Source organism: Vibrio sp. 070316B (genome assembly GCF_013114115.1).
GTDB lineage: Bacteria > Pseudomonadota > Gammaproteobacteria > Enterobacterales > Vibrionaceae > Vibrio > Vibrio chagasii_B.
This window is the reverse complement of record NZ_VTYC01000006.1, coordinates 57,672-115,342: the sequence shown is the minus strand read 5'-3', so window position 1 is coordinate 115,342 and position 57,671 is coordinate 57,672. Positions and strand designations below refer to the sequence as shown.

Below are 57,671 nucleotides of genomic sequence, written 5' to 3'. Positions count from 1 at the left end.
TGAAGACGCAGAAACCAAGAACTCACCTGCCATATGACCGATAGAAGGCACGTACATCGTTTGAGTCATTTGACCTACGGCTGTCAGAATAGCGATTAAAAAGGTAAGTTTCGCTAATGGAAACGAGGCGGACATTTGCGTATCTCTCCAAAAATTAAAAACGTAAAAAGCCTTAGCGCTCCATTAGGGAGAGCCAATTGAATAAAGCGATTAGGGAATCTAGGCGCGAGATATTAGAGTTTGATTGCCGAATTAGCAATCAAAAAATGTGAAGTTGATCAAGATAAAAATCTATGGTGTGGATTAGAAAAACTAATCCTTATTCTATGTGAAACGAGTAAGTGTTGCAGGAGGAAGCTATTGAAATATTATGAGTGATTGAACAAGGTTTTGATTACCTGAGGTGGTGGTGCGCTCAATAATCTAAATCGTATAGCAGGTTTATGAAACGACAGATATCTTTGTATCAATACCCAAGATTAATAGAGTAGCCAGTCTGTCGCGTACACGACAAGCGTTATTAAACAGGTCACAACAATTGTTATTACAAGTGCAGTCACTAACTTTTTCTTCAAACTTAGTGTGTTAAATACTTCGCCCTCTTGTTCTCTTAACCTCTTGTCTTCATCAAAGTGCCACTTGATCGCTAGGTAGCCACCGATAGCCAATACAATCAGCTTAAAAGCCCCTGCAAAGTATGGAAAGAAATTGGCCCAACTCGCGTTCATCATCTATCTCCGTCGTTATCAAAAAAGATTCAATAGCATAATAACAAGCTTGCTTTTATAGCGCAGCGAGATGAAAAGGCATTTTTCAATTCCGGTAGGGGAGCTGCAAAGTGTTCTTATCGCCTTGAGAAAGGACGCAAGTCATACGTCATATTTTTAAAACGACAAAGATGAAGCTAAGTATCGGAAGTTAATAGCTCTCTCAATCACAGAAGCGATAGACAAAAAGCATGAACTGTTAATATTTGCGTGAACTTTCGTTTTATATGTTAGCAATTTGTGATGTAATCATCCGCTAAGCTATTCGTCTAACTTATCTACATTGTGTACAGCCATTCGTTGTCGATGTGATAGTTATGGTTATGGAAGTCTTTTGGCTTAAATAAGGATACTAAATGCGTTCTCTATCGGTACAGTGGAAAATAACTCTATTAGCGGGTTGTTGTTTAATCATTACGTCACTGTCTCTTATTGGTTTCTCGATCTACAACGCGACGAGCAATCAACAAGTCATCAAATCTCAAAGCTCAGAATCAGTGATCAATAAAACTCAACAGTTGTTGGCATCTGTTTCTCAGCTTAATGCCCAAGAAACTCAACGCTATGTTGACGAAGCTATTTATCGCGCTGAGATGCTTGCGGCCAGTGCTCAGTTTCTAAAGAACAATGCAGATGAAAACTTTACACCGAGTGAAGAGCTTCGTACTGCATTAGACGAAATGGTGCGTCGTTCAGTTTTAAACTTCGATTAAATTCAAGGTGCTTATCTCGTATTCAGGCCTGACTTACTTGATAGTGAAGATGCGAACTATGTCGATGCCGATTATGTAGGTTCTAACGAGAAAGGACGTTTCGCTCCTTACTGGAAGGTAGCGGATAATGGTGAGAATGTTCTCTCGAACGTGCTTTCGGAATCAACATTGAATGACAACAGTAATAGCGAACGTTTTTACTGCCCGCTATCTTCAGGGCAAACCTGTATCAGCACCCCACGAGTAGTGAACAGCGGCGGTACAGCATTATTGACGTCCTCTATTTCAGTTCCAATTTTAGTCGACGATGTTGCGATTGGTTTTCTTGGTATCGATTTGAGACTCGATGGCTTAACCAGTGTGATTACTCAATCTGACCAGAGTTTGTTTAACGGTGCAGGTAAAGCTTACGTGGTTAGCCTAGACGGCTCAGTTATCGCTTCTGACGATTCAAGCATTGCAGTTGGTTCGAATTTCCAAAGTGATAATACCAACAGTGACTTAATGACCGACTTTATCTTCGGCGGTGAAGTAACAACACAGTGGAGTGAGAACGGTGAATGGTTACTTGCGTTTGCACCTGTTGTTGCTGCTAACCAAACGTGGGGTGTGTTGTTTGAGATCCCAAGAGACAGTGTCGTCGCTGATGCAAATAAATTGGATTCCATCATTAGCACTAAGCTAAGTGAAGGCATCAAAACAGAAGTCATTGCCGGTACGGTATTTATTATCTTTGGCTTAGCCATTATCGCGTTTGCCTCGTTATCTATTGTGAAGCCGATTCGTCAGGTTGTGGAAAGGTTGAATGACATCGCTTCAGGTGAAGGTGATTTGACGCAGCGCTTGGAAGTGAAGTCTCAAGATGAAATCGGTCAGTTGTCAAAAGGATTTAACCTGTTCCTAGATAAGCTGCAACACACGATCAAAGAAGTCATTCAAACCACAGAACAAGTGGCAAACACGACCAGTCAAGCGAAGGCATCTGCATCAAGTACTCGTGAAAGCAGCGAGTCTCAATTTAAAGAAGTGGATCTGGTAGCAACAGCAGCAGAAGAGATGACTCAAACTGCGGGCTTAGTGGTACAAAATGCAGAAGTTGCGGTAGACGCAGCTTGTGAGGCAAATCGTTCAGCTCAGCAAGGGCAGCAAGTTATCGAGCTTTCCGCTGGTGAAATGAGAAAGCTGGTGGAACGCATGTCGAGCGCCGTGCCTATTGTTGAAGAGCTAGCGAAGAACAACGGTAATATCACCGAGATTTTAAGTGTTATCGAGGGGATCTCCGAACAGACTAACTTGTTAGCATTGAATGCGGCGATTGAGGCGGCTCGTGCCGGTGAGCAAGGTCGTGGTTTTGCGGTCGTTGCAGACGAGGTGAGAAACCTAGCAAGCCGCACACAATCATCCGTTGGTGAGATCAGAGCGGTGATCGATAAGGTCCATGCTGGTACACAAGATGTTGTTGAGGCGATCCAAGAGGGTAATATTCTTGCCAACGATACAGCGCTGCATGTTCAAAATGCAGTGGAGGATCTCGGCTCGATCTTTACTTCAATTGAGGCGATCAGTGACATGAACAATCAGATCGTAAGAGCAGCAGAAGAGCAACAATCGGTTTCCGGTGAAGTGAATCAGAGTGTGGTTAATATTCGCGACTTGAGTGCGAAGATCTTGGAACAAGCGGCAGCTTCTGAACAAGTGGGTAATGAAATTGATCAGCTATCTCAGCAGCAACAGAAATTGGTTAATCAGTTCAAGGTCTAAACCTTAAACAATTATTGGATAGAAAAAGGGACAAATGAATATTTCATTTGTCCCTTTTTTAGTTGTTTCTTGAAAAGTAGGTTAATAACTAGCGTCTGACGCTGCTTACTCTTCGATGAACCAATAGCCTTTGTTAACCAATTCAGTCACGACCATTACGCCCGAAGGTGATAGGGCAGTAGCCGAGGTAATCACGGTCTCATCGCACAGTGTATTGAGTAATGACGAGTCTGCTTCATCAACCTTAACCACTTCGCCATTGATGTAAGCTGTGTTGCTTTGATCTTCGTGGTAGAGCGCTTTTAAGCCTGATACTCGGTGGATTTCACCTTCTGACTCTAGGTGTTGGGCAATCTCTTCTTGAGTCCATAGTGGCTCTGGCGCAACGATATCAAGCTGGTGGCGAGATTGGCTCAGTAAGCAACCCATGAAGTCGCTAACCGTTTCTGGTTGTTCAAGGGCTGATTTGAGCATATCAGTCAGGTTACTCAAATCTGACGAACGAATCTTGCCGTAGCCGTCCTGCGTTTTGAACTCAGGATCATGCAAGTGAATATCACCCATATCATGAGCAAGTACAAAATCGGCAAAGTTACTGATTAGCTCTTGCTCTTTAGGAGAGCGGTAGCCAATGGAGTAGCTCATTGATGGCTCTAGCGTATTGCCTTCGTGTGGGAAGCCTGGCGGGATATAAAGGATATCGCCTGGTTCTAGGGTTTCATCAATGATTGGCTCAAAGCCTTCGATTTGGCGTAGAGCAGAGGCTTGGACGGTCTCTTTATATTGACCGATATCTTTTGCGCCTACTTTCCATTGACGCTTACCTTGGCCTTGAATGATGAATACGTCATATTGATCAATATGCGGGCCAACACCACCTTCAGGTGCTGAGTAGCAAATCATCAGATCATCGAATAACCAGTTTGGTAATTGTTGGAACGCTTTCGTCAGCTCATTGGCACCTTGATGCCAATGGTTTGCTGCTTGAACGATCAACTGCCAGTGAGTTTCTTCTAATTCGCCAAATTTTTCTTCGGCGAATGGGCCGTGCTCTGCTGTCCATTGGTTGTTGAGGTTAGAAACAAAGCGAGAATCCACTTCTTCTTCCATCGATAAACCAGCAAGTTCTTCCGGCGAAATTGGGTCGACGAAGTTTTGGAAGCCACCTTTTAAGATGGTTGGTTTCTTATGCCAGTAATTTTCAAGAAACTCGGGCATAGAAAAGCTAAGTTGGTACATGTGAATCCTGTATGTTTTGATGCTAGATGCTAGATGCTAGATGCTAGATGCTAGATGCTAGATGCTAGTTTGGCTTGTAAATCTTGTTGGACAATCTTAATTGCCTCTAACGCAACCTTTGGGTCGATCTTGTTACTTTCGAGTAGGTAGATCAAGTCGACAGCTAACTTAACTTCTTCAGGTGCGTCGTCCAATGGTGATGATGGGTTATCAGTGCTCATTTCGCTTTGGGTTCTCTATGTTAATCAGTCTTTCGATGTTCTTCATCGAGTCTTCACAGCGCTCTAAACGCTCTTTCGCTAACATCCAAGCGTTTTCTGCTTGTGCTTTGCTATGACCAGGTGCGGAGTCCAGCGCTAACTTGCGTCGTTTAACCAAATCGACCAAACGTCTTTGCCAGTCTTGGTGCTGAGCCAAGTCATTATACAAATCGTTCAAGGTTTTCCCTGATTTACTTTTTCTGTCTAAGCGCAAATCGTGATTGGCTAGCTCGCGTTGCAGAGCTGCTATCTGGTTAGTTAACTTCTCGGTTAAGTAGTTTGCTCTCGATGCCGAAAGTTGGTTAGTGTTCTGTTCGCGAATAATGGTGTGGTAGGTCGCTTGGGTTTCGAGTGCGTAAGGGAGTAGAGTCGAGGCGCCACATTTAAACAACGCTTTGTCGAAAAGCGCCTGATGATAGGAACCTCTGGATTTATCAACCTGTGAACAGTGACCGAGTAAGGTATCAATGACACTTTTTATTTGTGAAAATTGACTCATTTTACTTCCTGTAATCTGGTGGCTATAGATTTACAAACCAAGCTTCGTAAGCCAGTTTTATCGCAAGTATACTGACAACTGTAACAAAGACTGGTCGTATAAACGTAGCACCAAATCGAATTGCCGAATGTGCACCAACAAATGCACCAGCCATTAAGCAAACACCCATGGTTAAACCCAATACCCAGTCAATATGACCAAGAATCGCGAAGGTCACCAAAGACGTGAAGTTACTGGTGAAGTTCATTGCTTTCGATAGGCCAGAAGCAAGCAAGATATTTAGGCGGTACAGAGCCATAGAGCTCACCGTCCAAAAAGCACCCGTTCCCGGGCCAGCAACGCCATCATAAAAGCCAAGAATGAAGCCTTGGTACTTTTGTTTCTTCTTCAGTACCGGACAAGGTTTCGGTGACACGTTGTGATTGGCGTTCGGTGTCTTATGGAAAATGGTGTAGATCGCTGCTGCCAGAATGATCAGCGGTAGGACTTTTTCTAACCATTGAGTGCTAATGGCATCGACTGTTAGGGTACCTATGGTTGCGCCGATCAAGGTCGCTATAAATGCATTTATCCAACATTCTGGCTTAAACAGCTTTTTACGATAATAAGTAAAAGCCGCTGTTGAAGAAGCGAACGTGGCTGCAAGCTTATTTGTACCCAGTGCGATGTGTGGCGGTAGGCCAAGGGATAACAATGCAGGGACCGTTAACATGCCCCCACCACCGGCGACAGCATCAATAAAGCCCGCTGCAAATGCAACCAGCGCAAGTATAACCAACATGGTTGGTTCAATCATTTCCATAAATAGCTGTTGTTCTCGTTATTGGCCGTCAGAACAGCCACACGAATAGTTGATGGGCTATTCGTGTTTGATTGTGAATGCAGGGGCCAAGCGATGACTGACCCAGAACTACCCAAAGGCAGAAAAATTAGTATTTTATTGTTCTTTTAAAAGGCGGTAGCGAATCGAGTAGGGACTTGCCATATCGCTTCGTGACTATGCGTCGATCAAGGATCGTGACTTTACCAGAATCTCTCTCTTTACGCAGTAGTCGCCCTACAGATTGAATAAGCTTTTTACTCGCTTCTGGAACAGTAATCTGCATAAAAGGATTACCGCCACGCGATTCAATATATTCTGAATGCGCTTGTTCTACAGGTGACGTAGGAACACCAAAAGGAATTTTGGTAATAACTAGGTTTTCAAGAAGCTCACCCGGTAAATCCAGACCTTCCGAAAAGCTACCAGTTCCAAAAAGCACGCTGGTTTTTCCTTGGTCTATTAGCTTTTTATGTTTTTTTAGAATTTCAGCGCGTGAAGTATCACCTTGTACCTGCAATGCCCATGACTTTTTAACGAAATCTGTTGCCAAAGCCTCTGCAACTTTATTCATTTGCCAGTAAGAAGAGAATAGAACGAGATTGGCTTTGTTGTCTTCTATTACCTTAGGCAGAATTTCAATAAGATATTCGGTAAATTGAGGTGCTTGTGGCTCGTATTTCATGGCAGGCACGATTAACTCCGCTTGATTCTGATAATCAAACGGTGACGCCAGGGCAAGAAACTGCACGCCATCTTCTTCTTTTTGACTGATACCGGCTTGATGGCAGAAAAAACTGAAGGAGTTGAGTGCTCTCATTGTTGCAGAAACGAGCACTGCACCAACACAGCGGCTCCAGATTTGCTGGTCAAGTTGCCAGCCAACCTCAAGCGGAGAAACATTGACAACAAAATCGCCTTCACTCTCTTTATTAAGCTCTAACCAGCGCGCTAAAGGCGCACCTTTTTCACGTTTTGGTTCAGCCATCAGGCGCCAAACTTGCGCTAGGTTCTCGGTTCTCTGTATATAAAAGCCGATTTCCGCGAGTGCTGGCTCTGCGAGTTTTGCAGAAAGCTCTCCATCTTTGACTCGTTCTGCAATCAGGTCCGCAATTTTAGCGACTGCCTGGCTCGCTTTCTGAGAAAGTTGTTTGAGGTCTTTAGATTCGTTCTCTAACCATTCTGGCAAGTCACCATGCTCAAAGCGGTAAAGCCCATCTTCAAAATGAGTAGCATCGAACTGCTTACTGAGCTGCGTCAGCGTTGGTATCAGCTGTTGTACTGAATCCTGCAATTCATTCCTGAATCGCCCCACTCGCTTTTCATCCGCTAAGCCTGAAAGCTTAGTGATGGACTGGTTCAAACGCTCTAACCAAGAAGCGGCACCCTTTAAGCTCGCAGCAGCAGAAGAGTGATCTCGGGCTACGTGTGGTAAGTGGTGTGCTTCATCGAAGATATAGATGCTATTTTCTGGCTCAGGCAGTATCACGCCGCCACCTAAATCGGCATCAGCCATCACTAAACTGTGATTAGCGATGATAACGTCTGCTTTATCTAGCTCTGAACGTGCTTTTTGGAAAGGGCAATCTCTGTGAGTTGGCATGCTGTTGTTACAACTGTGCTTATCACTGACAATCATTTGCCAAATCATGTTGTCGATAGGCTTTGGCCATGAATCTCGGTCGCCATCCCATTTGCCTTGAGCAAGGCTGCGATACATGGTTTGCAGTTGTTCAATATCTTTCTGTTTTGGCTTAGATTCGAACATTGCCATCTGGCCACCATCAACCCCGCAGGCGGCTGCCAACTTTTCCGCACAGCAATAACGTTGTCGACCTTTCGCCAATATAAAAGAGAACTCCCTGTCAGTAAGTCTTCTATATAGAGGGAGATCTTTGTTTACAAGCTGTTCTTGTAGAGCAACCGTTGCGGTTGAAATAACAATTTTTCGGTTGTTTAAAACGGCAACGGGAATCGTTGCCATTAAATAAGCCAGTGATTTACCGATTCCGGTTCCCGCTTCAGCAACGATCATACGATTACTTTTGTGGTATTGACCACAAAGTGTCTTCGCAATCTCTGCGACAAGGTAGTTTTGTGCACGCCTAGGTACAAAGTTATCCAACTGTTCTTGGAGGTTTTGATAACTGGTGCGAATAGAATTTTGAATTTTAGTAGTTAGCATACTGTGACCTACGTAACGGAGCGAGGATAGTAGCACATATCACTAGCCGGTACATTTACCGCAAAATAGCTTGCTTTTGAATCAAAGGTAGATCTCGTTCACAAAAAAAAACTGAACCATCAGGAACTTAACGATTTTATTTATCTTGCGAAATATAAATATTAAAAAAGACTGGCTTGTAGGTGTTAAGTTCTGTTGTTGGGTTGTTTTGTGACTTACTGTTGGTTTTAAATTCTATTTGTTACATTTTTTGGATTATTATATTTGCTGATAAAACTAAGGATAAGCTGCTCGTAAAATGATGAAAAAAAATGTAAGTGTTTGATTTTGAATGTTTTGTGTTTTTTTTAGGTTTGTTTTTAGTTTATTTGACACGCAGGATAATCTTTTGCAATCTAGACCTCGAAATTTAGTGACGGTGATTAACCAACAAAGAGTGGTAATGACCAGTCACAATAAATAAAAGGGAACCGGGCAAGGATCTCCCATTCTTAGAAAAGGCAGTGGATTTATTATGAAAAAGACTCTATTAGCGCTAGCTATCGCAGCTACAGCAACTTCTGTTAACGCAGCAGAAATTTACTCTAACGACGATACTAAAGTTGGCCTAAAAGGTGAGGTAGATATCTACCTAACTCAATCTGAAGTTGACGATGTTTCTGGCGTAGGTTCTGAGAAGAAAGACGCAGACGTATCTACTTGGGCAAAAATCCAACTAGACGCTGAACAGAAGCTAAACGACCAGTTCACAGCATTCGCATCTTTCGAAATCGAATCTGACGGCAGCAACGCTAAGTTTGATGATGTTCTAGCTGGTTTCAAAACTGACACTTGGGGTATGGCTTTCGGTGAAACTGGTGACCTAGCAGAATCTGCAGACGCTATCCAGAAAGACGATATCACAAACGAAGGTAACTACATGGGTTCTACCGGTGGTCACCACCGCGAGTCTGCTGGCCACGGCGCTGTATTCAAAGGTCAATTCGTTGAAGGTTTCACTATCGTAGCTGATGTTAATACTAACTCTGATGACGACGTTGATAACACATACGGTATCTCTGCAGACTACGCATTCAGCAACTTCTCTATCGGTGCTTCTTACATCACTGGTGAAGCTGCTAAAGACGTAGATTACTCTCTTGCTGGTGTTTCTGCTTCTGCTGAGTTTGGTGGCCTATACCTAGCTGCAACTTACGCACAGTACGAAGGTAACCAAGGTTACGGTTACTGGGACCTAACTTCTAATTACGGTAACGGTGATACTATGGGTATCGCAGCTGCTTACCAAATCGACGCTGTTCGTCTATACACGACTTACGCAGTAGCAACGACTGATGAGCGTGTAAGCAGCACTGGTGTTGTATCTAAAATCTCTGATGTTGATTCATCTAACCTAGTAGTTGGTGTTGACTACGCATTCCGTGACAACATCCTATTCCTAGCTGAATACCAAACTGCTGACTTCGAGACAGATACAAAAACTCTTGATGCTGACGGCGTAACTGCTGGTGTTTACTACACATTCTAATCTGTAGTTAATTATGCTATACAAAAGCCAGCTATTAGCTGGCTTTTTTACATTTATTGATTAAGGAATCGTACATGAACAAGTGGTATTTGAGTTTTGTCTGCCTATTCTCTGCACCATATGCAACGGCTGCTCTTGATTTAGCTTCTGGTATTTCACTAAATACTTTGAACGGCGAGGTTGTTGAAAGTGCAGAAGATGCTGTATTTGCCCCAGGTGAAAACCAACTCGTTTTAGATTACACAGGGTATTTGAGTGATAAAGGTAAGCGCGAATTTATCAGTACAGTTCCTTACATTATGGTTGTAGATGTTCCTGAAAATGCGGATGTTGACGTTGATCTTGTAAGCCGAAAGTATGAGAAAATCGCAAAAAATGTAGACAGAGAACTTCCTATATTCAGCATCTCTGTAAATGGTGATGATGTAAAAGTAGCGCAAGAAGTGTTACCACCATCTCAAGGCGCATTGCCTTACAGCGATATTCCTCAGCTGGTTAAAGATTACAATCAAGAAAGAGGTTTAGTTTTCGACTCAGGCAAGATTCGCTCATTGAAAGAAGAATTAGCCGCGGTTCAAACTGGTGCTGTGGTTGGTGCGACTGTTGCTGCTGATAGCACGGTTCAAGAGTCTGAAAATACACTTCAACTTAAGCTTTGGTATTCAAGAGCTAGTGAAGAAGAACGTAAAGCATTTCAAAAGTGGTTGATTGACCAAAAATAAGACCAAAAATTTTTAAGGCGAGGTTTCTTATGTAACAGACACCTCGCTTTTTCATTTCTATCTAGCCGTATTTTAAATCTCTTTCCACTCTCCAGGTTGAAGCTGACCTACGTTCATGTCACCCATTGAATAGCGAATAAGGCGTAGGGTAGGGAAACCGATGTTTGCTGTCATTCGTCTGACCTGACGGTTACGTCCTTCGATGATAGTAATCGCTAACCAGGTCGTTGGTATTGCAGCTCTGAATCTTACAGGTGGATTTCTGTCCCATACCTCTGGCTCTGCCATTAACTCCACCTTAGCAGGTAGCGTCATACCATCTTTTAGTTCAACGCCTTTTCTCAATTTATCTAAATCTTCCTCAGAAGGTGCGCCTTCAACCTGCACCCAGTAAGTCTTTGGTGATTTTGAGTTTGGTTGAGTTAGCTTGGCTTGAAAGATACCGTCATTAGTTAAAACCATTAACCCTTCGCTATCACGATCAAGTCGTCCTGCAGCATAAACGTCTTTTACTGGAATAAAGTCGGCGAGCGTCTTTCTACCTTCGCCATCAGTGAACTGACTTAAAGTATCGAATGGTTTGTTGAACAAAATGACTTTGCGATCTTCGAGTGCAATTTTAGGTTTTGTGTTCGCCGGTTTCGCTTTATATCTGTGTTTACTTGAGTGCGATTTCTTGTGCGAATTGCCAGTGTTATTTCTATCATTGTTTCGGCCTTGTCTGTTGCCACTTTGTTTTAATGTGGCGCCAGAACGAGCGGGTTTGTCTGAACGAGATGCGCTGCGTGAGCGAGTAGACATGTTAACTACCTTGCAAAAATGTAAACGAAGTGTGCTGAAAAGTTTTCACTGAAACGGAATTGAGCTATCATTTGCGCGCCTAAAAGACACAAAATAGAACAAGTTTATGGACTCTTGAGCCTGATTTGTTTAATTATACCAACGTGTTTTATTATAACAACGCACTCACGGATTTGGTTCATGCTGTCATTAGATTGCATGAAAAATAAGATAGAGTACGACTATCGAGTAAGCAGTTTTCACTCTCAGAGTCGCTTACTGGTCAATTTATAACATTCTCACTATTCACGTGAGCTTGTAAGAACTATAGGGAAATTTCATGCCTACTGAAAAACCAACTATCATCTATACCATTACAGACGAAGCTCCGGCATTAGCAACATACTCTCTGCTGCCAATCATTCAATCTTTTACAGCTTCTTCAGGTATTGACGTTGATACTCGCGACATTTCACTTGCAGGGCGCATTATTGCCAACTTCCCTGACTACTTGAACGAAGAGCAACGTATTGGTGATGCATTAGCAGAACTAGGTGAATTGGCTAAGACACCAGAAGCGAACATCATCAAGCTTCCAAACATTTCTGCGTCTGTACCTCAACTACAAGCAACAATCAAAGAGCTACAATTAAAAGGTTACGCACTTCCAAACTACCCAGAAGAAGCAAACACTGACGAAGAGAAAGCAGTAAAAGCGACTTACGATAAGATCAAGGGTAGTGCAGTAAACCCAGTATTGCGTGAAGGTAACTCAGATCGCCGCGCACCACTTTCAGTTAAAAACTACGCAAAGAAAAACCCACACTCAATGGGTGCATGGTCAGCAGATTCTAAGTCGCATGTTGCAAGCATGGAAGATAAAGACTTCTTCGGCAGCGAAAAATCGACAACAATCGATGGTGCGACTGAAGTAAGTATCGAGTTTGTAGGTAAAGATGGCGCTAAGAAAACATTGAAGCCAGCATTTGCACTGCAAGATAAAGAAATCATCGATTCATCAGTAATGAATAAAGCCGCTCTAGTCGCGTTTTTTGAAAAAGAAATCGCGTCAGCGAAAGAGCAAGGTGTGCTGCTTTCTCTACACATGAAGGCAACCATGATGAAAGTATCTGACCCTGTGATCTTTGGTCATGCGGTTAAGGTTTACTACAAAGACGTTTTTGCTAAGCACGGTCAGCTTTTCGAAGAGCTAGGTGTCGATGTTAATAACGGCATCGGTGATGTATACGCGAAGATCGCGTCACTGCCTCAAGATCAAAAATCGGCAATTGAAGCTGACTTACAAGCGGTTTACGAAACTCAGCCACCACTTGCGATGGTAGATTCAGACCGTGGTATTACCAACCTACACGTACCAAGTGACATCATCGTTGACGCATCTATGCCTGCAATGCTGCGTTCTTCTGGCCAAATGTGGGATCCAGAAGGTAAGCAAAAAGACACTAAAGCAATGATCCCAGATCGTAGCTACGCGAGCATCTACCAAGCAGTAATTGATTTCTGTAAAGAGAACGGTGCTTTCGACCCAACAACTATGGGTAGCGTACCAAACGTAGGTCTAATGGCTCAAAAAGCAGAAGAGTACGGTTCTCATGATAAGACATTCATTCTAGAAGCTGCAGGTCAGGTTCAAGTCGTTGATGCTTCAGGTTCTGTGCTTCTTGAGCAAGACGTAGAGGAAGGCGATATCTTCCGTATGTGTCAGGTGAAAGATGCGCCAATCCAAGATTGGGTTAAGCTCGCTGTAACACGTGCCCGTGCTTCAGATACTCCAGCGGTATTTTGGCTAGACGAGTCTCGTGCACACGATGCAGAGCTTATTAAGAAAGTGAATGCTTACCTACCTGAACATGATACAGATGGTCTAGAGCTGAAGATTCTTTCTCCACTGGAAGCGACCAAGTTCTCTCTAGTTCGTATTAAAGAAGGTCTAGATACAATTTCGGTAACTGGTAATGTACTGCGTGATTACCTAACTGACCTATTCCCAATCCTAGAGCTTGGTACGTCGGCTAAAATGCTATCAATCGTTCCACTAATGAACGGTGGTGGTCTATTTGAAACAGGCGCTGGTGGTTCTGCTCCTAAGCACGTTCAGCAAGTAGAGAAAGAAAACCACTTGCGTTGGGATTCTCTGGGTGAATTCTTGGCACTAGCTGCATCTCTAGAGCACCTAAGTGTGGTTACAGGTAACGCTAAGGCTCAAGTTCTAGCTGATGCGCTTGATAAAGCGACTGGTGAATTCCTAGATAACAACAAGTCACCATCACGTCGAGTAGGTGAGCTTGATAACCGTGGTAGCCACTACTACCTAGCGGCATACTGGGCTAAAGCACTTGCAGAGCAAACTACTGATGCTGACCTTGCAGCTGAATTTGCTGCAGTGGCAAGCCAGCTAGCTGAAAGCGAAGAAGCAATTGTAGCTGAGCTAAATAACGCACAAGGTGTTAATGGCGACTTAGGTGGTTACTACCTATTTGATGATGCACTAGTTTCAGCATTGATGCGCCCAAGTGCTACATTAAACGCATTTATCGACGCTTAGAATGCAGCGTTTCTATGTGAGTGTTTTCTAAAGCGCTTACAGGCGACATAATAAAAGACGCTTTAACGTAACCGTTAAAGCGTCTTTTTTGTTTCTGCCGTTTCAATGTCGATCCTGGTATTAAACGGTCTCTACGGAGAACATATGTTTCGCCCAAGGTCAAAAAAACCGCTCATTGAACTCTGCATACAGGTATCAAAGGAACGGTTTTCATAATCTGCTAACTTTCAAATAGTGCTATTTAGGTCAACACGATATGGCAGCTTTGCCTATTTACTGGCACTGCCTTCTACAGGAACAACGGAGCTTGCGTGCGAGCCTTTAGGTCCACTTTCTACTTCATAGTCGACCTGCTGACCAGCCTTTAAGGTTCTGTAACCTTCCATTTGTATTGTGGAGTAGTGCGCAAAGATATCGCCTTCTTCACCTTCTGGACAAATAAAGCCAAACCCTTTGGCATTGTTAAACCATTTTACTGTACCTGTAGCCATGCTATACATCCCTCATGCATTTTGTTACTAACGTTGTTTATATCAATAGTTGTAAGTTCGATTGATATCATTCCTACCAGCTAATGACATTAAGCTGGTAACTTGAATCTCAGACATTGCTTACGGAAATTAACGCTACCCTGCGTAATTATTCCTTATTGTTAAATTTTCAAGCGTGTTATGAAACTGTATTAGAAAAACCTTTTAGCTCCAATGTAGCTAATGATTGAGCACAGTCAATAGTAAATTGGTATAAAAGTGATCAATTTTAATAACAAATCACATTCGAGATTGCTCACAAACTATTAACCAAATAGTAACTTAGCGGCTATTGCATGATTAGCGTCAATAGTTATGGCGTCTTTTTAATCAATCACATATGTTAATCCTGTGAATCGAGATCTTTTATTTGCAGCAATGGAAATGGTGGATTAGGCTCAGTATAGAGGAATATTTTTTGGTACTGTTTCTCGGTGCGGTTTCTTAGTACACCGTAAAGCGTGAATGTGGTAAATTTAAGTTACACAAACATTCACCACTTCCGAAAAATAACCCTTAGCAAAGCGATATGAGCAGAAACTTTGAATGGGCATCTCCAGGCTCAGATTTACTGGAGAAAGAAGCAACAAAAGTAAAGCCACCGGCAATGTATAACGTCGTACTGAATAACGATGATTACACGCCAATGGACTTTGTAATCGAGATCCTAGAGCGATTCTTCTCACTAGATATCGAAAAAGCAACGGAAGTGATGCTCAAGGTTCATTATGAAGGTAAAGCTATATGCGGCACATACAGTGCTGAAATAGCGGAAACAAAGGTAGCGCAAGTCACGATGTACTCAAAGGAAAATGAGCATCCGCTACTATGTACAATGGAGCAAGTATAAATTGCTCGAACAACACAGTTGTTCCCTTAGGAGGTACTTATGCTAAATAAAGAATTAGAGTCGAGTTTAAATGGCGCATTTGCTCGTGCGCGAGACAAGCGACATGAATTTATGACTGTCGAACACCTCCTACTAGCATTATTAGAAAATGATGCGGCCAAGGAAGCGCTCCAAGCTTGTCAGGCTGATCTCGATGCTCTTCGCAACGAGCTCGATATTTTTATTGATCAAACGACCCCACTTATCCCAGAAAGTGACGAAACTCGTGAGACTCAACCTACATTGAGTTTCCAACGAGTACTTCAACGTGCTGTTTTTCATGTCCAATCTTCAGGTCGCAGTGAAGTAACAGGTGCTAACGTACTTGTCGCTATTTTCAGTGAGCAAGAGTCTCACGCGGCATATCTTCTTAAGAAAAATGACATTAGCCGTTTAGATATCGTTAACTTCATCTCACACGGTATCACCAAAGCCAGTAACGAAGGCGATAGTGCTTCCTCATCAGACTCATTTGGTGGTGCTGAAAATGCCGAAGAAGCAAATTCAGAAGACCGTTTAGAAAACTTTGCGACCAACCTTAATGAAGTGGCGAAGCAAGGTAATATTGATCCGCTAATTGGTCGTGACAAAGAGCTTGAGCGTACTATCCAAGTCCTATGTCGTCGCCGTAAGAACAACCCTCTACTGGTTGGTGAAGCGGGCGTAGGTAAAACGGCTATTGCTGAAGGCCTTGCATGGCGTATCGTTGAAGGACAGGTTCCTGAAATTATTCAGAGCAGTGTGATTTACTCTCTAGATATTGGTTCACTGCTTGCGGGTACTAAATATCGTGGTGATTTCGAGAAACGCTTTAAAGCGATTCTTAAGCAACTAGAGAAAGAAGAAGACGCGATTCTGTTCATCGATGAAATCCATACCATTATTGGTGCGGGCGCAGCATCGGGTGGTCAGGTAGATGCGGCTAACCTAATCAAGCCACTACTAAGCAGTGGTAAGCTGCGTTGCATCGGTTCAACGACATATCAAGAGTACAGCAGTATTTTTGAGAAGGAGCGTGCGTTATCTCGTCGTTTCCAAAAAATCGATATTGTTGAGCCTTCATTAGATGATACGACTAAGATTCTGATTGGCTTGAAGCCAAAATACGAAGCTCACCACGAAGTACGTTACACCAACAAGGCGTTGCGTGCGGCTGTGGAGTTGTCTGCGAAATACATTAACGAACGTCACCTTCCTGATAAGGCGATCGATGTTATTGATGAAGCGGGTGCTCGTAGTCGTTTAGCTCCAGCAAGCCGTCGTAAGAAAACGGTAAGCGTGGCGGACATTGAGTCAATGGTTGCGAAAATGGCTCGTATTCCAGAGAAGTCAGTATCGTCTTCAGACAAAGATACGCTGCAGAAACTGGACGACCGCATGAAAATGTTGGTGTTCGGACAAGACCCAGCTATCGATGTATTGAGCGAAGCGATCAAGCTAACTCGTGCAGGACTTGGTGCCGACAATAAACCTGTTGGTTCATTCCTATTTGCTGGTCCTACTGGTGTTGGTAAAACTGAGGTGACGGTTCAACTGTCTAAACTGATGGGTATTGAACTGCTGCGCTTTGATATGTCTGAGTACGGTGAGCGTCACTCAGTAAGTCGCTTAATTGGTGCTCCTCCTGGTTATGTTGGATACGATCAAGGTGGTCTACTAACGGATGCGGTTATTAAGAACCCGCACTCGGTTGTACTGCTTGATGAGATCGAGAAAGCTCACCCAGACATCTTCAACCTACTACTTCAGGTGATGGATAACGGCACACTAACGGATAACAACGGCCGTAAAGCGGATTTCCGTAACGTGATCTTAGTAATGACAACCAACGCGGGTGTAGCTGAGACAGAGAAGAAATCGATCGGCCTGATCCAACAAGATCATGCACCAGATGCGATGGGTGAAATCAAGAAAGTGTTTACTCCTGAGTTCCGTAACCGTCTTGATAACATCATTTGGTTCAACAGCTTGGATCCAAGCGTGATTAGTCAAGTCGTCGACAAGTTCATTGTTGAGCTTCAGGTTCAACTGGACGCACGTGGTGTATCTCTAGAGGTTTCTGAAGACGCTCGTCACTGGTTAGCAGGCAAAGGCTATGACAAGACAATGGGGGCTCGTCCAATGGGGCGTGTGATTCAAGAGAAGCTTAAGAAGCCTCTTGCGAATGAACTGTTGTTCGGTAGCTTAGTTGATGGTGGTACGGTTAAAGTAACACTGAAAAAAGACGAACTGCATTTTGTCTATGTTGGCGCTAAAGAAGAAGTGATGCACTAACGAAGTGGCGGATCGCTCAATAGTTTAGATACAAAACGCATGACTTAGGTTGTGCGTTTTTTTATGTTTTGAAGATACGAGATACGAGATACGAGATACGAGATACGAGATACGAGATACGAAGAAAAGCGGTTAAGACCAAGAGCCAAACGCTAGGCAATAAAAAACGGAGCATTAAGCTCCGTTTCTTATCGTATTCGATAATTAAAAATTAACGAGCACGGAAGACGATGCGGCCTTTAGAAAGGTCGTATGGAGTCATCTCAACAGTTACTTTATCACCAGTAAGAATACGGATGTAGTTCTTACGCATTTTACCAGAGATGTGTGCTGTCACTACGTGACCGTTTTCAAGCTCAACACGGAACATTGTGTTTGGTAGAGTATCAAGGACAGTGCCTTGCATCTCGATTACGTCTTCTTTAGCCATCTAATCCTCTTTCGAAACTTGGCGGTTTTCAACGGCTTGATTGTGCCGTCAAAATCAAAATATGTAAAGTTGTGGCGTATTCTACCCTTGCCACCGCTGATTTACTAGCCTTTGATGACGTTGAAATCGTACTTTATAGTTCATAGCAGGGCATTCATCGATTTGATAACCCAAATATAGCCACTGTTTGTGTTCTTTCTGAGCATGTTGGATTTGGAACAAAACGCCGAGAGTGCCCATGGATATATCGATATCTGGATCGAAAAAGGTATAAAACGCACTGGTACAGTGAGACATCACATCGGTAACAGCTATGCCAACGAGGTCGGTCTCGTTGTAAATATGCATGAACTTAGTAGTTAACCACTCATTTTGAGAAAATTGTAGAAACTCTTCTTTTTTAGGTGGGTACATCGTGCCTGAACGATGGCGTGCGGTAATATAACGGCTATATAAATCAAACCAGTTTTCATCCATTGTATCTTTGAGCTCCCAACGAAAGGATTTCGCCTTGTTGAGAATTCTTCGCTGACTTTTGGAGAACTTAACATCGGGGATTGAAAGGCGAATCGCCTGACATGCCGAACAATTATCGCAATGGGGCTTATAGATGGTGGCACCGCTGCGACGAAAACCATTCGCTAGCAGAACTTCATAATTTTCTGAGGTGTGCATGTGCTCATCGAGCGTAACAGCGACTCTTTCCTCTAAGTGGGGGAGGTAGCTACATGCATGATTGTCTGTTAATCCAATTCTGATTTGTTGTAAATCTGGATTCATTAAGGCATTTCCTCTAGCCATTGGTTTTCAAAGCATACATCGTCAACAGACTTGTCTTTCAGTAATTGCAGAGAGCTGAGAAACTCTTCTCTTTCTACTTCTAATGCCCCCAAAGACTCCAAGTGAGGGTTCATGACTTGGCAATCAATGAGCTGCCCTCCAGACTGAGCAAAGTGGTAACAAAAATACCATAGTGCGATTTTCGAGGCATTGGTCTTTAAGCTAAACATGGATTCACCGCAAAAGACTTGCCCTCTTTGTAAGCCATATAGCCCACCGACTAGCTCGTCACCTTGCCACACTTCCACCGAGTGACAGAAACCTAACGAAGCGAGCTCTCGGTAGGCGGCCTGCATGTCGTTGTTTAGCCAGGTCTCTTCTTCAGGTCTTAGTGATGAGCAATAACCTATGACTCTATCCGTCGCTTGGTTGATACTGACACGGTAATTATGCTTTCTTTGATACTTTTTAAGACTTTTCGATGGTTTGAATGTCTTAGGATTAAATACCGCTCGTGGTGCTGGGCTCCACCAAAGTATAGGCTCACCTGGGCCATACCATGGAAATATACCGTGACTATAAGCATTTAAGATTCGCATTGGCGACAGATCTCCCCCAAAAGCAAGAAGGCCATTTGGCTCATCCAGTGCATCGAAAGGAGATGGAAACTCTATACTAGTAGTATCGAGTTCAGTTAGGTATATAGTCATAAGTACCGCGTAACAGATTAATCATTGACCATGAGGTCATTAGGAGTTCTACCATGAAGAAGTTGCTTTGGATTTTACTTGTTTTGCCCATGTTGGCAAATGCAGCTTATAACCGAAATCAAGCTCGACCTGTGAATGAGGTTGTTTATGGTGAGATTGATACCGTGAGATATATTACTCAACAGGAGATAGTGGAATCGAAAGCGAGCGGTTGGGAGACCCTATTAGGTGCCGCAATTGGTGGTTTAATTGGTAACCAATTTGGTGATGGTACAGGTAGAGAGGTGGCAACGGCTGTCGGTGCTGTTGCAGGAGCCGGGATCGCTCGAAGTCGCGGTAATAGTCAATATCGAGTGGAATATAAATTGGTTGAGTTACTGGTTAAAACCAAAGATGACAAGCTCGTCAATATCATACAAGACGTCGATAGCACGATGTTATTTAACCGAGGTGACGACGTGAGAATTCTTTATTTTTCAGATGGCGTTCGTGTTGATCTCGTGTACTAGTATAAAAATACGATTGGTTGGCTGATTTATCACCTTTTTGAAGGGGATTAGCTCTGGAGTTCATTGGAAAAGTTCGTTAGTCTGCAAGTACGAAGAATTATTCATCACCCGAAAATAAATACTCGCCAGTGACTTCGGGTGGTACAAGGACTAAAAGATTTAATGGAAAGCCTTACGTTACAACCAATTCAAAAAGTGAGTGGGGAAGTTAACCTACCTGGCTCTAAAAGTGTTTCTAACCGTGCGCTTCTTTTGGCTGCGCTTTCAACTGGAACGACTCGCCTAACTAACTTATTAGACAGTGATGACATTCGTCATATGCTGAATGCTCTGACGCAGTTAGGTGTAGATTATCAGCTATCTGCGGACAAAACCGTATGTGAAGTGACGGGCGTTGGTGGTGCATTTTCAAGCGACAAAGCTCTCGAGCTTTTCTTAGGTAACGCGGGTACTGCGATGCGTCCGCTTGCGGCTGCGCTTTGTTTAGGTCGTGGTGAATACGTTCTAACTGGTGAGCCGCGCATGAAAGAGCGCCCGATTGGCCACCTAGTAACTGCTCTACGAGAAGCTGGCGCTGACGTTGAATATTTAGAAAATGAAAACTACCCACCGTTGAAAATTACAGGCACGGGTCTGAAAAGCGGTACGGTTTCGATCGACGGTTCTATTTCTAGCCAATTTTTGACTGCATTTTTGATGGCAGCACCGTTAGCAGAAGGTGAAGTGACCATCAAAATTGAAGGTGAATTGGTTTCTAAACCATACATAGATATCACGCTACACATTATGAAACAATTTGGTGTGGACGTGATCAACAACGACTACCAAGAGTTTGTCATTCCAACGGGTCAATCATACAAAGCACCAGGTGATTTCCTTGTCGAGGGCGATGCATCTTCGGCGTCTTATTTCCTAGCAGCAGCTGCGATTAAAGGTGGTGAAATTAAGGTAACGGGTATTGGTAAAAACAGTATCCAAGGTGATATCCAATTTGCTGATGCACTTGAAAAAATGGGTGCTGAAATTGAATGGGGTGATGACTACGTTATCTCTCGTTGCGGTGAGCTGAAGGGCATTGATATGGACTACAACCATATTCCTGATGCAGCGATGACGATTGCGACCACTGCACTGTTTGCAAAAGGCACAACAGCGGTTCGCAACGTCTACAACTGGCGCGTGAAAGAGACCGATCGTCTTGCGGCCATGGCAACCGAACTACGTAAAGTGGGTGCTGAGGTAGAAGAGGGCGAAGACTACATCATCGTTAATCCAGTGGCTGAATTGAAACATGCGGCGATTGATACTTACGATGATCACCGTATGGCAATGTGTTTTTCGTTGGTCGCACTAAGCGATACGCCGGTGACGATTAATGATCCAGGTTGCACATCAAAGACATTCCCTGACTACTTCGACAAACTGAAGATGCTGAGTCAATAAGAATGCTAAGTTGATATAAGCTCAGGAAGTAAAAAAGCTTGCCTAAATGGCAAGCTTTTTAATTACTGCTGAAGCGTAAATTCTTTTGAAAGATGGTGCGCTAAGTATTTAAACATGTTAAATACTGCGGTTGTATTCTCTGTCGGCATCCCATTGCTGTCTAAGAAGTATTCGCCTTTGAAGACGAGTACATCGTCTTTCTCTACTACGCTGTTTGCGCGCATGCCTTCAATGTAGTCATCATGTGATTGGATAATTTGGTTTGCGATAAGCAGTAAATCAAATTCTGCTATTACTTTCTTTGTCATGAGTTTATCTCTGATAACTGAATATAACGTTGAGTTTATGGTGTCGAACTAGAAATTCAATGATTTCACAACCGATTAAGAGAGTCTTTTCGAATATCCACAATTTATTTTGTGATTTATGGCAAAAATAATGGAATGGGGCTCGCGTTCGATTCATGGACAAGCTTAGTATGAGCCCGTTTAGAGTTAATGCCTGATGAATAGGCCCTTGCTAGTATTCTTTTCGAGTACTTTATAGCTTCTTTATATTGTGACCCTTTTATCTGTGAGTCGACGAATTGTCGAGCGATCAGATCCAATTTTGAAAAAAGCGGTTGATCTTCTAGTAATCTCGCACAATAGTAAAAAAAGAAGCAATGAATTTAGAATATCATGCGTAAAAGCCCACAAGTTAAATTGTTGGTGCTAAAGCATCGTGATTAAGGACGTTAGAGTCAATATGGGTAAATCGCTCGTTATAGTGGAGTCGCCGGCCAAGGCTAAAACTATCAATAAATACCTTGGCAAAGACTTTGTCGTTAAGTCGAGTGTAGGTCACGTACGTGACTTACCAACGGCAGGTCAAAGTACTGGTAAAAAGGCTGCTGCAGTTTCAACAAAGGGTATGAGCCCAGAAGAAAAAGCTCGTATCAAGAAAGAAAAAGATCGCAAAGCTCTTATCAAAAAGATGGGTATTAACCCGTATAAAGAGTGGGAAGCAAATTACCAAGTATTACCGGGTAAAGAAAAAGTTGTTGCTGAACTGCAAAAACTGGCTGAGAACGCAGACCATGTTTATCTCGCAACCGATTTGGACCGCGAAGGAGAAGCTATCGCATGGCACCTTCGTGAGATCATCGGTGGCGATGAAACGCGATACAAGCGAGTGGTGTTTAACGAAATCACCAAGAACGCAATTCAACAAGCTTTTGAAACTCCAGGTGAGCTAAACATCGATGGCGTAAACGCACAGCAAGCACGACGTTTTATGGACCGTGTTGTTGGCTTTATGGTGTCACCTCTGCTTTGGAAGAAAGTAGCACGAGGCCTATCCGCTGGCCGTGTTCAATCAGTTGCTGTAAAGCTTCTTGTTGAGCGTGAGCGCGAGATCAACGCCTTTATTCCGGAAGAGTTTTGGGATGTGCATGCTGATACCAAAACAGCAGAAAAAACAGATTTTAGACTTCAAGTAGCTCAGAAAGACGGTGTTGCGTTTAAACCTGAAAACGAAGCGCAAACGCAAGCTGCATTGAGTGTTCTTGAGAAAGCACAATACGAAGTATGTAAACGTGAAGACCGCCCGACGAAGAGTAAGCCGTCTGCACCGTACATTACTTCAACGCTTCAACAGGCTGCGAGTACCCGTCTTGGTTACGGCGTAAAGAAAACCATGATGTTGGCTCAACGCCTATACGAAGCGGGCTACATTACTTATATGCGTACTGACTCAACTAACTTGAGTTCAGAAGCGGTAGAAGCAGCTCGTGAATACATCGGTTCTGAGTTTGGTGCAGAGTACCTGCCACCTAAAGCGCTAGTATACGGTAGCAAAGAGGGCGCTCAAGAGGCTCACGAAGCGATCCGTCCTTCAAGCGTTGATGTTAAGTCAGAAGACTTAAACGGCGTAGACGCAGACGCACACAAGCTTTACTCACTGATCTGGAATCAATTCGTAGCGTGTCAAATGACGCCTGCGCAGTACGACTCAACAACAGTAAGCGTGAAAGCTGAAGAGTACACATTAAAAGCGAAAGGTCGCATCCTTAAATTTGACGGTTGGACTCGTGTTCAACGTCCGATGGGTAAAAACGAAGATACGATTCTGCCAGCCGTACAAATTGGCGATAAGCTGGATCTCGTTGCATTGGATCCTAAGCAACACTTTACTAAGCCACCGGCTCGTTTCACTGAAGCGGCGCTTGTTAAAGAGCTTGAGAAACGTGGTATCGGTCGTCCTTCAACATACGCGTCGATCATCTCTACTATTCAAGATCGTGGTTACGTGAAAGTTGAACAGCGCCGTTTTTATGCTGAGAAGATGGGTGAGATTGTTACCGACCGTTTAGACGGTAGCTTCAATGACCTAATGAACTACGACTTTACGGCTCGTATGGAGCAGAAGTTAGACCAAATCGCTGAAGGTGAAGCAAGCTGGAAAGGCGTGCTAGATAATTTCTTCAAAGATTTTACCGGTGATCTGGAAAAAGCGGATCTTGATGAAGGTGCAGGCGGCATGAAGCCAAACCACATCGTAGAAACTGATATCGAGTGTCCAACTTGTGGCCGTAATATGGGTATTCGTACTGCTTCGACAGGCGTATTCTTAGGGTGTTCTGGTTATGCACTTCCACCAAAAGAGCGTTGTAAGACAACGATTAACCTTGGTGATGAAGAAGGTATTATCAACGTTCTTGAAGAAGATGTTGAAACAGCTGCCCTTCGTGCTAAAAAGCGTTGCCCAATTTGTGAAACGGCAATGGATGCTTATCTGATTGATGATAAGCGTAAGATGCACGTATGTGGTAATAACCCGAACTGTGAAGGTTACGTGGTTGAACACGGCGAATTCAAAGTAAAAGGCTATGATGGTCCGCTTGTTGAGTGTGACAAGTGTGGCTCAGATATGGTTCTGAAGAATGGTCGTTTCGGTAAGTACATGGATTGTACGAGTGAAGATTGTAAGAACACTCGTAAAATTTTGAAAAACGGCGAAGTTGCGCCACCAAAAGAAGACCCAGTACATTTCCCTGAACTTCCATGTGAAAATTCAGATGCGTACTTTGTGCTTCGTGATGGTGCTTCTGGTCTATTCATGGCAGCAAGTAACTTCCCTAAATCACGCGAAACTCGTGCTCCTTTAGTGGAAGAGTTAGTTCGCTTTAAAGACCGTATTTCACCGAAGTTCCAATACCTGACTACAGCACCAGTTGCTGATCCAGACGGTAAGCCGACAGTGGTTCGTTTTAGTCGTAAGACAAAAGAGAACTACGTTCGTACAGAAGTGGATGGTAAGCCTTCTGGTTGGACCGCCTTGTACATTGACGGTAAATGGGAAGTAACGGATAAACGTAAAAAGCCCAAAGAAAAGTAACTGAACGTTATTGATATAAAAAGCAGCCAATAGGCTGCTTTTTTTCGACTCATATATGACTAATTATGCAACTCGTTGAAATTGAGTCTTAGTTGTAATTATTTATTAAATTCACAGGGTAAAATAAATTAAGAGATTAATCACACTATCTTATGTAACTGTAACGAATGTGTAACTTAATTAGAATATTGTAACTCACAGATCAGCATTTAGTTGTATACCCGATGTGTGTCGAGTGTTAATGTAATGTTTCGCCCAGACGGTGTAATGTGAGCTGCTTTAAGTCTTAGGAAAGCAATCAGTTTACATAGCACAGAATGGCGTATTAAAAATTGAAATCGGCAGGAAAGTCGATAACGTATATAAAACCAAGTGCAAAGAATAGTGCACACATAACAACGTTTGGCTTAGGATACTGTCACTGTATGTGAATGGATATTCGCTAAGTACCGAAAACATTGTTAGTGCTCATCCCCCAGAGGAAGATACCTCTACGAGCACTGACATCGACAAGCTATAAATATATGGAGAATAAAATGGCTGGTGTATTGGGAATGATTCTTGCTGGTGGTGAAGGCTCTCGTTTAAGACCTTTAACTGAATCGCGCAGCAAACCCTCGGTTCCTTTCGGTGGTAGTTACCGCTTAATTGATTTCGCTTTAAATAACTTCGTTAACGCGGATCTAATGAAGATCTATGTATTAACGCAGTTCAAGTCACAGTCACTGTTCCACCACATGAAAAAAGGTTGGAATATCAGTGGTATAACAGATCGTTTTATCGACCCAATTCCTGCTCAAATGCGCACAGGTAAGCGTTGGTATGAAGGCACTGCAGATGCGATCTATCAAAACCTTCGCTTTATGCAGCTAGAAGAACCGGACCAAGTTTGTATCTTTGGTTCTGACCACATCTACAAAATGGATATTAAGCAGATGCTTGATTTCCACAAAGAGAAGAAAGCGGCACTAACGGTATCAGCACTGCGTATGCCTCTTGCAGAAGCGTCTGAGTTTGGTGTCATTGAGGTTGATGCTGAAGGCCGTATGGTCGGCTTTGAAGAGAAGCCTGCTAACCCTAAACCAATTCCAGGTGACCCTGATTCTGCATTGGTTTCTATGGGTAACTACGTATTTGAAGCAAATGAGCTTTTTGCAGAGCTGGTTGAAGATGCGGATAAAGAAGATTCAACTCATGACTTCGGTAAAGATATCATTCCAAATATGTTCCCGCGTGGTGACGTGTTTGTTTACGATTTCAGTACTAACCGCATTACAGGTGAGAAAGAAGAAGTTTACTGGCGCGATGTAGGTACGATTGACGCGTACTGGCAAGCTCACATGGACCTTCTTGAGAAAGATGCACCATTCTCACTATACAACCGCAAGTGGCCACTACACACTTACTACCCACCATTACCACCTGCGACGTTTACAGACTCGGCTAATGGTCGTGTTCAAATCATCGATAGCTTAGTGTGTAACGGTAGTTATGTTCGTGGTTCTCGTATCGAGAAGTGTGTACTTGGCTTCCGCAGCAACATCGCATCAGCGTGTGATATCAGTGAGAGTATCTTATTGGGCGACGTAAAAGTGGGCGAGGGCTGTGTACTTCGTCGTGTTATCGTCGATAAAGATGCAGACATCGCACCGGGTACACAGATTGGTGTAAACCTGAAAGAAGACAAAAAGCATTACCACGTCTCTGACGATGGTGTAGTAGTAATCCCTAAAGGAGCACGAGTTGGTTACTAAGACTCTCTCGGTACTTTTTGTAGCGTCTGAAGTTGAAGGCTTGATTAAAAGCGGTGGCTTGGCTGATGTAGCCAAGGCACTGCCTAAAGCGTTACAAACACTCGAACAGGACGTTCGAGTGACCATCCCCGCTTACCGCAACATTCCAAATATTGATTCTGCAGAAGTTGTTCTAGCAACAGAGCTCGATCATTGGCCTCATACGGCTTATCAAGTTAAGAAGTTAAGCGTTGAAGGGGTACAAGTGTTTGGTATTGAATGTGCTAAATACTTCGACCGTCCAGAAATGTACGCTGAAAATAATCAGGCTTATGCTGATAATGGCGAGCGCTTTTCGTTCTTCAGTGCAGCATGTTTGGATATGCTTCCTAAGCTTGGTTTCCAACCAGATATTATTCACGCGAACGATTGGCATACAGGCTTTGTTCCTTTCTTGCTTAAATCTCGCTACCAACAGCATGAATTCTTTGAGAACACGCGCAGTGTTATTTCAATCCACAACGCGGTGTTCAAAGGCGTATTCTCATACGATGAGCTGCAATGTCTTCCTGAAATGCACAGTCGTAATGTTCCGGAAGCTGCGGTCAGTGATACGCACGTGACGATGCTAAAAGCTGGTGTCTTGTGCGCTGATAAAGTCAACGCAGTAAGCCCTACGTATGCACAAGAGCTAAAAACAGAGCTTGGTAGTCATGGCATGGCGGCAGAATTTCAACGTAGAGCTTCAGACTTAGTCGGAATCTTAAATGGTTGTGACTACGGTGCTTGGAATCCGGAAACGGATGCATTCCTTCCTCGTAAATACAAAGCGACCAAACACAGCATGGCGCGTGGAAAGTCAGCGTGTAAGCAGAAACTGCAACAAGACGTCGGCTTGCCGGTTATCGATTGTGCCGTGTACGGGATGGTTTGTCGTCTAACGAACCAGAAAGGTGTTCACTACTTGCTGCCTATCATTGAACAATTCTTGAAGAACGATCTTCAGATTGTGATTGTAGGTACGGGTGACCCTGTTTTAGCGAGCCAATTGAAAGAGTTATCGGCACTGCATTCAGAAAAATTCTCATTTGTAGAGGCATACAACAATGAGTTAGCTCACTTAGTTGAAGCCGGTTCTGACTTTTTCTTGATGCCTTCTGAATTTGAACCTTGTGGTTTAAACCAGATCTACAGTATGGCTTATGGCACCTTACCAATCGTTCGCTCTGTCGGTGGTTTAAAAGACAGTGTTAATGATTATGACGAGGAGCCAGAGGTGGCGACCGGCTTTGCTTTTGAAGAGCCGACTCCGCAAGCTTTGTTGGCCGTGCTACACCGCTCATTGTTACTCTATGCACAAAACCCGTCTGAAATTAAGCGTGTTCAGCTTTATGCGATGCAACAAGACTTTAGCTGGGAAGATGCGGCGAAAGAGTATTTAACGATGTATCACTCAGCCATCTAGTCGCCTGTTTAGATTTTTAGCAGGCACTAACATCAAATGGTTAAAAACCTTATTAAATTAAGGCGCTCTGACAACAGGGCGCCTTTTGCTATCTGGTCTGAGTACATCACGTTTAGAAAGACAAAGCTTGCAAACTCATTTAAGTCAGGTAGAAAAGGAAGTGAAGTATTCATGGTGCTAATGATAGGTTTGACACTATTATCACCTAATCTTCTTAATAGCGTGATATCCTTAGTCATCGCCTTGTGATGAGGCCTAGCTCCATTTTTATAATTAAAGCGATAGGTATGTCTGAAAGTTTATTATTTCATAAAACATTTACTCACCCTACTAGCGATGAGTGGGTGGTATTTGTGCATGGTGCCGGAGGTAGCTCCTCTATTTGGTTCAAGCAGATCAAGGCGTATAAACAGCATTTCAACCTGCTCCTCATCGACCTGAGAGGGCATGGTAAATCAGACAACATACTTAAAGAGCTGATATCAAACCGTTATACATTCAAAGCTGTCACGCTTGATATTCTTAAAGTATTAGACCACCTTAAAATCCGCTCCGCACACTTCGTTGGTATGTCGTTAGGAACCATTATTGTCCGTAATGTTGCGGAGTTAGCGGCAGGGCGTGTGCGTTCAATGGTATTAGGTGGTGCGGTAACTAAACTCAACACCCGTTCGCAAGTATTGGTTAAGCTAGGAAATCTAAGCAAACACATCATTCCTTACATGTGGCTTTATAGCCTTTTTGCTTACATAGTGATGCCACAAAAAAGCCAAAAAGAGTCTCGTCACCTGTTTATTCGTGAAGCCAAAAAGCTGTGTCAAAAAGAGTTTAAACGTTGGTTTATATTAACGGCTGATGTGAACCCCTTAATGAAATATTTCAAAGATAGGGAGTTACCGATACCAACCCTTTATCTGATGGGAGAGCGTGACTACATGTTTATCAAGCCCGTTAAAGAAATGGTTGAGGCGCACGAGTCAAGTGAACTGGTCGAAATTGCTAACTGTGGTCATGTGTGTAATGTTGAAAACCCTGAAGAATTCAACCAGCACTCTATCGAGTTTATCCAAAAGCAAATCCAGTGATTTCTAAGTCGGTCATTTGAACTCATAATAGAATTGAAATAAAAACGGGAAGCTATTTGTAGCTTCCCGTTTTTGTTTTGAGGATGAATCAGATGAAGCGGCTAAGACCTCATTAAGCTCGTCTACTCAGGAGAGTTAGCTCCGCATTGCCAACAAGAACCAAATTGTGCTTCGTTCACTTCATGACATTCACTGCAGCGCCACTCTTCATAGATGATAGAATCTTGCTGTTTTTGGTAGTCATTGACAATAGCACGCGCCTTAGTGGCCATTTCTGGCTCATATAGCCATACGTATGGGTCAGTTTCTTCTGTGAACGGGATTTCCCCTTTCAAACCAAACAAACCCTCACCACGGACTTCACAGGCAATATTCTCACTTTCTAGGAGTCCGCAGATGATATGTGCCTCTGTCGGATTTGATGCACTGAAGATTTTCATTGATATAGAACCTTATCCGGCCACAATTATTATTCCGCAACCGGTGCTGAACGAAACTTGCTCATCAACCATTTAGCGATAATTGGGAACACCCCCAATAATGCAAATGACAATAGTACAGAAGGTGAAACGATGCCTGAAAGCGAATCAATTTCTGCGAGTTGGGTACCAGCATTCAAGAAGACTGCAGTACCAGGCAACATGCCGATTTGGCTTGTTACATAGTAGCGAGTCACCGACATGGGTGTTAAGCCCATCAGCAGGTTGATAAGGAAAAACGGAAACACTGGGATAAGTCGCAAAGAAAACAAGTAAAATGCGCCGTCTTTTTCAACGCCTTTATTAATCGTAGTGAGTTTGTCGCCAAACTTAGTTTGAATCCAGTCTCGCAGTAGGTAACGGCTACTCAAAAAGGCAAGAGTTGCGCCTATTGCACTGGCGAAAGATACCAATAACAAACTATTCCAGAAGCCAAACAGCGCAGCACCAAGTAGTGTAACAACGGCTGCTCCCGGGATGGAGAAGGCGGTGATCAATACATATGCGATAAAGTACGTCGCCGCGGCGGCAATAAAGTTACTTTCAATGTAGTCGTTTAGCACCGCTTGCTGTGCTTTGGCGTTTTCGAGCGTGAGGTATTGGCCAAAATTAATGCCTAATAAAACGATCGTTACGACCAATACAATACCCAATATCATTTTCTTACTCATTGATACTTCCTCAAATTTTCAATGCATACCATTAGTATAGATAGACAGGCAAAGCATAGATTAACTTTCATAAGATAATAAAAAACTATTTAGTCTAGGTGATGAATTAGGTTTGAACCGCTAACCCAATTAGTTAGCCTTGTGTTAATAAGTAACAACCTATAGATAGATGTGGGAAAAATAATCGTTTATCAGAAGGTGGTAGCGCTCTACTAGAGACTTGTTTTGCCTAAATTATTTCAATCGTAATAATTTGTACCACGTAAAAAGTGACAAAAAGTTGAAAGAGTTTTGGTCTTGGCTCGTTCTATATACGTAACAATCGAGGCATGAAGATTGTTTTAGATAATTATTCAGGCAGACAACTAAGGAGCTAGCTATGAAATTATTATCAATGATAACGGTTATCGCTACAACAGGCCTTCTCTCTTTCCAAGCTATGGGTTCGGGTATCTATCATAGAGCCGCTGTAGAATCTAAAATCTTTAAAGGGGATGTAGTGGCGAGTCAATCACAGGCTTACGAATCTGGAAAACAAATCTGGATGGATATAAACGGCAAAGGCTCATATGAGCTTAGCAAAATCCTACCTCAAGCATCGGAAAAGGTAGACGTGCGTTCGTTTGAAATTAGAAACGGGAGCATTAAAGTTAAAGAGATAATGAATTCTTCTGGAGAGATTAACTTCGTTCCCATGGTCAAAGTAGACTTTAAGTATAATTATCGCCCATCCTTTTAGGGTATTGATAGAGCATTAAGGCCGCAGACTATCTAACATTCAGAATCGAAAAAAAAGCCGCAGAAATGCGGCTTAGTTGTATAAAAAGGTGTACTGAAAATGTTAATTGACGCGACTGATAAGCTCTTCACGACGTTGCTGCGGGATAACCGACCAATGGGTGCCATTGATCGCCCCCTCTAGTGCCCAAAGCAGTTCAATACTGACGGAGGACGCATGAGAATCCTTGATGGCATTAAATGCGTTTACAGAGCCAGATTCATATAAACGTTCTACGGAATCAATTCCAGCTTTCTTCAACATGCGCTCGGTGGCGAGTCGAAGATTCGGGAGGTCTTTGAGTCGAGTTGGCTTAGCAGCGGACTGTTCAGCTTTCTCTTCTTTTGCAAAGCCCAGAGACGTAGTCGCAAGCTGCAAGATTTTCTCTTGGTCTTGCCATAAGCCTTCGGGTAGAGCGAAATATTTAGTTACGACAGGGAAACCACGCTTTTTGTAGACGTACGGTTGAAACCCTTGTTGCTCGAACTGTTTTGTTGTGCCTTTGTCTGCTCGTATGTGCAACTGGTCATTAACAACCAGAGCAAACATAGTGTCATCAGCAAAAAGACCGAATCCACCAAACATTGAGCGTGATTTTATTTTTCCTAGGGGCTCAAATAACTTCATTGAGTCCTTTAGTATCGGTTTATCCATGTTATTTATCTCGGTGTATTTGAACTACGCCACCAAATAAGCAGGTCCGAGAGATTAGCAAAATGTTGCAATTACATTGTCAATAAGCCGTAAATTACTAAATTATTAGTAGTTACTGCATTTTGCCATCGGTAACCCCGCTACCATACCAACGAGTGGTTTAGGCCGGAAGCTTTGCGTCTCACCTTTTCAAGTGATTTGCCCTGTGCGTGACTGATTGAATAGAATAAAGTTTTTGTTGAATGAGGCTCACACTTGTTATTTCAAAGTGTGATATTGCTTCAATTAATGATCTTTATTATATGAAACTAGGTTTATTTTAGTTGCTGATAAAAAAAACGCACCCAAAGGTGCGCTTGATGAAAATAAACTCAATTTATCAGTTAATTTAACGTTTTAACTGTACTACGTTCAACAATTTCTGGGTGCATTTCGAAGACGCGTTTTTCATGGTCTTTGTCTTTAATACGCTCAAGCAGAATTTCGAAGGCGTTCTTACCGACACGGCGCTTCGGTTGGTGAACGGTAGTCAATGGTGGAGAGAAGTACTCAGCCAGTTCGATGTTATCGTAGCCAATGATAGAGATATCTTCAGGGATACGGATGCCTTTCTGCTGTAGGCGGCTCATCAAGCCTAGTGCCATGGTATCGTTGAAGCAGAATACAGCTGTCGGGCGATCTTCCATCTCAACAATTTTGTCAGCGGCTAGAACGGCAGTATCACACTCAAAGTTACCTTCGATGATCATGTCGTCATTTGCAGTAATGTTAGCTTCTTCCAAAGCGCGCTTGTAACCAGCGATACGCTCCACACACGCCGCTTTGTCTAAGTGGCCACTTAAACAAGCAATCTTTGAGTGACCGCGGTCGATTAGGTATTTAGTCGCTAGGTAGCCACCTTCTTCAGAGTTATCGATGATCTTATCTGCTTGAGAACTCTCCGGGCCCCAGTCCATGACTACTTTAGGGATGTCAGCGTGACGGTCTAACATCTCTCTCAGTTCTTCAGTTAGGTCTGAACACATAACCAAGATGCCATCTACACGTTTCTCTGCAAGCATTCGAATGTAGTCACGTTGCTTCTCATAGATACCACCCGTGTTACACAGGATCAAAGTGTAACCTTGACGGTAGCAGTAGCTCTCAACACCATCGATAACTTCTGAGAAGAATAGGTTGGTTGATTGAGTCACTAGCATGCCGATGGTTCGTGTTGAATTACACTTCAAACTACGAGCAACAGCACTTGGTGCATAGTTTAATTCGTCTACCGCTTTATTTACTTTTTCTTGAGTCGCTTCTGCAACAAAACGGGTTTTGTTGATTACGTGAGAAACGGTTGTTGTTGATACGCCGGCTAAGCGAGCGACATCTTTTATAGTGGCCATGGTTTTATCCTATTAGAAGCTACTTTCCCCAAAGTACGGAATGAAGTAGCCGTTAAGCTACCTAACTAAGAGCTTAAACGTGTAGGGCTCTTTGGGTACTAAAGTGTTAAAAAACAAAAAACCGCTATTGAGCGGCTTGTCTTAACACCGAAATGCTCTGAAACTTAATAAGCATAGCATTTCGTGAATGTTTCATATTTTATCGTTTGCGGTCACAATTTTAGACTGACTAGAAAATACTCGCAATAAAATTCACCCAGAAATCCGGGTGAATTGTCACATTCTACTGAATTTATTTACCTAGTCATCTAATAAGCTATTCACCAGCCAAATATTGAGTGTCTAATTGACAGAATGCCAGTAGCAGCGATGATATTGATGCATAGAAACCGAACTCATCAACCTCATGACACTTAACCTTGAACTTTGGAATCCAAGTGAGTAGCTGTTGCTCAATAAACTGCTGTTGAACTTCGAATGACTTTTCTAACTCTTCCTCTGATTCTGTTTCATTAGAGCGAATGATTAGGTTACCTAGGAAGTCGAGTTCAATAGCGATGTGGTCTGCTGGTTCTTTTAGATCTTGGTTAACCACTAAGTTGTGCTTAGCCATGATCTCTTCCATCTCTTTTGCTGGCTTATCGTTTAATAGCCCAGTTTCACCGATGTACATCGAAGCGTAGGGAAGGGCACCATGCTTGTCTGTCTTTAGGAATAGGTCACAAAAGTCAGCAGCCAGTTCCAGTTGTGCATCTTCACGTGTTTGTAAGCGGTTTAGTGCATCAACTAAGCTATCAATCGCAGGTTTGAGTGTTTCATTTTCGCCTAAACCAGTTAAGAAAGAACGAATTTCAACAGAGTGGTAGTGGTCAAGTTCATCTTGAGTGAGCTCTTTGGCGAATAAGCTTGATAACCACCAGTAAATTTCTGCTCTTTGCTCATTGAACGCTTTCGTATCTTTCATTACGTAAATCCTGATTTAGTCTTGTGGTGTTTTTTACACACCAAGGCTGATGACGAGGTTATTTGCGAAATGCAAAGTTACTCGTTAGTAGTAATGCCTATATTGAATTGTGCCAGACGACAAATAGCAAGGTTTAAGATTGTCTTGTATCAAAAAAAATCCATGTTTCTGGCATTTATCTACAGTACCACTAGAATTGTTACTAGTTATGAATAGAATAGTCACCGAAACTATTAAATAAGAAAAGTGGTGTAGATGAGCTATCACGTATTAGTCGTAGAAGATGATGTGGTGACCCGTAGTAAACTGGTTGGTTATTTCCAGAACGAAGGGTACACAGTAAGCGAAGCAGAAAGCGGCGCTCAAATGAGAAACGTGTTAGAAGAAAACAACGTTGACCTCATTATGCTGGACATCAACTTACCAGGCGAAGATGGATTGATGCTAACTCGCGAATTACGCAGTCAATCAGACATTGGAATTATTTTAGTTACTGGACGCACGGATAGCATCGACAAAATTGTTGGCCTTGAAATGGGCGCTGACGATTACGTTACTAAACCCTTCGAACTTCGCGAGTTACTGGTTCGAGTTAAAAACCTACTTTGGCGTATTTCTGCCGCTCGTAAAACAGCAGCAGGTGCGGTTGAAGAATCTGAAGATGAATCAGTGGTTCGTTTTGGTGAGTGGACATTTGATATCCCTCGTCGTGCGTTAAGCAAAAACGGTGAACCAGTAAAACTGACGAAAGCTGAATATGAATTATTGGTTGCGTTGTCTTCTTACCCTAACCAGGTATTAAGCCGTGAACGTATTCTTAATATGATCAGCCACCGAGTAGACGCGCCAAATGATCGTACTATCGACGTACTGATTCGACGCATGCGTGCAAAAATGGAATTCGACCCTAAGAATCCACAAATCTTTGTGACGGTCCATGGTGAAGGTTACATGTTCGCTGGTGACTAAGTCTTGCGGGACATGTTAGTCCGCTAGAATAGTAAATATTAAAAAGCCGAGACATCATCAGTGATGTCTCGGCTTTTTTATGACTCAGTCTTTTATGTAGACTGCTTATTGAGGCTGAGCTGCCGAAACGACATTCTCATCTTCAGCTAGGCTCGAAGCTTCAGGCACGACGACTGGCTCTTCTGCAATATCACTGCTGGTGTCTAGCCAGTCACGTAGGCTTTGCCAAACCAACCCCATGGTCTCATGCCAGTAACGCTCTGTCTGTTCAAGATAAATCGCCTTAGGCATGTACTTATTCCAAGGCTCAACAATACCTTCTTGTGCTAGGTAGTTGGTCGGTGCCGGTAATGGTTTCATACCAGCCGCGTTAAATTCGTTGAGAGCACGTGTCATATGGCTTGCTGAAGTCACCAACACCATTCTTTTATTCTTAACGAACGCAGCGGCTTGGCGGGCTTCTTCCCAAGTGTCTTTGGCTGTTTCCAGCAGAATGATATCAGGCTTTGCCACACCGAGTGCTAGGGCTACCTTAGCCATCATTCGTGCGTTGCTGACTTCTGTACCAGCGCCGTAGCCAGAAAGAATCAGTTTAGCGCCCGGGTAGAGGCGTAAAATGCGAATACCTTCACTCAAACGCATCAAGCCTGTGCGACTCAGTTCAGATGTTGGTGGGATCTGGTCATCAACGACGTGGCCGCTACCAAGAACCATCACGTAATCGACGGTTTCGTCGACAGGTAAAAATGCAGTGTGCTGCCTTTCCATTGGTATTAATAGTTGACTAGAAACTGGCTGGAAAGCGATTAGGAAAATACCACAGAGGGCTGAGAGGGTAATTAAGCAACCAGTCTTTCTTTTAGTAGTAAACATCACTAGGGCTAAGCCCAGAAATGCGAGAATTAACATTGCTGGTAGTGGCATCAGTAATGAAGACACTACTTTTTTCAGCTCAAACATATCCGAATAGTCCGAAAAAACATCACTTAGTAGTAAAAAGAGACATCGCCTCTTTATTCCTGAAATTCCTGTGACAGAATAGCAGGCACGATAGGACATAATAACTCAAGTAGCCGTGACTGAAGACCGTAATTTCGACGATATTGCCCACAAATTTGCAAAAAATATTTACGGCTCTGACAAAGGAGAGATCCGTCAGATCATCGTATGGGAAGATTTAGAACAAGCTTTGAGCAAGTTTGAAGATTCTACTTTTCCACTGCATGTGCTTGATGCCGGAGGCGGATTGGCACAGATGTCGCAAAAAATTGCGGCACTTGGTCATAAGGTTTCTCTATGTGATCTCTCTTCTGAGATGCTAAAACTGGCTCAAGAAGGGATCACCGAAGCAGGGCTGTTAGAGCAATATCAGTTTATCCATTCTCCGGTACAAAAAGTGGCAGAGCATCTCGACGATAAAGTCGACTTTGTGATGTTTCACGCCGTTATGGAGTGGCTAGCCGATCCTAAAGAAGCACTTGATTTGCTACTTGAACAAGTCAAACCGGGTGGTATTGCCTCGATAATGTTTTACAACCACCACGGATTAGTCCTGAAAAATGTGATTTGTGGCAACATTCCTCATGTATTGAATGGGATGCCACATCGAAAACGGTTTAAGCTGCAACCACAAAAAGGCTTGAAGCCAGAAGAGGTTTATCAATGGATAGAAGACGCTGGTCTAGAAATCTGTGGTAAATCAGGCATTCGCTCCTTCAGTGACTACATAGGTAATATGGAGTACATGGGCGATTACCAATTTGAAGATGTATTGGAACTAGAAAAACAGCTATGTCGCCAAGAGCCATATCTGTCACTAGGCCGTTATATTCACGTTTGGGCTCAAAAACCTGCGCAATAACAGTGATGAATGTGGTAAAAGAAACCACAATATGCGCTATGCAATCGTAAGAAGCCCGCGTTATAAAGAAATAGGCGTCATATCTACTGTGTTTGATATGACGAAGAACAGTAACAGGAACCACAATGAGTGAAATGACTCAAACTGCCGAAGAGCAGCCAATTGATGAGTTGGTGGGCTGGGTCAAGCAGCATGATTTTTCATTAAACTTGCCGCCAGAGCGCTTAGCATTTTTGATTGCTATTGCAGTATTAAGCAATGAAAGGTTCGATGAAGAGCTGGGCGAGGGTGAACTGCATGATGCGTTTACTATCGTCACTCGACTGTTTGAAGATACTGGTGAAGCCTCAGCGTTTCGTGCCAATAATGCAATTAATGAGTTGGTTAAACAGAAGCTGATTAGCCGCTTTACCAGCGAAATTACCGATGGCGCAAGCATCTACCGCTTGTCACCGTTGGCAATTGGTATCTCAGATTATTATTTACGTCACCGTCAGTTCTCTAAATTAAAACTGTCTATCCAACTTTCTATGGTTGCGGATGAAATGGCAAAAGCTATTGAAGCAGCACAGAAAGGTGGAACGCCAGGGCATTGGAGAAAGAACGTTTACGGCGTGCTTAAGTACTCTGTTGGTGAAATTTTCGATCAGATTGATCTTAACCAACGCGTTATGGATGAGCAGCAGCAGACCGTAAAACAGCAGATTGCCGACCTTCTTAATAAAGATTGGCGTGAAGCGATCAACAACTGTGAAGTCTTGCTATCAGAAACCTCAGCCACGCTAAAAGAGTTGCAAGATACCTTGCAAGCGGCAGGTGATGAACTGCAAACACAGATCCTCGATATTCAAGAAATTGTTTACGGCGACGATGAACTCGAGTTTGTTGGCGAAACCCTGTTTGGTCTGCAAATGAAGCTCGACCGAATCACAAGTTGGGGCCAACAAGCGATTGATCTATGGATCGGCTATGACCGTCACGTTCACAAGTTTATCCGTACCGCGATTGATATGGATAAGAACCGTGCCTTCAGCCAACGTCTACGTCAATCTGTGACGGAATACTTTGATGCGCCGTGGCTACTAACTTATGCCGACGCTGAGAAGCTGACGGATCTTCGTGATGAAGCACTAGTGCTTCGTGATGACGAAGTAACAGGACAAGCGCCACTCGACGTAGAGTACGAAGAATTTGAGCAAGTGAACGATCTGCTGTCTGAAAGAATTGCAGATATGTTAAAAGCTCACAAACAGCAAGGTGCGCCAATCGATCTTGGCCTTGTGTTACGCGACTACCTCGCTGAACACCCTCGCACACACCATTTTGATTTAGCCAGAATTGTTGTCGACCAAGCGGTGCGCTTAGGTTACTCAGAGTCTGACTATCAGGCTATTCAGCCAGATTGGCAGGCAATCAACGATTTCGGTGCAAAGGTACAAGCCAATGTCATTAACAAGTACTGATGATTACATGCCAGAGAAACTGGTAAAAGCGATAGCGAACCCACTGTTCCCTGCGCTAGACAGCATGCTGCGTTCAGGTAAGCATATTTCAACAGAAGACCTAGATAACCACGCGTTACTATCTGATTTTGAAGTTGAGCTTCAGCATTTCTACCAACGCTACAACACAGAACTTGTGAAAGCTCCGGAAGGTTTCTTCTATCTGCGTCCGCGTTCTACGTCTTTAATTGGTCGTAGTGTGTTGTCTGAGCTAGACATGCTTGTTGGCAAGGTATTGTGTTTCTTGTACCTAAGCCCAGAGCGTTTGGCACACGAAGGTATCTTCACTAACCAAGAGCTATTTGAAGAGCTAATGGCACTAGCGGATGAGAAAAAACTCATGAAGCTAGCAACAAACCGTGCGTCTGGTTCTGATTTAGACAAAGAAAAACTGTTTGAAAAAGTGCGTACTTCTCTGCGTCGCCTACGCCGTATCGGCATGTTGATTGCGATTGGCGAAACGGGCAAATTCCGTATCAGCGAAGCGGTATTCCGTTTTGGTGCGGACGTACGTGTTGGCGATGACATGAAAGAAGCTCAACTGCGCCTTATCCGTGATGGTGAGGCTGTGGTGCATACTCAAGAACCTAACCAAGGTAGCTTGTTGAATGAAGAGAAAGCTGAAGCTACATCAGATGTAGATGAAAACGGTCAACAAGATATTTTTAACGATCAAGCTGATTTTGACCTTGAGTCAAACGACGGCGAACAAACAAAAGTAGAAGGTGAAGCATGATTGAAAGAGGTAAGTATCAATCATTAACCATGGTCAACTGGAACGGCTTCTTCGCACGTACTTTTGATATTGATGGATTGGTTACAACGCTTTCTGGCGGTAACGGTGCAGGTAAGTCGACCACAATGGCGGCATTCATTACAGCACTTATCCCTGACCAAAGCCTTCTGCATTTCCGTAACACAACGGAAGCAGGCAGCTCACAGTCATCACGTGATAAAGGCCTTTACGGTAAGCTTCAGCCAGGCGCATGTTATGCAGCGTTAGATGTGGTGAACTCTCGTAACCAACGCCTACTGTTTGCAGTAAAACTGCAGCAAGTTGCTGGTCGTGACAAGAAAGTAGACATCAAGCCGTTCGTTATCCAAGGTCTTCCAAGCCATGTGAAGCCAACGGATGTATTGATTCAGAACGTTTCAGACAGTCATGCTCGTGTATGTCAGCTAAATGATGTGAAGGCCGCAGTTGCACAATACGAAGGCGCACACTTCAAAGCGTTCTCTTCGATTGTGGATTACCACTCACAGATGTTCGAATACGGTGTGGTACCGAAGAAACTGCGTAACAGCAGCGACCGCTCTAAGTTCTACCGTCTGATTGAGGCATCACTTTACGGTGGTATCTCAAGTGCGATTACACGTTCTCTGCGTGATTACCTTCTGCCGCAAAATGGTGGTGTGAAGAAAGCATTCCAAGATATGGAATCGGCACTGCGTGAGAACCGCATGACGCTAGAAGCGATCAAGACAACTCAGTCTGATCGTGATTTGTTCAAGCATTTGATCACTGAATCGACTAACTACGTGGCGGCAGACTATATGCGCCATGCGAACGATCGTCGCAATAAGTTAGATCAAACCATGAAGTTCCGTGGTGAACTGTTTGGTTCGCGTGAAACTTTACTTGAGCAAAACAACCTGTTGAATCGAGTTCAAGAAGAACTTGAGTTGCTGGTGGATCAAGAATCGTCTCTAGAACAAGACTACCAAGCGGCTTCGGATCATCTTCAATTGGTTCAAACTGCACTTCGTCAGCAAGAGAAAATTGCTCGCTACAGCGAAGATCTAGAAGAGCTTAATGAGCGTCTAGAAGAGCAGATGATGGTGGTTGAAGAAGCTCAAGAGCGAGTACTTCTTGCAGAAGAGCAGGCAACCATTACTGAAGAAGAAGTGGATAGCCTGAAAACTCAGCTTGCTGATTACCAACAAGCATTGGATGTTCAGCAGACTCGCGCACTTCAATACCAGCAAGCGGTTCAAGCATTAGAGAAAACCAAGCAGTTGCTAGGTGATGAATCTATTACGGCAGAAAGTGCGTTGACCTTGGTTTCTGAGTTAAAAGCACAAGAAGAGTCAAGCACACAGAAGCTACTGTCTACTAAGCACAAGCTAGACATGTCTTCAGCAGCTTCTGCACAGTTCGATAAAGCGCTGTCTTTGGTTAAGAGCATTGTTGGTGATGTTGAACGTAAAGAAGCGTCTCACAGCGCTAAACAAGCTCTAGAAAAAGGTCGTAACGCAAAACATGTTGTTGAGAACGAACAGCAATGGCGTGCTCAGCATCGCGACATGGCTCGTGATGTGGCGCAGCAGCGTCAAGCAAAAGAGCTGGCGACTGAATACCAAAAGCAACACAACATTTCACTGACTGACGAAGCGGTTTTCGACGAAGAGCGCGAACGTCATGCAATGCAGATCGAAACGCTTGAGTACGCTCAAGAAGAGTTACGTGAAGCGAAAAGTGAACAGCGTCGTGTACAACAAAACCACGACCAAGAGATTCAAAAGCTAGAGTCTATTGCTCCTGCTTGGATCACAGCAAACGATGCGCTTGAAGCATTAAGAGATCAAACCGAAGCTGAGCTAGAAGATAGCCAAGCGGTGATGACGCAAATGCAACAAGTGCTTGAAGATGAAAAGTCTCAAGCGGTGGCTAAAGATCAACTGGCAACTCGCCGAGCTGAACTTGAGCAAGAAATTGAGCGTCTAGCATCACCAGGTGGTTCTAACGATCCTCGCTTGAAAGGCTTAGCGGATACCCTTGGTGGCGTGTTGCTTTCAGAGATCTACGACGACATCACAATTGGCGATGCGCCATATTTCAGTGCGATGTACGGCCCAGCTCGTCATGCGATTGTGGTTTCAGATCTTGATGGCATCAAAGAGAAGCTGATTGATCTTGATGATTGTCCTGAAGACCTTTACATCCTTGAAGGTGATGTAGACGCGTTTGATGACAGCTCGTTCAATGCTGATGAATTAGAAGGCGCGGTGTGTGTTCAATTGAACGATCGCCAAATGCGTTACTCTCGTTTCCCTGAGATCCCACTGTTTGGTCGTGCGGCTCGTGAGCAGCGTTTAGAGAAACTGCGAGAAGAGCGCGATGTGGTTGTTGAGAATCACGCGAAAGCTGCGTTTGACTCTCAAAAGCTGAATCGTTTATACCAAGCATTCAACGGCTTTGTAGCGAAACACCTGCACGTTGCGTTTAATGCAGATCCAGAGCAAGCACTTGCAGTCGTTCGTGAGAAACGTAACCAAGTAGTACGTTCATTGGCTGAACTGGATTCGAAAGAGCAACAGCAACGTAGCCAGCTTCAACAAAGCAAACAGGCGATTGCTGCACTTGATAAGTTAGCGCCTATGGTTCGTATTCTAGAAGACGAAACGCTCGCTGAACGTTTAGCTGAACTAGAAGTACAACTAGAACGTCTGAGCGAAGCTAAGTCTTACCTGAACACTCATGGCAAAGCGCTTGCGTCATTAGAGCAAATCGTTTCAGCACTAGACGCTGACCCAGAGCAATTCGAAGCTTTGGAAGCTGAGTACCGCCAGGCGGACAACGCGCTACAAACACTAAAAGGCAAAGTATTCGCACTGTCTGATCTGATTGAGCGTCGTCACTACTTTGCTTACGCAGACTCAGTTGACCTGCTTAACAAGAGCAGTGAATTGAGTGAGCAACTGAAAGCGAAACTGGTTCAAGCAGAACAAGCTCGAGCGAAAGGCCGCGATGGCTTGAAGCAAGCTCGCGAACAGATGAACCAGTACAACCAAGTATTGGCAGCGCTGAAGAGCTCGCACCAAGCGAAGCAAGAGACGGTTCAAGAGTTCAAACAAGAGCTTCAAGAGTTCGGTGTTAACGCTGATGAAGGTGCTGAAGAGCGCGCTGTACGTCGTCGTGACGAGCTTCAAGAGCGTCTGCATACTTCTCGTAGCCGTAAGAGCGAATACGAACGCACGATCACCTCAACTGAACTTGAGATGAAAGCACTGGCTAAGCGTCTTAAGAAAGTACAGAAAGAGTACACAGAGCTTCGTACCTTCGTTGTTGCTGCAAAAGCAGGTTGGTGTTCAGTACTGCGTTTAGCTCGTGAGAATGACGTTGAACGTCGTCTACACAAGCGTGAACTGGCTTACCTAACGGCGGGCGAACTTCGCTCAATGTCGGATAAATCACTGGGTGCACTGCGTCTGGCTGTGGCTGACAATGAAGATCTACGTGATTCGCTGCGTCTATCTGAAGATAACGCACATCCAGAGCGTAAGGTTCTATTCTATATTGCGGTTTACCAACATCTTCGCGAGCGTATTCGCCAAGACATCATTCATACGGATGATCCGGTTGAAGCAATCGAAGAGATGGAAGTTGAGTTAGCCCGATTAACAGAAGAACTGACGCAGCGTGAAAACCGCCTAGCGATCAGCTCTGAGTCGGTAGCAAGCATCATTAAGAAGACGATTCAGCGTGAGCAGAACCGTATTCGTATGCTGAACCAAGGTTTGTCGAACATTTACTTTGGTCAGGTTAAGGGCGTACGTTTGAATGTTAAGATCCGTGAAAGCCACGAAATCTTGCTATCGGGCCTAGCGACTCAACAAGAGCAGCATAAAGACTTGTTCGAGACGACTCGCTTCACCTTCTCTGAAGCAATGGCGAAGTTGTTCCAACGTGTGAACCCACATATCGACATGGGTCAACGTTCTCCGCAAGTGCTGGGTGAAGAGCTACTGGATTACCGTAACTACCTAGAGCTAAGTGTAGAAGTTAACCGTGGTTCAGACGGCTGGCTACAAGCGGAATCGGGTGCACTTTCTACCGGTGAGGCGATCGGTACTGGTCAATCTATCCTATTGATGGTTGTTCAGAGCTGGGAAGAAGAGTCTCGTCGACTTCGTAGCAAAGACATTGTTCCATGTCGCTTGTTGTTCCTTGATGAAGCAGCTCGTCTGGATGCGAAGTCTATCTCTACGCTGTTTGAACTGTGTGATCGTCTAGGCATGCAGCTTCTGATTGCAGCGCCTGAGAACATCAGCCCAGAGAAAGGCACGACCTACAAGCTGGTACGTAAGGTCTTCAAAGATCACGAACACGTACATGTTGTTGGTCTGCGTGGTTTTGCACAAAACAAACCTGCATCGCCAGTGCAAGAGCTGATTGAAGAAGCTGAGCAGTAAGCTTTAAGCCGATTTATCGTATCAATTCAAAGCCCCTATTCACTTTATATACAGTGGTAGGGGCTTTTTAATATCTGAAGTCTAATCTCCCTGATTACACCTGCCTTCCTCCAATTGCCTTTATCTTCAACTTAATGTTTTCCATATACAGATAAGACCACTCATACCTTATGGTTATTATCAATGGAACTTGTTTGAGGTCACACGCACAAAACCATAATTAATGTATGGTAATTACATAGATTAAATAATATTAATAATATTGTATTACTTTATTTTTAATTATTGATAACTCGCAGTGTGCGAAAGGTAAAGGTAGGACAAGCTATGATTCAAATCGTCATTGATGGGAAATTTCGAATCGTCGAACAAGGGCAAACCGTTCTTGAGGCGGCCAAAACATGTGGTTTAGAGATTCCATCGTTATGTGGTTTGAACAAAACAGCGGACAAAGTGCCGTGTGATTTGTGTGTGGTTGAAGTGGATGGGATGGGCGTAACACGCTCGTGTGAGCTTGAGGTCGTCAATAGCTTGAACATTACGACTCAATCTAAACAGTTAACGGTTCATCGCCAAGATGCGTTGAATCGAATCATGGCAGACCACTATGCTGACTGTGAAGCACCGTGCCAAACCGCTTGCCCGGCCGGAGTCGATATCCAGTCTTACCTTCATCACATCGCGCAAAATGATCATACTAAAGCCATTGAAGTGATTAAGAAAACACTGCCGATGCCACTATCGATTGGTCGTGTGTGTCCTGCTTTTTGTGAAACGGAGTGTCGAAGAAACTTAGTCGATGACTCTATTGCTATTCGTCAGCTCAAGCGACACGCAGCCGATGCCGATTTGGCCGCTCAAGAGAGCTACATGCCAGCGAAAAAAACAAGCAAAGGCAAGAGCATTGCGATTGTTGGTAGTGGTCCTGGTGGCTTAACCGCTGGTTATTATCTATCCAATGAAGGTTATGATGTCAGTGTTTACGAATCGATGCCTAAAGCTGGTGGCTGGCTACGTTATGGGATTCCTGAATATCGTCTACCGAAATCGATTCTAGATAAAGAAATCGAGCTTATGTGTCGTAATGGAATGGCAGTAGAGTGCGATAAAAAGCTCGGTGTTGATTTCACCTTGTCGGATCTTAGTCGTGATTTTGATGCGGTCTGCTTAGCCGTGGGTGCGTCACAAGCAGTTGAGATGAATTATCCCGGTAGTGACCTTGGAGGCTGCTATTTGGGTGTCGATTACCTGAAAGACTATGTGACTGACAAACATTATATTACCGGCAAAAAAGTTGCTGTGATTGGTGGTGGTAACACGGCGATTGACTGCGCACGAACCGCAGTGCGTGATGGCGCTGATACAACACTCATCTATCGTCGTACGCGAGATGAAATGCCAGCTGAAGACTATGAAATCGAAGAAGCTGAACATGAAGGTGTGAAGTTCCACTTCTTGACCAACCCGGCAGAGAATATTGCTGATGACAATGGCCATGTATCAGAAATTCGATTAGAACGCATGGCGCTGGGCCCTGCTGACGCTTCTGGTCGTCGTAGCCCTAAACCAACGGGTGAGTTCTTTGTTGAAGCGTTCGATACGGTTATCGCTGCGGTGTCGCAAAAGCCTGACCTAAGCTTCATGGATAACGAAGAGATTGATATCCCACTGACACGTTGGAACACCGCAGATGCAGATCCGCAAACCATGCACACAGGTACGGGTAATATATTTAGTATTGGTGATTTCAGACGTGGTCCAGCGACGGCAGTAGAAGCAGTCGGAGACGGGCGTATTGCTGCGCAAGCGATCGACCGATTCTTCAATGGTGATATGGAAAATATTCCGGCTAAACCGTTTAACTCAAGAAAGCATAAGCAGCTCAAAGCCGTTGATCCCGAGCAGTACAAGTCGATACAACGCATGGCACGTAAGATTATGCCAGAGCTCACTCCAGAGCAGCGAGAGCAGAGCTTTGAAGAAGTCGAGACTGGCTTTGATAATGCTGATGCAATCGCTGAAGCTGCAAGATGTTTAGAGTGTGGTTGCCAAGCCAATACCAATTGCGACCTACGTGATTACTCGACTGAGTACAAGGCAACTCAAACGCACCCTGAATACAAAATCGATATTGCTTCAAATGAAAGCTGGCAAGCTATTCGAACAGAAGAAGCGAAAGTGGGTTCAACAAGACAGAAGTTTGCTGTCGACAATAGCTCTGAATTTATTATTTTCGATGCCAACCGCTGCATCAGTTGTGGTCAGTGTATCCAGGCGTGTCGTGAACAAAATGTTCATGGCGTTCTAAGCTTCATGAATCAGGCTGATGGTAAGCCCGCTTCAAGACCTGAGTGTCGCCCAAATTTCGGGGCGAATCAGACTTTAATGGGTGACTCGAACTGTGTTCAATGCGGCTCTTGTATTCAAGCGTGCCCAACTGGTGCGATGGTGGACGCGAGAGATAGAAAGCAAGGTGACACCGACGTTCTTAAGAAGGTCGACACTATCTGCACCTACTGTGGTGTGGGCTGTAAGCTGACCATGCATGTTGAAGAAGCGAAGAACAAAATCCGTTATATCGAGGGAGGTAATTCTCCGGTTAACGAAGGCATGCTGTGTGTTAAGGGGCGCTTTGGTTTTGACTTCGTGAGCAGTGATGCTCGCCTCACAACACCATTGATTCGTAAAGATGGTTGGTTGCAACCTGCGAGTTGGGAAGAAGCTATCATGCTCATTGCCGATAAGTTCACGGCGATTAAACAAGGCTTTGGCAGTAATGCCCTAGCGGGCTTCTCATCGGCTAAAACCACCAATGAAGATAACTATGCGTTCCAAAAATTCGTTCGTCGTGAACTAGGTACTAACAACGTCGACCATTGTGCTCGCCTTTGCCATGCTTCAACGGTAACTGGGCTTGAGGCTTCTCTGGGCAGTGGGGCGATGACTAATGACATCCCAAGCATCAAACACTCAGATGTCATTTTTATCATTGGTTCTGACACCACATCCGCGCACCCAATTATCGGCTCGCATATCAAACAGGCAGTAAGGCATAACGGTGCTCGTTTGATTGTCGCGGACCCTAAGAGAATTGATATTGCCGATCACGCTGAGCTTTACCTAGCACATCGACCGGGTACTGACGTAATGCTGATTAATGGTGTGATGCAGCAGATCATTAAACACGGTTGGTATGACCAAGAATACATTGATGACCGTGTCGATGGCTTTGATACCTTGCTGCAAGAGGTAATGTCGCCAAGTTATTCGTTAGACAAAGTAGAGCTAGTAACTGGCGTTAAAGCAGAAGACATCTTCGCGATGGCGCGCTTGATCGGTACTGCAAAACGCACGGCGGTGTATTACTCCATGGGTATCACGCAACACACCACTGGCCACGACAACGTTCGATCTATTGCTAACCTGCAACTGTTGTGTGGCAACATAGGTATTGAAGGGGGCGGTATCAACCCGCTGCGTGGACAATCGAATGTTCAAGGTGCTTGCGACATGGGCGCATTGCCAAATAACCTCCCGGGCTATCAGAAAGTGTATAACCCAATGGTTCGCCAAAAGTTCGCGATGGAGTGGGGCATTGCTGATTTGCCGGCTGAAACGGGCTTAACACTGACCGAGATTATTGATGGGGCATGTAAGCGAGATGTGCGTGGTTTATACGTAATGGGTGAAAACCCTGTGCTAAGTGATCCGAATCAAACTCACGTGATTGAAGGGCTTGAAGCGTTAGATTTCCTTGTGGTGCAAGATATCTTCTTAACCGAAACGGCGCAGTATGCGGATGTGGTTCTGCCATCTTGCTCGTTCGCTGAGAAGTCTGGTCACTTCACCAATACTGAGCGACGTGTTCAGCGTATTAACCCTGCGGTATTACCTCCTGGTGATGCGAAAGAGGATTGGGTGATTATCCAAATGCTAGCCAACGCTATGGGTGGTGGTTGGAGCTACGATTCGGTTGCGGACATTACCAATGAGATTGCTCGCGTCACGCCACAATATGGTGGTTTACGTTGGGAAAACATCACGGTTAATGGCGTGCAATGGCCGAGTAACAAGAACAACCCTGACGGTACCCGTATCATGCACCAAACTCAGTTCACTCGTGGGCGCGGTCAAATGGAAGCGATTCCGTTTCGATATGCGGCTGAGCTTCCAGACGAAGAGTACCCGCTGGTACTTACTACCGGGCGTATCCTAGAGCAATTCCATACAGGCACCATGACGCGCAAAACAAAAGGCTTAGATAACTTGGCGGGGCCACGTGCGATGGTCAGTGTTCATGATGCTGAGGCGTTAGGGATTTCCAACGGACAAATGCTCAAGGTGTCGACACGTCGTGGTGAAATTGAAATTGCGGCGTTTGTAACGAAACGAATGCAGCAAGGCGTCGTGTTTATTCCATTCCATTTTGTGGAATCGCCAGTGAACCGCCTGACGACAACGGCAACCGATCCTCATGCCAAGATCCCTGAGTTTAAGGTTGCGGCGGTGCGCATTGATCCCATTCGAGAGTCTGTAATTGAAGTTACAGAGGTTTAGCCCAATCCGTTAAATTGCTGGTACTAAAAAGCCGCGTAACTCTCAGAGCTATGCGGCTTTTTTATTGAGCTCTAATTAGGTGTCCATTGACCTAATCAGTAAATAGCTTAGCTCGGAACAATCTCGTTACCGTGAACACCGAATTGCTTAGCTGCGTATGCAACGCGCTCTGCTGGTTTCGGGTATTCAGCTGGCGTACCAAGGTTCTCAATATGGTGTAAGCGTGGTAGCAGACCTGCGCCGTTCGCGATTTGTATAGCCAAACCTGGACGTGCGTTAAGCTCAAGTACCATTGGGCCTTCTTCTTGGTCTAAAACCATGTCAGTACCCATGTATCCAAGACCTGTCATTTCCCAAGCGCTTGATGCCAGTGTTAGCAACTTTTCCCAGTGAGGAACTTGCAATAATGCTAGCTCTTTACCTGTATCTGGGTGATGCGTCACCGGTTGGTCAAATTGAACCGCTCGTACCGCTTTGCCCGTTGCAATGTCGATCCCTACACCAACAGCACCTTGGTGAAGGTTAGCCTTACCATCAGAAGCAGAGGTTGAAAGACGCATCATCGCCATGACAGGGTAGCCTTTGAATACGATGATACGTACATCTGGCACCCCTTCGTAACTAAAGCCATCGAAACACTCATCAAACTTAATCAGGTTTTCAACAACGGCAACGTCGTTCTTACCACCTAGTGAGAAAAGACCAGCAAGAGCGTTACTGATGTGACGCTCTACATCTTCTTCATTAATGGTAGAGCCAGACGGCTTGGTGTAAACGCCGTCTTTGTGTGAGGTGATGACAAGGATACCCTTACCACCACTCCCTTGAGCCGGCTTGATTACAAAACCAGGCCATTCTTTTACCATCTTATGGATTGTCTTTACTTCAGCTTGGTGACTGATCACGCCGATAAGCTTAGGTACAGTTGCACCAGCTTGTTCAGCGATGATTTTAGTCTTTAGCTTGTCATCAACTAACGGATACTTGGAACGATCATTGTAGCGGCCAATGTAACTATGGTTACGCTTGTTCATTCCCATGATGCCTTTGTCTTTCAACCGAAACGGCGAAGTAAACTGATCAAACATAGCTTAGTCCTCCGTTAGCGGTTTAAAGCGACGAAGCTCAGTCAGACGGTAGCCTGTGTAGTTACCTAGTAACAAGATGGTCGCAAGGATAACCAGTTGTAGACCGATAAAGTTAAACGTTAAGTGTTGAATGAACGGGTTAGTCATACCCAAGTAAACAAGAATCGCAGTGAATAGAGAGCCACCGCCTTGTAGCATTACTTCTTTCGCACCTTCTTCTTCCCATAGGATAGACATACGTTCAATCGTCCAAGATAGGATGATCATTGGGAAGAACGTAATAGACAGACCTTCAGTCAGGCCCACTTTGAATGCCACTACGGTAAACACAGAAATAATCATGATTACCGTGATAATCACCGCGGATATCCTGGCTACCAGTAGCAAGTTAAGCTTGGATAGGTAACTTCGAATCACAAGACCCGTACCGACAATCAGAAGGAAACCAACGATACCTGTTACTAGCTGCGTTTGAACAAAGGCAACCGCAATCAGAACCGGCATGAAGGTACCAGATGTCTTCAATCCGATGATGACTCGTAAGAACACCACGATTAATGCACCAATAGGAATCAGCATGATGGTTTTAAACATCGCTTGCTCTTCTAGCGGTAGGCTGTGAATCGATAGGTTTAATAGCTGGTCTGCAGAGACTTTGCTGTTGGTTGCTTCAGTCGGGGTGACCTCTTGAGCAATCATAGAGAAGTGAACTTTACTGTTTTGGCCGCCAACGACATCTAATAGAGATACGTTTGACTCGTCCCAAATCAATAGGTTTGGTTGAATTTGTTGTTCGCTTGACTCAGGAGAGAATAGGATCCACTGATCGTTGTCCCAAATTTGAATCATGTTCTGGATAGACTGACGACGACGGCCATCTTCTAGCTCGATAACACCAACCACTTTGTTGTGTATTTTCGCTGCCGAAAGTAACTTGTGTGTCGCTTCCACTTTGGTCATGTTGTTCAGAAGCAGCGCAGAGTTTTGGCTATCTGGATCATTAAGCGTTTTGATTAGCTCACGAGTGAAGGTTAGGTTGTCCGCTGAACGCTTGGTTGCGCGGTCAATTAGTGCAAGAGACGCCGCTTCTTCTGGGCCGTCGAAGCTTGGTTGAGCAACTTCACCTTCTGGCGGGTTTTCAGTAACTTTTGCTTGGCTGTCGACTAAGAATTGAGTCTTGTAGTAAATAGTTTGCGGGCCATCAGCATAACGGATAGACCATTCAGCGCGGCGGCCTGATTCGGTATTCAAGTATGAGATACCGTAGCCTGGTGATGACGCTGACTCGCTAATAAGTGTGTAGTTAGACTGAGTATGAGGAGCCGCTAATGAAACCTTCGCTTCTTTGCCTACAGCATTGAATTCGATACGTGCTTCAATGTCCCACACCTGCCTGGTTTCCCCTGGGGTCCAAGGAACACCATAGGTCGTATGTCTGAACATACTCAGTGTTATGCCTGCTACGATGAGCAGGAAAATAGAGATATAAAATGGAATTCGTGACGTCATAGCTTACCCTACTATTGTTATTTGGCTTCCGTTTGTACGTACTGTTTACTTACATCTACTAGCGCGATGTCTTTGATAAATTCGCGCCCTAGTAATACAGGGTGACTCATTTGAGAGCGATCCGCCAATGTAAATTGCGCTTTTTCATGGATTTTTCCAACTTTAACCCATAATTCGATCACAGCTCGACGTTCTGCTTGGTCGGTCGTTGACTGACGGATTTTCACATAACGTACAACAGGCGCTTCAATCCATTTTTGATCTTCTGTCGCTTGTGATTTATCAGCTAGGTGGAATCGTACCCAATCTTTGCCATTGCGTTCGAATTCTTTGATATCGACAGCATTCAAAGAGGATGTTGTTGCACCCGTATCAACACGAGCATCGAAGCTTTGTTTGATAGAGTCGATAGATACTTTTTCGATGCCGCCAAGGATTGTCGGCTGTGAAGTCGGAGCAACAGGAGCCGCTGCAACTGCGACTGGCTCTTCTTCTTCCAGTTCTTCAATCACTTTGTGTTCCATGCTGGTTAGGTGAACATCAAGCTGTTGGGAAAGGGTTGCGATTTCGTCTTCTAAGCTTTCAATGTAATCGCTTTGATTGCTTAGTTGCAGTTCAAGATTTTGAACCTTATTTGCGATGTTTGTCTCTGAGCGGGCAATAGCGTCGAGAGTTTCTTGGTGGTAGGCCGCACCGTTAGTTAGGGTACAACCAGAGAGCAAACCAACCGCCACAATTGGCGATAATCGCTTAAACATAAAAAAACCTTTGGGAAATTTGAGAATAGTTCAGACTATTTAGAATTTTAGCCCACAAAAAAGGATGCGTGAAGCATCCTATTGTAAGAGTCTGGTCATATTGAATCGCAATGTGAGCGCTACGCCAATTATTGCTATTTGAGATAGCTCATTTATTAAACACTGATCTGTTTTAGAAAATAAATGAGCTCTAGAGACAAATTTTGTTACGACGCAATTTGGGCTTTTGAATATTTAGTTTATGGCTTGGTTGCGACAAGAATAGCGCGTCTCGGCGCCGGGTGACCTTCAACGGTTTTACTTGGGTCGTTTGGATCTAGGTAATCTGGCAGAGAGTTGTGTGTCATCCACTCTGTCGTGCGCTGTTCACCAATTGTTGTGACATTCTCATCCACGATGCGTACGTCTTTAAAGCCAACTTGTTCAAGCCAGCGTTTCAGTGCGCGAGCAGAAGGGAAGAAGTACACGTTTCTCATCTGTGCGTAGCGATCAACAGGCACTAATACTGCGTTCTCATCGCCTTCAATCACTAGAGTCTCCAGCACTAATTCACCGCCAGACACTAATTGGTCCTTCAGTTGAATTAGGTGATCCAATGGAGAACGACGGTGGTACAGCACACCCATGCTGAATACTGTGTCATAGGCTTCAAGTTTTGGTAGCTGTTCGATACCCAAAGGTAGAAGGTGAGCACGTTGGTCGTTGCCCATTAACTTGCGAATCGCTTCAAATTGAATCAAAAACAGGTGAGAAGGATCAATACCAACAGTTAAGCGAGCCCCTTCACCTAGCATGCGCCACATGTGGTAGCCGTTACCACAGCCAACATCTAGCACCGAACGGTTCTTTAATGGAGAAATATGTGGAAGCACACGATCCCATTTCCAGTCACTGCGCCACTCTGTATCGATATGGATGTCGTGAACCGTATAAGGACCTTTTCTCCACGGGTGGAACGTCTTCAATAAGCTTTCTAGCTTTTTCAGTTCACCTGTGTGGTATGGCGTAGAACTACCAATCGTCACTGAATTTTTCAGGTCAACTTGATCTGGCACGTCTTGTGGAATCTTGTTTAACGCACGTAACCAACGATCGAAATCACCGTGCTCTGCATTTTGCCAATCCGTCAGTTGCTGTGGCAAAACGTTAAGCCACGGCTGTAGGCGAGTATCTTGGGCAATAAGTTGATAAAAATTGGCAAAATTAAACATAGTTTTTCACTGAATTGGTGGTGTAAAAGTTATCGTGTCATTCACTACGGTGAGTATGACGTTCTAGTACGAGCTAACCGAGTTTGCGCGCTATTTAATCGCGAACATTGATCCAAAGTTAAAGCATTGGAACCATACTTCGCTGCTTGAGAAGCCAATCTTATTAAAGCGCTCTCTGTGAACAGGGATAGAGTCAGGGCGCATTACGTTTTCAATCGCGCTACGTTTTTGGCTTACTTCAAGTTCGCTGTATCCGTTAGCACGTTTGAAATCATGGTGCAGGTCGATAAGCAGTTCGTTCGAACTTTCATCTTCGAATACGTATTTCTCAGACAAGATTAAGATTCCGCCTGGGCGCAGGCCAGCATGAATTTTTTCAAGTAGGGCGTAGCGATCGTCTGGCGACAGGAATTGCAGCGTGAAGTTAAGTACTACTACCGAAGCGTCTTTGATTTCGACTTCGCGAATATCGGCTTCGATGACTTCTACAGGCGTGTCGCTGCGGTACGCGTTAACGTGTAATTTACAGCGTTCAACCATCGCTTCTGAGTTATCAATAGCGAAAATTGTGCAGCCTTCTTGCTGGATGTGACGACGCATGGAAAGTGTTGCAGCGCCCAGAGAACAACCCAGGTCATAAACGTTTGAATGCGGTTTTACGAATCGCTCCGCTAACATACCGATAGCTGAGATGATGTTGCTGTAGCCAGGAACCGAGCGTTGAATCATATCCGGGAATACTTCTGCGACCCTTGCATCAAAGGTGAAGTCTCCAATTTTATCAATAGGAGCGGAAAAGATGTTGTCTTTGTTGCTCATGGCATTCTCTCTCGACAGTCAGCGTTATTGGTATAAAACTCGTACCAAATAAAAGGGGGCGTATTTTACGAAAAAATAGGACTGCTGTCACGAAAACTCAGATTACAGCTGAGGATTACTGTTGTAAGTACAAGAAGCCTTAAAACATCGAGATTTGATGATTGCCTTTCTGAGCTGGAAATTGTTCCAGGTCAGGTAGTAATAGTGACGTATTTTCAGACACTTGCTGTTGCAATAACTCATAGATGGCGATCGCGAGTTCCGGCGCATGATTGTTGTCTGGAGTGTGGATCATTAGATACGGTTGTTTGCCGTCACTTAACCACTGGGGGATTTTGCTAAACCAAGGTTTGAAAAATTCGATATTTGGCGCTTGGTCAGGGTGACCGATAAAACGGATCATCGGGTTGTTGGCCGTTGCAATGGCATGAACGGGCACGCGTGGCTTTTTCTGGTGTGCGTCGATTACCGCTTCTGTGGTTGGCGGCGCAGAAAAAACAGGGCGACTATCCATAATGATGCGGTTAATGCCTTCTTCCACGAGCCATTGGTTAAAGCGTTTTTCAGCATCGCCTTTATCAAAGAAGCCTAAATGGCGAACTTCAACGCCGAGCTGCATCTCCTTTGGAAACAAGGTGCAAAATTTTTGCAGAGTAGGAAGCATACTAGGTTCAAAGCTGTGTGGTAGCTGTATGGTCCACTGACCTATGCGATCATGGAGGGGTGACATGGTCATTAAGAACTCTTTGAGCTCGGCTTGGCAGTGTCTAAGCTGTTGCTGGTGGGTGATGAACTTGGGCAGTTTGAAGGTGAACTTGAAGTCATCGTGGCTTGCCGCTTTCCAGTTATGCACGGTAGTCATACTCGGCGTCGCGTAAAAGGTCGTATTGCCCTCTACGGTATGGAAAACTTGAGTGTACTTTTCAAGGCGCTCTGCGGGTTTGGTGCCTTTACCGTAGAACTGACTTTGCCACTCAGAATGAGACCACATAGTTAATCCAAGTCTTAGAGGTAAAGTGTCCATCGTTTTTGCACCATTAGTCATCACATTACTGCTTTTAATCGAAATGAAAATCTACTGTACGAGACTTTTGCTGATTAAGGTACTTTCGAGATATAATTATCGCAATTTTTTTGGTTTTGGTGAATCTTTGCGCGTTTGATGAGCTAAAAAGCAGCAAAGCCAGATAAAACACAATAAATTCGAGTGTGGAAGGTCGATTTTAACCGAGTTTCCGCGTATAAATGATTCTTTGCTCTGTTATGTGGAATGACCACTGACAGCTTGGAAATTAGTAAATAATTAAGAGATTGGGAAATTCATTATGCGTACCCATTACTGTGGTAACCTGAACAAGTCCCTGGCGGGACAAACTGTAGAATTGTGCGGCTGGGTAAACCGTCGCCGTGATTTAGGCGGTCTTATCTTTATTGATATGCGTGATCGTGAAGGCATCGTTCAGGTTGTTGTCGATCCAGATATGAAAGATATCTTCCCGATCGCTAACCAACTGCGTAATGAATTCTGTATCAAATTTACTGGTGAAGTACGTGTTCGTCCTGACAGCCAAGTAAATAAAGACATGGCTACTGGTGAAGTAGAACTTTACGCGACTGGTCTAGAGATCATTAACCGTTCAGAAGCGCTTCCACTAGACTTCAACCAAACGAACTCTGAAGAACAGCGTCTTAAGTACCGTTACATCGATCTTCGCCGTCCAGAAATGAGCGATCGCATCAAGCTTCGTGCACGTGCATCTAGCTTCGTTCGTCGTTTCCTAGACGAGAACCTGTTCCTAGACATCGAAACACCAGTACTAACTAAAGCGACTCCAGAAGGCGCTCGTGATTACCTAGTACCAAGCCGTGTTCACAAAGGCAGCTTCTACGCGCTTCCTCAATCTCCTCAGTTGTTCAAGCAACTGCTGATGATGTCTGGTTTTGACCGTTACTACCAAATCGTTAAATGTTTCCGTGATGAAGATTTACGTGCTGACCGTCAGCCTGAATTTACTCAGATCGATATCGAAACATCGTTCATGTCTTCTCAAGAAGTACGTAACATCACTGAAAAGCTAGTTCACGATATGTGGAAAGAGCTTCTAGATGTAGAACTAGGTCAATTCCCAGTAATGCCTTTCTCTGAAGCGATTCGTCGTTTCGGTTCTGATAAGCCAGATCTACGTAACCCACTAGAGCTTGTTGACGTTGCTGACCTAGTTAAAGACGTTGAGTTCAAAGTATTCTCAGGCCCTGCTAACGACGAAAAAGGCCGTGTAGCGGTTATCCGTGTTCCAGGTGGTGCTAAGCTAACTCGTAAGCAAATCGACGGTTACGCAGAGTACGTAAACATCTACGGCGCGAAAGGTCTAGCTTGGATGAAGGTTAACGACCGTGCAGCAGGCATGGAAGGTATCCAATCTCCAGTTGCTAAATTCCTAAGCGAAGACGTAATCAACGGTATTCTGGATCGCACTGAAGCTGAATCTGGCGATATCATTCTGTTCGGCGCAGACAAAGCGGGCATCGTTGCTGAAGCAATGGGCGCACTTCGTCTTAAACTAGGTACAGACCTAGAGCTAACAGATACATCTGCATGGGCTCCACTGTGGGTTGTTGACTTCCCAATGTTTGAAGAAGACGGCGAAGGCAACCTACACGCAATGCACCACCCATTCACATCACCACTAGGTGTGACTGCGGAAGAGCTAAAAGCGAACCCAGCAGCAGCAAACTCTGATGCATACGACATGGTAATCAATGGCTACGAAGTAGGCGGCGGTTCTGTACGTATTCACAACGCAGAAATGCAAACTGCTGTTTTCGGTATCCTAGGTATCGAAGAGAAAGAGCAACAAGAGAAGTTCGGCTTCCTACTAGATGCTCTTCAATACGGTACTCCACCACACGCTGGTCTAGCATTCGGTCTTGACCGTCTAGCAATGCTACTTTGTGGTACAGAGAACATCCGTGACGTTATCGCATTCCCGAAAACAACAGCAGCTGCATGTCTACTAACAGACGCGCCAAGCCTAGCAAACCCTGCATCACTGGAAGAGCTAGCAATCGCTGTTAAAGTTGCACAAAAAGAAGAGTCGGCTGAATAAGCTAATAGTGACTCTTTCTTTGAGTGACTTTCTCTTTAAGTAACCTTCTTTTTAAGTAAATAAAAATGCCCGTTAATTTAACGGGCATTTTTTTTAACGTTCGATATACTAAGCTGATAAAGCATGTATAAATAATCAGTACTAGAAGTTATGTCTATTATCTTAGGGATCGACCCTGGCTCTCGCATTACCGGTTACGGCGTGATTCGTCAAAATGGCCGTCATCTGTATTACTTAGGCAGTGGGTGTATCCGAACCTCAGAAAAAGAGCTGCCAGGCCGACTCAAGCAGATCTATGCGGGCGTGAGTGAAATCATTACTCAGTTTCAGCCAGATGTGTTTGCCATTGAACAGGTCTTCATGGCAAAGAATGCGGACTCGGCACTCAAGCTGGGTCAGGCGCGTGGTAGTGCAATAGTGGCCGCTGTAAATGCAGATTTGCCGGTTCATGAATACGCGGCTCGTTTAATTAAGCAAGCGGTAACAGGTAATGGTGGTGCAGATAAGTCTATGGTTCAAAATATGGTGATGAGCATGCTTAAGTTGCCAGCTAAGCCACAGGCTGATGCCGCCGATGCGCTAGGCGTAGCGATCACTCACGCCAACACCAACAAAACTTTGATTGCACTGGCGGGTAAAGCGACAGGCGCGAGAAAAGGGCGTTATCGTTAATTTCCCATCTCCAGTTAGCTTCAGGTTACCTTCTCTTTTTCCATTGATGAGCCTCACGTTTGGTTTGGCTCAGATCACAGCAATACGCCGCTAAATCCTTGATGAAATGAGATCTTTCGAACAGAACCTAAATAATAACATTGCGCACTGTTTAACATGTTATTAACATTGGTCGGAGGTCTTATAAGTTAATCAAGGATGATCACTGATGAACCCTATCAAGTTGTGGCGCGTGCTATTTCTGCCCAAAACTCGCGAATGGAACAACAATCAAACCAGACAAGCCGACATCTTATTACTTTTCACTTTCATCGCTCTCTTTGTTGGTATCTACAGCTTTATTAAATGGACAAAACACGAGGAGCAGCTGCTTGTTGCTACTTCTGTGTTCCTTATCGTCTTTGAACTGCTCTCAGCCACGTTAC

The 57,671-nt window shown here is 44.2% G+C and carries 46 protein-coding genes, 1 pseudogene and 1 riboswitch (2 of these 48 cut by a window edge); of the genes and pseudogenes, 22 read left to right on the top strand and 25 right to left on the bottom strand.

The features are described 5' to 3' along the window. Positions 1-135, bottom strand: partial view of a multidrug efflux MFS transporter EmrD gene (gene emrD, locus F0251_RS07535; protein ID WP_171730704.1) — the 5' portion only. It extends 1,071 nt beyond the left edge of the window; the window shows 135 of its 1,206 coding nt (coding positions 1-135); its start codon is at positions 133-135; its stop codon lies beyond the left edge, outside the window. A 344-nt stretch (positions 136-479) separates the two neighbouring features. Beyond that, a complete protein-coding gene (locus tag F0251_RS07530) occupies positions 480-731 on the bottom strand; it encodes a hypothetical protein (RefSeq protein ID WP_231891815.1) in 252 nt (83 codons plus the stop codon). Between the two features lie 392 nt (positions 732-1,123). Here F0251_RS07530 and F0251_RS07525 point away from each other — a divergent pair. Continuing rightward, a pseudogene (locus F0251_RS07525) lies at positions 1,124-3,241 on the top strand (methyl-accepting chemotaxis protein). A 105-nt stretch (positions 3,242-3,346) separates the two neighbouring features. On the opposite strand, the gene F0251_RS07520 reads toward F0251_RS07525, so the two are convergent. The 5 genes from F0251_RS07520 to dinG form a co-directional block, all read right to left on the bottom strand. Continuing rightward, positions 3,347-4,480: a cupin domain-containing protein gene (locus F0251_RS07520; protein ID WP_171730703.1), complete on the bottom strand. Its 1,134-nt coding sequence runs from the start codon at positions 4,478-4,480 to the stop codon at positions 3,347-3,349. Between the two features lie 50 nt (positions 4,481-4,530). Then, a complete protein-coding gene (gene rsmS / locus F0251_RS07515; protein ID WP_105057388.1) occupies positions 4,531-4,701 on the bottom strand; it encodes a pleiotropic regulatory protein RsmS in 171 nt (56 codons plus the stop codon). Further along, a complete protein-coding gene (locus F0251_RS07510; protein ID WP_105057387.1) occupies positions 4,691-5,239 on the bottom strand; it encodes a primosomal replication protein in 549 nt (182 codons plus the stop codon). The genes rsmS and F0251_RS07510 overlap by 11 nt, the downstream gene beginning before the upstream one ends. Before the next feature lie 22 nt (positions 5,240-5,261). Next, positions 5,262-6,041 (bottom strand): TSUP family transporter, encoded by a 780-nt coding sequence (locus F0251_RS07505; protein ID WP_004737423.1) that lies wholly within the window; start codon positions 6,039-6,041, stop codon positions 5,262-5,264. Between the two features lie 127 nt (positions 6,042-6,168). Beyond that, entirely contained in the window at positions 6,169-8,244 is a 2,076-nt protein-coding gene (gene dinG / locus F0251_RS07500; protein ID WP_105057386.1) for an ATP-dependent DNA helicase DinG, read from the bottom strand. Positions 8,245-8,758: 514 nt separating this feature from the next. Between dinG and F0251_RS07495 the strand changes: the two genes are divergently transcribed. Then, the gene (locus F0251_RS07495; RefSeq protein ID WP_116871836.1) at positions 8,759-9,772 is read left to right on the top strand and encodes a porin; all 1,014 of its coding nucleotides are present in this window, start codon (positions 8,759-8,761) and stop codon (positions 9,770-9,772) included. A gap of 74 nt (positions 9,773-9,846) precedes the next feature. Further along, on the top strand, positions 9,847-10,494 hold the full coding sequence (locus tag F0251_RS07490; protein ID WP_116871837.1) for a DUF2057 family protein: 648 nt from the start codon (positions 9,847-9,849) through the stop codon (positions 10,492-10,494). 72 nt (positions 10,495-10,566) lie between these two features. Here F0251_RS07490 and F0251_RS07485 read toward each other — a convergent pair whose 3' ends face one another. After that, positions 10,567-11,295: a pseudouridine synthase gene (locus F0251_RS07485; RefSeq protein WP_116871838.1), complete on the bottom strand. Its 729-nt coding sequence runs from the start codon at positions 11,293-11,295 to the stop codon at positions 10,567-10,569. A gap of 319 nt (positions 11,296-11,614) precedes the next feature. Here F0251_RS07485 and F0251_RS07480 point away from each other — a divergent pair, with 319 nt between their 5' ends. Beyond that, positions 11,615-13,840, top strand: a complete 2,226-nt coding sequence (locus F0251_RS07480) for an NADP-dependent isocitrate dehydrogenase (protein ID WP_171730702.1) — start codon at positions 11,615-11,617, stop codon at positions 13,838-13,840. Between the two features lie 269 nt (positions 13,841-14,109). Here the strand turns inward: F0251_RS07480 and cspD are convergent, their stop codons facing one another. Beyond that, a complete protein-coding gene (gene cspD, locus F0251_RS07475) occupies positions 14,110-14,331 on the bottom strand; it encodes a cold shock domain-containing protein CspD (protein ID WP_004737429.1) in 222 nt (73 codons plus the stop codon). Positions 14,332-14,899: 568 nt separating this feature from the next. Here cspD and clpS point away from each other — a divergent pair. Together clpS and clpA are read left to right on the top strand one after the other, a co-directional pair. Next, a complete protein-coding gene (gene clpS, locus F0251_RS07470) occupies positions 14,900-15,220 on the top strand; it encodes an ATP-dependent Clp protease adapter ClpS (protein ID WP_004737430.1) in 321 nt (106 codons plus the stop codon). Positions 15,221-15,259: 39 nt separating this feature from the next. Beyond that, positions 15,260-17,533, top strand: coding sequence for an ATP-dependent Clp protease ATP-binding subunit ClpA (gene clpA, locus F0251_RS07465; RefSeq protein ID WP_171730701.1), 2,274 nt, complete (start codon positions 15,260-15,262; stop codon positions 17,531-17,533). A 211-nt stretch (positions 17,534-17,744) separates the two neighbouring features. Here the strand turns inward: clpA and infA are convergent, their stop codons facing one another. The 3 genes from infA to aat all read right to left on the bottom strand — a co-directional run bounded on the left by infA (position 17,745) and on the right by aat (position 19,453). After that, a complete protein-coding gene (gene infA / locus F0251_RS07460; protein ID WP_001040192.1) occupies positions 17,745-17,963 on the bottom strand; it encodes a translation initiation factor IF-1 in 219 nt (72 codons plus the stop codon). An 81-nt stretch (positions 17,964-18,044) separates the two neighbouring features. Continuing rightward, positions 18,045-18,743 carry an arginyltransferase gene (locus F0251_RS07455; protein ID WP_116871840.1) on the bottom strand — a complete coding sequence of 233 codons (699 nt, stop codon included), beginning with the start codon at positions 18,741-18,743 and terminating at the stop codon, positions 18,045-18,047. Continuing rightward, positions 18,743-19,453, bottom strand: coding sequence for a leucyl/phenylalanyl-tRNA--protein transferase (aat, locus tag F0251_RS07450; protein WP_171730700.1), 711 nt, complete (start codon positions 19,451-19,453; stop codon positions 18,743-18,745). Before aat ends, F0251_RS07455 begins: the two co-directional genes overlap by 1 nt. A gap of 53 nt (positions 19,454-19,506) precedes the next feature. Here aat and F0251_RS07445 point away from each other — a divergent pair, with 53 nt between their 5' ends. After that, positions 19,507-19,962, top strand: coding sequence for a glycine zipper 2TM domain-containing protein (locus F0251_RS07445; protein WP_171730699.1), 456 nt, complete (start codon positions 19,507-19,509; stop codon positions 19,960-19,962). 162 nt (positions 19,963-20,124) lie between these two features. After that, a complete protein-coding gene (aroA, locus tag F0251_RS07440; protein ID WP_171730698.1) occupies positions 20,125-21,405 on the top strand; it encodes a 3-phosphoshikimate 1-carboxyvinyltransferase in 1,281 nt (426 codons plus the stop codon). A 62-nt stretch (positions 21,406-21,467) separates the two neighbouring features. Here aroA and F0251_RS07435 read toward each other — a convergent pair whose 3' ends face one another. Then, positions 21,468-21,713, bottom strand: a complete 246-nt coding sequence (locus F0251_RS07435) for a YciN family protein (RefSeq protein ID WP_004737436.1) — start codon at positions 21,711-21,713, stop codon at positions 21,468-21,470. Positions 21,714-22,152: 439 nt separating this feature from the next. Between F0251_RS07435 and topA the strand changes: the two genes are divergently transcribed. The 4 genes from topA (at position 22,153) to F0251_RS07415 (ending at position 29,066) form a co-directional block, all read left to right on the top strand. Beyond that, positions 22,153-24,783 carry a type I DNA topoisomerase gene (topA, locus tag F0251_RS07430; RefSeq protein WP_171730697.1) on the top strand — a complete coding sequence of 877 codons (2,631 nt, stop codon included), beginning with the start codon at positions 22,153-22,155 and terminating at the stop codon, positions 24,781-24,783. A 524-nt stretch (positions 24,784-25,307) separates the two neighbouring features. Continuing rightward, positions 25,308-26,537 (top strand): glucose-1-phosphate adenylyltransferase, encoded by a 1,230-nt coding sequence (gene glgC, locus F0251_RS07425; RefSeq protein ID WP_081090385.1) that lies wholly within the window; start codon positions 25,308-25,310, stop codon positions 26,535-26,537. Continuing rightward, on the top strand, positions 26,527-27,981 hold the full coding sequence (gene glgA, locus F0251_RS07420; RefSeq protein ID WP_061034218.1) for a glycogen synthase GlgA: 1,455 nt from the start codon (positions 26,527-26,529) through the stop codon (positions 27,979-27,981). Before glgC ends, glgA begins: the two co-directional genes overlap by 11 nt. A gap of 287 nt (positions 27,982-28,268) precedes the next feature. Further along, positions 28,269-29,066 carry an alpha/beta fold hydrolase gene (locus tag F0251_RS07415; protein WP_008220088.1) on the top strand — a complete coding sequence of 266 codons (798 nt, stop codon included), beginning with the start codon at positions 28,269-28,271 and terminating at the stop codon, positions 29,064-29,066. A 122-nt stretch (positions 29,067-29,188) separates the two neighbouring features. Here the strand turns inward: F0251_RS07415 and F0251_RS07410 are convergent, their stop codons facing one another. After that, complete coding sequence (locus F0251_RS07410) at positions 29,189-29,506, bottom strand: DUF2007 domain-containing protein (protein ID WP_061034220.1); 318 nt, start codon at positions 29,504-29,506, stop codon at positions 29,189-29,191. A gap of 29 nt (positions 29,507-29,535) precedes the next feature. Continuing rightward, the gene (locus tag F0251_RS07405) at positions 29,536-30,216 is read right to left on the bottom strand and encodes a TVP38/TMEM64 family protein (protein ID WP_061034221.1); all 681 of its coding nucleotides are present in this window, start codon (positions 30,214-30,216) and stop codon (positions 29,536-29,538) included. Between the two features lie 379 nt (positions 30,217-30,595). Here F0251_RS07405 and F0251_RS07400 point away from each other — a divergent pair, with 379 nt between their 5' ends. Continuing rightward, positions 30,596-30,955 (top strand): DUF3316 domain-containing protein, encoded by a 360-nt coding sequence (locus tag F0251_RS07400; protein WP_061034222.1) that lies wholly within the window; start codon positions 30,596-30,598, stop codon positions 30,953-30,955. Positions 30,956-31,057: 102 nt separating this feature from the next. Here F0251_RS07400 and F0251_RS07395 read toward each other — a convergent pair whose 3' ends face one another. The 3 genes from F0251_RS07395 to torD all read right to left on the bottom strand — a co-directional run bounded on the left by F0251_RS07395 (position 31,058) and on the right by torD (position 34,000). Beyond that, positions 31,058-31,648, bottom strand: coding sequence for a TfoX/Sxy family DNA transformation protein (locus tag F0251_RS07395; protein WP_081090386.1), 591 nt, complete (start codon positions 31,646-31,648; stop codon positions 31,058-31,060). A 127-nt stretch (positions 31,649-31,775) separates the two neighbouring features. Continuing rightward, positions 31,776-31,861, bottom strand: a riboswitch (cyclic di-GMP riboswitch). Positions 31,862-32,031: 170 nt separating this feature from the next. Then, positions 32,032-33,036 (bottom strand): HTH-type transcriptional repressor PurR, encoded by a 1,005-nt coding sequence (purR, locus tag F0251_RS07390; protein WP_061034224.1) that lies wholly within the window; start codon positions 33,034-33,036, stop codon positions 32,032-32,034. Positions 33,037-33,352: 316 nt separating this feature from the next. After that, positions 33,353-34,000 carry a molecular chaperone TorD gene (gene torD / locus F0251_RS07385; protein WP_171730696.1) on the bottom strand — a complete coding sequence of 216 codons (648 nt, stop codon included), beginning with the start codon at positions 33,998-34,000 and terminating at the stop codon, positions 33,353-33,355. Positions 34,001-34,255: 255 nt separating this feature from the next. On the opposite strand from torD, the gene torR reads away from it, so the two are divergent. Next, positions 34,256-34,969 carry a two-component system response regulator TorR gene (torR, locus tag F0251_RS07380; RefSeq protein WP_008220067.1) on the top strand — a complete coding sequence of 238 codons (714 nt, stop codon included), beginning with the start codon at positions 34,256-34,258 and terminating at the stop codon, positions 34,967-34,969. 105 nt (positions 34,970-35,074) lie between these two features. Here torR and elyC read toward each other — a convergent pair whose 3' ends face one another. Beyond that, on the bottom strand, positions 35,075-35,929 hold the full coding sequence (gene elyC, locus F0251_RS07375; RefSeq protein WP_171730695.1) for an envelope biogenesis factor ElyC: 855 nt from the start codon (positions 35,927-35,929) through the stop codon (positions 35,075-35,077). 115 nt (positions 35,930-36,044) lie between these two features. Here elyC and cmoM point away from each other — a divergent pair, with 115 nt between their 5' ends. From cmoM to fdhF, 5 genes are all read left to right on the top strand, one after another. Continuing rightward, a complete protein-coding gene (gene cmoM / locus F0251_RS07370; protein WP_105057382.1) occupies positions 36,045-36,830 on the top strand; it encodes a tRNA uridine 5-oxyacetic acid(34) methyltransferase CmoM in 786 nt (261 codons plus the stop codon). 125 nt (positions 36,831-36,955) lie between these two features. Continuing rightward, positions 36,956-38,293, top strand: coding sequence for a chromosome partition protein MukF (gene mukF / locus F0251_RS07365; RefSeq protein WP_008220060.1), 1,338 nt, complete (start codon positions 36,956-36,958; stop codon positions 38,291-38,293). Further along, entirely contained in the window at positions 38,274-39,068 is a 795-nt protein-coding gene (gene mukE, locus F0251_RS07360) for a chromosome partition protein MukE (protein WP_061032871.1), read from the top strand. Before mukF ends, mukE begins: the two co-directional genes overlap by 20 nt. After that, positions 39,065-43,525, top strand: coding sequence for a chromosome partition protein MukB (gene mukB / locus F0251_RS07355; RefSeq protein WP_171730694.1), 4,461 nt, complete (start codon positions 39,065-39,067; stop codon positions 43,523-43,525). The genes mukE and mukB overlap by 4 nt, the downstream gene beginning before the upstream one ends. A 327-nt stretch (positions 43,526-43,852) precedes the next feature. Beyond that, a complete protein-coding gene (fdhF, locus tag F0251_RS07350) occupies positions 43,853-48,082 on the top strand; it encodes a formate dehydrogenase subunit alpha (protein ID WP_171730693.1) in 4,230 nt (1,409 codons plus the stop codon). A 107-nt stretch (positions 48,083-48,189) separates the two neighbouring features. Here the strand turns inward: fdhF and F0251_RS07345 are convergent, their stop codons facing one another. The 6 genes from F0251_RS07345 to F0251_RS07320 form a co-directional block, all read right to left on the bottom strand. Further along, the gene (locus F0251_RS07345) at positions 48,190-49,170 is read right to left on the bottom strand and encodes an alpha-L-glutamate ligase-like protein (RefSeq protein WP_061032868.1); all 981 of its coding nucleotides are present in this window, start codon (positions 49,168-49,170) and stop codon (positions 48,190-48,192) included. Positions 49,171-49,173: 3 nt separating this feature from the next. Beyond that, positions 49,174-50,679 carry an inactive transglutaminase family protein gene (locus F0251_RS07340; protein WP_105057377.1) on the bottom strand — a complete coding sequence of 502 codons (1,506 nt, stop codon included), beginning with the start codon at positions 50,677-50,679 and terminating at the stop codon, positions 49,174-49,176. A gap of 17 nt (positions 50,680-50,696) precedes the next feature. Then, complete coding sequence (locus tag F0251_RS07335; protein ID WP_171730692.1) at positions 50,697-51,437, bottom strand: ATP-dependent zinc protease; 741 nt, start codon at positions 51,435-51,437, stop codon at positions 50,697-50,699. A gap of 239 nt (positions 51,438-51,676) precedes the next feature. Beyond that, positions 51,677-52,648, bottom strand: coding sequence for a tRNA 5-methoxyuridine(34)/uridine 5-oxyacetic acid(34) synthase CmoB (cmoB, locus tag F0251_RS07330; RefSeq protein WP_061032866.1), 972 nt, complete (start codon positions 52,646-52,648; stop codon positions 51,677-51,679). Positions 52,649-52,738: 90 nt separating this feature from the next. Then, on the bottom strand, positions 52,739-53,467 hold the full coding sequence (gene cmoA, locus F0251_RS07325) for a carboxy-S-adenosyl-L-methionine synthase CmoA (RefSeq protein ID WP_061032865.1): 729 nt from the start codon (positions 53,465-53,467) through the stop codon (positions 52,739-52,741). A gap of 139 nt (positions 53,468-53,606) precedes the next feature. Then, complete coding sequence (locus tag F0251_RS07320) at positions 53,607-54,491, bottom strand: DUF72 domain-containing protein (protein WP_171730691.1); 885 nt, start codon at positions 54,489-54,491, stop codon at positions 53,607-53,609. 301 nt (positions 54,492-54,792) lie between these two features. Here F0251_RS07320 and aspS point away from each other — a divergent pair, with 301 nt between their 5' ends. The 3 genes from aspS to F0251_RS07305 all read left to right on the top strand — a co-directional run. Continuing rightward, positions 54,793-56,574: an aspartate--tRNA ligase gene (aspS, locus tag F0251_RS07315; protein ID WP_008219938.1), complete on the top strand. Its 1,782-nt coding sequence runs from the start codon at positions 54,793-54,795 to the stop codon at positions 56,572-56,574. 150 nt (positions 56,575-56,724) lie between these two features. Further along, positions 56,725-57,246: a crossover junction endodeoxyribonuclease RuvC gene (gene ruvC / locus F0251_RS07310; RefSeq protein ID WP_008219936.1), complete on the top strand. Its 522-nt coding sequence runs from the start codon at positions 56,725-56,727 to the stop codon at positions 57,244-57,246. Between the two features lie 208 nt (positions 57,247-57,454). Next, on the top strand, positions 57,455-57,671 hold the 5' portion of the coding sequence (locus F0251_RS07305) for a methyl-accepting chemotaxis protein (protein WP_171730690.1). 1,244 nt of this gene lie beyond the right edge of the window; the window shows 217 of its 1,461 coding nt (coding positions 1-217); the start codon lies at positions 57,455-57,457; its stop codon lies off the right edge, out of view.

Coding starts and splice junctions, on each gene's coding strand:
- F0251_RS07530 (WP_231891815.1), bottom strand. CDS start 731: ATGATGAACGCGAGTTGGGCCAATTTCTTTCCATACTTTGCAGGGGCT.
- F0251_RS07520 (WP_171730703.1), bottom strand. CDS start 4,480: ATGTACCAACTTAGCTTTTCTATGCCCGAGTTTCTTGAAAATTACTGG.
- rsmS (WP_105057388.1), bottom strand. CDS start 4,701: ATGAGCACTGATAACCCATCATCACCATTGGACGACGCACCTGAAGAA.
- F0251_RS07510 (WP_105057387.1), bottom strand. CDS start 5,239: ATGAGTCAATTTTCACAAATAAAAAGTGTCATTGATACCTTACTCGGT.
- F0251_RS07505 (WP_004737423.1), bottom strand. CDS start 6,041: ATGGAAATGATTGAACCAACCATGTTGGTTATACTTGCGCTGGTTGCA.
- dinG (WP_105057386.1), bottom strand. CDS start 8,244: ATGCTAACTACTAAAATTCAAAATTCTATTCGCACCAGTTATCAAAAC.
- F0251_RS07495 (WP_116871836.1), top strand. CDS start 8,759: ATGAAAAAGACTCTATTAGCGCTAGCTATCGCAGCTACAGCAACTTCT.
- F0251_RS07490 (WP_116871837.1), top strand. CDS start 9,847: ATGAACAAGTGGTATTTGAGTTTTGTCTGCCTATTCTCTGCACCATAT.
- F0251_RS07485 (WP_116871838.1), bottom strand. CDS start 11,295: ATGTCTACTCGCTCACGCAGCGCATCTCGTTCAGACAAACCCGCTCGT.
- F0251_RS07480 (WP_171730702.1), top strand. CDS start 11,615: ATGCCTACTGAAAAACCAACTATCATCTATACCATTACAGACGAAGCT.
- cspD (WP_004737429.1), bottom strand. CDS start 14,331: ATGGCTACAGGTACAGTAAAATGGTTTAACAATGCCAAAGGGTTTGGC.
- clpS (WP_004737430.1), top strand. CDS start 14,900: ATGAGCAGAAACTTTGAATGGGCATCTCCAGGCTCAGATTTACTGGAG.
- clpA (WP_171730701.1), top strand. CDS start 15,260: ATGCTAAATAAAGAATTAGAGTCGAGTTTAAATGGCGCATTTGCTCGT.
- infA (WP_001040192.1), bottom strand. CDS start 17,963: ATGGCTAAAGAAGACGTAATCGAGATGCAAGGCACTGTCCTTGATACT.
- F0251_RS07455 (WP_116871840.1), bottom strand. CDS start 18,743: ATGAATCCAGATTTACAACAAATCAGAATTGGATTAACAGACAATCAT.
- aat (WP_171730700.1), bottom strand. CDS start 19,453: ATGACTATATACCTAACTGAACTCGATACTACTAGTATAGAGTTTCCA.
- F0251_RS07445 (WP_171730699.1), top strand. CDS start 19,507: ATGAAGAAGTTGCTTTGGATTTTACTTGTTTTGCCCATGTTGGCAAAT.
- aroA (WP_171730698.1), top strand. CDS start 20,125: ATGGAAAGCCTTACGTTACAACCAATTCAAAAAGTGAGTGGGGAAGTT.
- F0251_RS07435 (WP_004737436.1), bottom strand. CDS start 21,713: ATGACAAAGAAAGTAATAGCAGAATTTGATTTACTGCTTATCGCAAAC.
- topA (WP_171730697.1), top strand. CDS start 22,153: ATGGGTAAATCGCTCGTTATAGTGGAGTCGCCGGCCAAGGCTAAAACT.
- glgC (WP_081090385.1), top strand. CDS start 25,308: ATGGAGAATAAAATGGCTGGTGTATTGGGAATGATTCTTGCTGGTGGT.
- F0251_RS07415 (WP_008220088.1), top strand. CDS start 28,269: ATGTCTGAAAGTTTATTATTTCATAAAACATTTACTCACCCTACTAGC.
- F0251_RS07410 (WP_061034220.1), bottom strand. CDS start 29,506: ATGAAAATCTTCAGTGCATCAAATCCGACAGAGGCACATATCATCTGC.
- F0251_RS07405 (WP_061034221.1), bottom strand. CDS start 30,216: ATGAGTAAGAAAATGATATTGGGTATTGTATTGGTCGTAACGATCGTT.
- F0251_RS07400 (WP_061034222.1), top strand. CDS start 30,596: ATGAAATTATTATCAATGATAACGGTTATCGCTACAACAGGCCTTCTC.
- F0251_RS07395 (WP_081090386.1), bottom strand. CDS start 31,648: ATGGATAAACCGATACTAAAGGACTCAATGAAGTTATTTGAGCCCCTA.
- purR (WP_061034224.1), bottom strand. CDS start 33,036: ATGGCCACTATAAAAGATGTCGCTCGCTTAGCCGGCGTATCAACAACA.
- torD (WP_171730696.1), bottom strand. CDS start 34,000: ATGAAAGATACGAAAGCGTTCAATGAGCAAAGAGCAGAAATTTACTGG.
- torR (WP_008220067.1), top strand. CDS start 34,256: ATGAGCTATCACGTATTAGTCGTAGAAGATGATGTGGTGACCCGTAGT.
- elyC (WP_171730695.1), bottom strand. CDS start 35,929: ATGTTTGAGCTGAAAAAAGTAGTGTCTTCATTACTGATGCCACTACCA.
- mukF (WP_008220060.1), top strand. CDS start 36,956: ATGAGTGAAATGACTCAAACTGCCGAAGAGCAGCCAATTGATGAGTTG.
- mukE (WP_061032871.1), top strand. CDS start 38,274: ATGTCATTAACAAGTACTGATGATTACATGCCAGAGAAACTGGTAAAA.
- mukB (WP_171730694.1), top strand. CDS start 39,065: ATGATTGAAAGAGGTAAGTATCAATCATTAACCATGGTCAACTGGAAC.
- fdhF (WP_171730693.1), top strand. CDS start 43,853: ATGATTCAAATCGTCATTGATGGGAAATTTCGAATCGTCGAACAAGGG.
- F0251_RS07345 (WP_061032868.1), bottom strand. CDS start 49,170: ATGTTTGATCAGTTTACTTCGCCGTTTCGGTTGAAAGACAAAGGCATC.
- F0251_RS07340 (WP_105057377.1), bottom strand. CDS start 50,679: ATGACGTCACGAATTCCATTTTATATCTCTATTTTCCTGCTCATCGTA.
- F0251_RS07335 (WP_171730692.1), bottom strand. CDS start 51,437: ATGTTTAAGCGATTATCGCCAATTGTGGCGGTTGGTTTGCTCTCTGGT.
- cmoB (WP_061032866.1), bottom strand. CDS start 52,648: ATGTTTAATTTTGCCAATTTTTATCAACTTATTGCCCAAGATACTCGC.
- cmoA (WP_061032865.1), bottom strand. CDS start 53,467: ATGAGCAACAAAGACAACATCTTTTCCGCTCCTATTGATAAAATTGGA.
- F0251_RS07320 (WP_171730691.1), bottom strand. CDS start 54,491: ATGGACACTTTACCTCTAAGACTTGGATTAACTATGTGGTCTCATTCT.
- aspS (WP_008219938.1), top strand. CDS start 54,793: ATGCGTACCCATTACTGTGGTAACCTGAACAAGTCCCTGGCGGGACAA.
- ruvC (WP_008219936.1), top strand. CDS start 56,725: ATGTCTATTATCTTAGGGATCGACCCTGGCTCTCGCATTACCGGTTAC.